The 57671-nt window shown below is 64.9% G+C and carries 49 protein-coding genes (2 of these 49 only partly in view); 24 read left to right on the forward strand and 25 right to left on the reverse strand.

Annotated elements, in window-relative coordinates; all coding sequences use genetic code 11:
• On the reverse strand, window positions 1-1059 hold the 5' portion of the coding sequence (locus DQG17_RS11105) for a sodium:proton antiporter (RefSeq protein WP_116132904.1). 186 nt of this gene lie to the left of the window's left edge; the window shows 1059 of its 1245 coding nt (coding positions 1-1059); it begins with the start codon at window positions 1057-1059; the stop codon falls past the left edge of the window.
• A 238-nt stretch (window positions 1060-1297) separates the two neighbouring features.
• Here DQG17_RS11105 and rimP point away from each other — a divergent pair, with 238 nt between their 5' ends.
• Genes rimP through infB form a run of 4 tightly spaced genes read left to right on the forward strand, consistent with a single transcriptional unit; the run spans window position 1298 to window position 6798 of the window.
• Window positions 1298-1939 (forward strand): ribosome maturation factor RimP, encoded by a 642-nt coding sequence (rimP, locus tag DQG17_RS11110; protein WP_116132905.1) that lies wholly within the window; start codon window positions 1298-1300, stop codon window positions 1937-1939.
• A 26-nt stretch (window positions 1940-1965) separates the two neighbouring features.
• The gene (gene nusA, locus DQG17_RS11115; protein ID WP_116132906.1) at window positions 1966-3579 is read left to right on the forward strand and encodes a transcription termination factor NusA; all 1614 of its coding nucleotides are present in this window, start codon (window positions 1966-1968) and stop codon (window positions 3577-3579) included.
• A gap of 22 nt (window positions 3580-3601) precedes the next feature.
• Window positions 3602-4234: an RNA-binding protein gene (locus tag DQG17_RS11120; RefSeq protein WP_116132907.1), complete on the forward strand. Its 633-nt coding sequence runs from the start codon at window positions 3602-3604 to the stop codon at window positions 4232-4234.
• Window positions 4231-6798 (forward strand): translation initiation factor IF-2, encoded by a 2568-nt coding sequence (infB, locus tag DQG17_RS11125; protein ID WP_116132908.1) that lies wholly within the window; start codon window positions 4231-4233, stop codon window positions 6796-6798. The genes DQG17_RS11120 and infB overlap by 4 nt, the downstream gene beginning before the upstream one ends.
• A gap of 577 nt (window positions 6799-7375) precedes the next feature.
• Here the strand turns inward: infB and mutT are convergent.
• The 3 genes from mutT to DQG17_RS11140 are packed head-to-tail and all read right to left on the reverse strand — an operon-like array spanning window position 7376 to window position 9889.
• Entirely contained in the window at window positions 7376-7774 is a 399-nt protein-coding gene (mutT, locus tag DQG17_RS11130; protein WP_116132909.1) for an 8-oxo-dGTP diphosphatase MutT, read from the reverse strand.
• On the reverse strand, window positions 7771-9018 hold the full coding sequence (gene argJ / locus DQG17_RS11135) for a bifunctional glutamate N-acetyltransferase/amino-acid acetyltransferase ArgJ (protein ID WP_116132910.1): 1248 nt from the start codon (window positions 9016-9018) through the stop codon (window positions 7771-7773). Before argJ ends, mutT begins: the two co-directional genes overlap by 4 nt.
• Window positions 9019-9034: 16 nt before the next feature.
• The gene (locus tag DQG17_RS11140) at window positions 9035-9889 is read right to left on the reverse strand and encodes a peptidylprolyl isomerase (protein ID WP_116132911.1); all 855 of its coding nucleotides are present in this window, start codon (window positions 9887-9889) and stop codon (window positions 9035-9037) included.
• Between the two features lie 175 nt (window positions 9890-10064).
• Between DQG17_RS11140 and secA the strand changes: the two genes are divergently transcribed.
• Together secA and DQG17_RS11150 are read left to right on the forward strand one after the other, a co-directional pair.
• Entirely contained in the window at window positions 10065-12776 is a 2712-nt protein-coding gene (gene secA / locus DQG17_RS11145) for a preprotein translocase subunit SecA (protein WP_116132912.1), read from the forward strand.
• A 55-nt stretch (window positions 12777-12831) separates the two neighbouring features.
• On the forward strand, window positions 12832-14439 hold the full coding sequence (locus DQG17_RS11150) for a phosphate ABC transporter substrate-binding/OmpA family protein (protein WP_232829407.1): 1608 nt from the start codon (window positions 12832-12834) through the stop codon (window positions 14437-14439).
• Window positions 14440-14469: 30 nt separating this feature from the next.
• Here DQG17_RS11150 and radC read toward each other — a convergent pair whose 3' ends face one another.
• The 3 genes from radC to dnaK form a co-directional block, all read right to left on the reverse strand.
• A complete protein-coding gene (gene radC, locus DQG17_RS11155) occupies window positions 14470-15243 on the reverse strand; it encodes a DNA repair protein RadC (RefSeq protein ID WP_116132913.1) in 774 nt (257 codons plus the stop codon).
• 46 nt (window positions 15244-15289) lie between these two features.
• A complete protein-coding gene (gene dnaJ / locus DQG17_RS11160; RefSeq protein ID WP_116132914.1) occupies window positions 15290-16441 on the reverse strand; it encodes a molecular chaperone DnaJ in 1152 nt (383 codons plus the stop codon).
• A gap of 71 nt (window positions 16442-16512) precedes the next feature.
• Window positions 16513-18429 (reverse strand): molecular chaperone DnaK, encoded by a 1917-nt coding sequence (gene dnaK, locus DQG17_RS11165; RefSeq protein WP_116132915.1) that lies wholly within the window; start codon window positions 18427-18429, stop codon window positions 16513-16515.
• Window positions 18430-18596: 167 nt separating this feature from the next.
• On the opposite strand from dnaK, the gene DQG17_RS11170 reads away from it, so the two are divergent.
• Window positions 18597-19229 (forward strand): alpha-ketoglutarate-dependent dioxygenase AlkB, encoded by a 633-nt coding sequence (locus tag DQG17_RS11170; protein WP_116133171.1) that lies wholly within the window; start codon window positions 18597-18599, stop codon window positions 19227-19229.
• Between the two features lie 188 nt (window positions 19230-19417).
• On the opposite strand, the gene DQG17_RS21675 is transcribed toward DQG17_RS11170, so the two are convergent.
• The gene (locus tag DQG17_RS21675) at window positions 19418-19579 is read right to left on the reverse strand and encodes a hypothetical protein (protein ID WP_157973586.1); all 162 of its coding nucleotides are present in this window, start codon (window positions 19577-19579) and stop codon (window positions 19418-19420) included.
• Window positions 19580-19764: 185 nt separating this feature from the next.
• Window positions 19765-20385, reverse strand: a complete 621-nt coding sequence (locus tag DQG17_RS11175) for an SH3 domain-containing protein (RefSeq protein ID WP_157973587.1) — start codon at window positions 20383-20385, stop codon at window positions 19765-19767.
• Window positions 20386-20648: 263 nt separating this feature from the next.
• Here DQG17_RS11175 and cysQ point away from each other — a divergent pair, with 263 nt between their 5' ends.
• The 4 genes from cysQ to galE all read left to right on the forward strand — a co-directional run bounded on the left by cysQ (window position 20649) and on the right by galE (window position 24359).
• Window positions 20649-21449: a 3'(2'),5'-bisphosphate nucleotidase CysQ gene (gene cysQ, locus DQG17_RS11180; protein ID WP_116132917.1), complete on the forward strand. Its 801-nt coding sequence runs from the start codon at window positions 20649-20651 to the stop codon at window positions 21447-21449.
• On the forward strand, window positions 21446-22246 hold the full coding sequence (locus DQG17_RS11185; RefSeq protein ID WP_116132918.1) for a 3-deoxy-manno-octulosonate cytidylyltransferase: 801 nt from the start codon (window positions 21446-21448) through the stop codon (window positions 22244-22246). The genes cysQ and DQG17_RS11185 overlap by 4 nt, the downstream gene beginning before the upstream one ends.
• Window positions 22247-22466: 220 nt before the next feature.
• Window positions 22467-23360, forward strand: coding sequence for a UTP--glucose-1-phosphate uridylyltransferase GalU (gene galU, locus DQG17_RS11190; protein ID WP_116132919.1), 894 nt, complete (start codon window positions 22467-22469; stop codon window positions 23358-23360).
• 15 nt (window positions 23361-23375) lie between these two features.
• A complete protein-coding gene (galE, locus tag DQG17_RS11195) occupies window positions 23376-24359 on the forward strand; it encodes a UDP-glucose 4-epimerase GalE (protein ID WP_116132920.1) in 984 nt (327 codons plus the stop codon).
• Between the two features lie 105 nt (window positions 24360-24464).
• Here galE and ptsN read toward each other — a convergent pair whose 3' ends face one another.
• From ptsN to DQG17_RS11230, 7 genes are all read right to left on the reverse strand, one after another.
• Window positions 24465-24929 carry a PTS IIA-like nitrogen regulatory protein PtsN gene (gene ptsN, locus DQG17_RS11200; RefSeq protein WP_116132921.1) on the reverse strand — a complete coding sequence of 155 codons (465 nt, stop codon included), beginning with the start codon at window positions 24927-24929 and terminating at the stop codon, window positions 24465-24467.
• A 37-nt stretch (window positions 24930-24966) separates the two neighbouring features.
• Window positions 24967-25545: a ribosome hibernation-promoting factor, HPF/YfiA family gene (gene hpf, locus DQG17_RS11205; RefSeq protein WP_116132922.1), complete on the reverse strand. Its 579-nt coding sequence runs from the start codon at window positions 25543-25545 to the stop codon at window positions 24967-24969.
• 333 nt (window positions 25546-25878) lie between these two features.
• On the reverse strand, window positions 25879-26643 hold the full coding sequence (gene lptB / locus DQG17_RS11210) for an LPS export ABC transporter ATP-binding protein (protein WP_116132923.1): 765 nt from the start codon (window positions 26641-26643) through the stop codon (window positions 25879-25881).
• Window positions 26640-27188: an LptA/OstA family protein gene (locus tag DQG17_RS11215; RefSeq protein WP_116132924.1), complete on the reverse strand. Its 549-nt coding sequence runs from the start codon at window positions 27186-27188 to the stop codon at window positions 26640-26642. Before DQG17_RS11215 ends, lptB begins: the two co-directional genes overlap by 4 nt.
• Window positions 27185-27796: an LPS export ABC transporter periplasmic protein LptC gene (gene lptC, locus DQG17_RS11220; RefSeq protein WP_116132925.1), complete on the reverse strand. Its 612-nt coding sequence runs from the start codon at window positions 27794-27796 to the stop codon at window positions 27185-27187. The genes DQG17_RS11215 and lptC overlap by 4 nt, the downstream gene beginning before the upstream one ends.
• A gap of 3 nt (window positions 27797-27799) precedes the next feature.
• Window positions 27800-28789: an SIS domain-containing protein gene (locus DQG17_RS11225; RefSeq protein WP_116132926.1), complete on the reverse strand. Its 990-nt coding sequence runs from the start codon at window positions 28787-28789 to the stop codon at window positions 27800-27802.
• Between the two features lie 8 nt (window positions 28790-28797).
• Complete coding sequence (locus tag DQG17_RS11230) at window positions 28798-29409, reverse strand: ribonuclease D (RefSeq protein ID WP_116132927.1); 612 nt, start codon at window positions 29407-29409, stop codon at window positions 28798-28800.
• Between the two features lie 300 nt (window positions 29410-29709).
• Here DQG17_RS11230 and DQG17_RS11235 point away from each other — a divergent pair, with 300 nt between their 5' ends.
• From DQG17_RS11235 to DQG17_RS11290, 12 genes are all read left to right on the forward strand, one after another.
• Window positions 29710-30216 carry a PEP-CTERM sorting domain-containing protein gene (locus DQG17_RS11235; RefSeq protein ID WP_116132928.1) on the forward strand — a complete coding sequence of 169 codons (507 nt, stop codon included), beginning with the start codon at window positions 29710-29712 and terminating at the stop codon, window positions 30214-30216.
• 399 nt (window positions 30217-30615) lie between these two features.
• On the forward strand, window positions 30616-32076 hold the full coding sequence (locus tag DQG17_RS11240; protein ID WP_116132929.1) for a peptidoglycan-binding domain-containing protein: 1461 nt from the start codon (window positions 30616-30618) through the stop codon (window positions 32074-32076).
• Between the two features lie 201 nt (window positions 32077-32277).
• Entirely contained in the window at window positions 32278-32952 is a 675-nt protein-coding gene (locus tag DQG17_RS11245) for a hypothetical protein (RefSeq protein WP_116132930.1), read from the forward strand.
• A 2-nt stretch (window positions 32953-32954) separates the two neighbouring features.
• Window positions 32955-34796 (forward strand): serine protease, encoded by a 1842-nt coding sequence (locus DQG17_RS11250; RefSeq protein ID WP_116132931.1) that lies wholly within the window; start codon window positions 32955-32957, stop codon window positions 34794-34796.
• Window positions 34797-34816: 20 nt separating this feature from the next.
• A complete protein-coding gene (locus DQG17_RS11255) occupies window positions 34817-37978 on the forward strand; it encodes a virulence factor SrfB (RefSeq protein WP_116132932.1) in 3162 nt (1053 codons plus the stop codon).
• Between the two features lie 13 nt (window positions 37979-37991).
• The gene (locus DQG17_RS11260; protein WP_116132933.1) at window positions 37992-40667 is read left to right on the forward strand and encodes a virulence factor SrfC family protein; all 2676 of its coding nucleotides are present in this window, start codon (window positions 37992-37994) and stop codon (window positions 40665-40667) included.
• Entirely contained in the window at window positions 40667-41644 is a 978-nt protein-coding gene (locus tag DQG17_RS11265; RefSeq protein ID WP_232829408.1) for a hypothetical protein, read from the forward strand. The genes DQG17_RS11260 and DQG17_RS11265 overlap by 1 nt, the downstream gene beginning before the upstream one ends.
• Entirely contained in the window at window positions 41641-43563 is a 1923-nt protein-coding gene (locus DQG17_RS11270) for a vWA domain-containing protein (protein WP_232829409.1), read from the forward strand. The genes DQG17_RS11265 and DQG17_RS11270 overlap by 4 nt, the downstream gene beginning before the upstream one ends.
• Before the next feature lie 13 nt (window positions 43564-43576).
• Window positions 43577-44311: an ABC transporter ATP-binding protein gene (locus DQG17_RS11275; protein ID WP_116132934.1), complete on the forward strand. Its 735-nt coding sequence runs from the start codon at window positions 43577-43579 to the stop codon at window positions 44309-44311.
• Window positions 44308-45501, forward strand: coding sequence for an ABC transporter permease (locus DQG17_RS11280; RefSeq protein ID WP_116132935.1), 1194 nt, complete (start codon window positions 44308-44310; stop codon window positions 45499-45501). Before DQG17_RS11275 ends, DQG17_RS11280 begins: the two co-directional genes overlap by 4 nt.
• Entirely contained in the window at window positions 45501-47060 is a 1560-nt protein-coding gene (locus DQG17_RS11285) for an SUMF1/EgtB/PvdO family nonheme iron enzyme (protein WP_116132936.1), read from the forward strand. The genes DQG17_RS11280 and DQG17_RS11285 overlap by 1 nt, the downstream gene beginning before the upstream one ends.
• A gap of 39 nt (window positions 47061-47099) precedes the next feature.
• Entirely contained in the window at window positions 47100-48728 is a 1629-nt protein-coding gene (locus DQG17_RS11290; RefSeq protein ID WP_116132937.1) for a VWA domain-containing protein, read from the forward strand.
• Between the two features lie 96 nt (window positions 48729-48824).
• Here the strand turns inward: DQG17_RS11290 and DQG17_RS11295 are convergent, their stop codons facing one another.
• The 9 genes from DQG17_RS11295 to DQG17_RS11335 all read right to left on the reverse strand — a co-directional run bounded on the left by DQG17_RS11295 (window position 48825) and on the right by DQG17_RS11335 (window position 56927).
• Window positions 48825-49070: a hypothetical protein gene (locus DQG17_RS11295; RefSeq protein WP_116132938.1), complete on the reverse strand. Its 246-nt coding sequence runs from the start codon at window positions 49068-49070 to the stop codon at window positions 48825-48827.
• 230 nt (window positions 49071-49300) lie between these two features.
• Window positions 49301-50167: a glucose-1-phosphate thymidylyltransferase RfbA gene (rfbA, locus tag DQG17_RS11300; RefSeq protein WP_116132939.1), complete on the reverse strand. Its 867-nt coding sequence runs from the start codon at window positions 50165-50167 to the stop codon at window positions 49301-49303.
• Window positions 50168-50205: 38 nt separating this feature from the next.
• The gene (gene rfbD, locus DQG17_RS11305) at window positions 50206-51078 is read right to left on the reverse strand and encodes a dTDP-4-dehydrorhamnose reductase (protein WP_116132940.1); all 873 of its coding nucleotides are present in this window, start codon (window positions 51076-51078) and stop codon (window positions 50206-50208) included.
• Entirely contained in the window at window positions 51075-52124 is a 1050-nt protein-coding gene (rfbB, locus tag DQG17_RS11310) for a dTDP-glucose 4,6-dehydratase (protein ID WP_116132941.1), read from the reverse strand. Before rfbB ends, rfbD begins: the two co-directional genes overlap by 4 nt.
• Complete coding sequence (rfbC, locus tag DQG17_RS11315; protein ID WP_116132942.1) at window positions 52121-52693, reverse strand: dTDP-4-dehydrorhamnose 3,5-epimerase; 573 nt, start codon at window positions 52691-52693, stop codon at window positions 52121-52123. The genes rfbB and rfbC overlap by 4 nt, the downstream gene beginning before the upstream one ends.
• Window positions 52694-52963: 270 nt before the next feature.
• Window positions 52964-53614 carry a rhomboid family intramembrane serine protease gene (locus DQG17_RS11320; RefSeq protein WP_116132943.1) on the reverse strand — a complete coding sequence of 217 codons (651 nt, stop codon included), beginning with the start codon at window positions 53612-53614 and terminating at the stop codon, window positions 52964-52966.
• Between the two features lie 147 nt (window positions 53615-53761).
• Window positions 53762-55174: a hypothetical protein gene (locus tag DQG17_RS11325; protein ID WP_157973588.1), complete on the reverse strand. Its 1413-nt coding sequence runs from the start codon at window positions 55172-55174 to the stop codon at window positions 53762-53764.
• 14 nt (window positions 55175-55188) lie between these two features.
• Window positions 55189-55797 (reverse strand): polysaccharide biosynthesis/export family protein, encoded by a 609-nt coding sequence (locus DQG17_RS11330; protein WP_116133174.1) that lies wholly within the window; start codon window positions 55795-55797, stop codon window positions 55189-55191.
• 449 nt (window positions 55798-56246) lie between these two features.
• Window positions 56247-56927 (reverse strand): sugar transferase, encoded by a 681-nt coding sequence (locus tag DQG17_RS11335; RefSeq protein WP_116132945.1) that lies wholly within the window; start codon window positions 56925-56927, stop codon window positions 56247-56249.
• Between the two features lie 352 nt (window positions 56928-57279).
• Between DQG17_RS11335 and DQG17_RS11340 the strand changes: the two genes are divergently transcribed.
• Window positions 57280-57671, forward strand: partial view of a flagellar motor protein MotB gene (locus DQG17_RS11340; protein ID WP_116132946.1) — the beginning only. It continues 427 nt past the right edge of the window; only the first 392 of its 819 coding nucleotides appear in the window; the start codon lies at window positions 57280-57282; its stop codon lies off the right edge, out of view.

Genomic DNA, 57671 nt, shown 5'->3' on the forward strand with positions numbered 1-57671 from the left:
GAGCACCACGAAAATCGCGAACAGCGCCGTGGCGAGCCCGCGCGGCCCGAACCATCCGAGGAACAGCCGTTCGTTCGGCCGCGTCGAGGTTCCCATCAGCGACAGCCAGATCGCGACCGGACGCACCACGAGGATTGACAGGAACACGACGCCCAGCGTGGCAAGATCGGCGTGGGTCAGCGCCAGCGGCACCAGATAGGCACCGATCAGCAGAAAGCTCAGGATCGCCAGGAACTGGCCGTCTTCCTCGAGGAAGTCCCGGATTGCGATCACCTTGCCGCCCGCGGCGTTGGCAAAGGCGAAGCCGCCGGCGAAGACGGCGACGAAACTGTTGCCGCCAAGGATCTCGGCAAGGAAAAACATCGAGCCGACCAGCGCCAGCGTCATCACCCCGTCAAGCGCCGGGTCCATCCCATTGCGCGCGGTCGCGACGCGCCGCAGCCAGCCGCCGAGGATCCCGACCGCAACCCCGACCGCAAGCCCGATCCCGACCTGTGCCAGGATGAACAGCACCAGACTGTTCGGCGCGTCGGTGTCCTCGCCCACCGCGAGGAAGGCGAAGAACACGACGAAGGGGAATGCCAGCCCGTCGTTCAGCCCGCTTTCGGCATTGATCGTGTCGCGCAGGGTTTCCGGTATCTTCGGGTCGCCCATGATCGGCTTTCCCAGCGCCGCGTCGGTGGGCGCGAGCAGCGCGGCCAGCACGCAGGCCTCCCAGAACGGCCAGTCGGGCAGCAGGACGAGGTTCACCGCCAGCCCCAGCACAATCGCGACCGGCAGCCCGATCAGCAGCATCCGGCCCGCCAGGCCCTGGATCCGGCGCGCCGCACCGCGGGTCAATTCGGTCGCGTCGGCAAACAGCAGCAGCGCCAGCGTCAGCTCGGCCAGCCTGTGGAACATGCTGCCGGTGTCGTGGCTGAGTGCGGGAACCTGCAGGGCCGCGACCACACCGACCGCCAGAAACACCATCGGCATGGTGATCCCGATCCCCGCCAGACCGCGCGAGAACAACGTGTAAAGCAGGATCAGGATGGCAATTGCCGCATAGAGATGGACCATGGCCGTCCTTTCGATGGTGTACCTCACCCTAGCGGCCGAGCCGACCGACGGGAAGTGTCGCCTGCGATCCGGCAATTCATCGGCGCGCGACAGCGAACGGCCGCAAGGGCGCTTGCAATCGCTGTGTGATTCGCCTATGTGCCAATCCAACAGCGGCGCTGCCGGGTTCCTCCCGAATGCTCCACCGGGAAAGATCGACGGGCCGCGTGCCCGTTTTTTTGTGTTTGGGATATTCCCTATGAACGACCTGATTGCCAAGACCAACATCGACCAGCGCCTGGCCGAGATCCTGACCCCCGTGATCGAGGGGATGGGATACGAACTGGTGCGGATCAGGCTGATGTCCGGGAAGACCCGGATCCTGCAGATCATGGCCGAGAAGCCCGAGGGTGGCATCGAGGTCGACGATTGCGCCAAGATATCGACCGCGGTCAGCGCGGTGATGGATGTCGAGGACCCGATCGAGGACAATTACACCCTCGAGGTGTCATCGCCCGGCATCGACCGCCCGCTGACCCGGCTGAAGGATTTCGAGACCTGGGCCGGCTATGAGGCCAAGATCGAGACCGTGGAACTGATCGACGGCCGCCGCCGGTTCAAGGGTGCCCTGCAGGGGGTCGAGGACGGCGAGGTGCTGATCGAGATCGAGGGCGCGAGCCCGGATGCCGAACCGATCGTGATCGGGCTGCAGTTCGACTGGCTGAGCGACGCGAAGCTGGTGCTGACCGACGAGCTTATCCGCGAGATGCTGAACCAGCGCAAACATGCGGGCGTGATTGACGAGGCTGGTTTCGACGAAGTTCAGACCTTCCTGGCCTCCGACGACACGGATGCCGAAGACACAGACGCCGGTGACAACGGCGCCACGGGCGAAGACTGAGAATTCCCAGAGAGGACCGACAAGAGATGGCCATCACATCCGCCAACCAGCTGGAACTGCTGCAGACTGCCGAGGCCGTCGCGCGCGAGAAGATGATCGACCCGGGCCTCGTGATCGAGGCGATGGAGGAGAGCCTCGCCCGCGCCGCCAAGTCCCGCTATGGCAGCGAGATGGACATCCGCGTCAAGATCGACCGCAAGACCGGGCGCGCGGCCTTCACCCGCGTGCGCACCGTGGTCGAGGAAGAGGCGCTGGAGAATTATCAGGCCGAACTGACCGTCGAGCAGGCCAGGCAGTACCTTGCCGACCCCAAGGTGGGCGACGAGATCCTCGAAGAGGTTCCGCCCGTGGAACTTGGCCGGATTGCCGCGCAATCGGCCAAGCAGGTGATCCTGCAAAAGGTCCGCGAGGCCGAGCGTGATCGCCAGTACGAGGAATTCCGCGACCGTGCCGGCACGATCATCAACGGCGTCGTCAAGCGCGAGGAATACGGCAACGTCATCGTCGATATCGGCCGTGGCGAGGGTATCCTGCGCCGCAACGAGAAGATCGGCCGCGAAAGCTATCGCAACGGCGACCGCATCCGCTGCTACATCAAGGACGTGCGTCGCGAGGCCCGCGGCCCGCAGGTGTTCCTGTCGCGCACCGCGACCGAGTTCATGGCCGAATTGTTCAAGATGGAAGTGCCCGAGATCTACGACAACATCATCGAGATCAAGGCCGTGGCCCGCGACCCCGGCAGCCGCGCCAAGATCGCCGTTGTCAGCTATGACAGCTCGATCGACCCGGTGGGCGCCTGCGTCGGCATGCGTGGCAGCCGTGTGCAGGCCGTGGTGAACGAACTGCAGGGCGAGAAGATCGACATCATCCCGTGGAACGAGGACATGCCGACCTTCCTTGTGAACGCGCTGCAGCCCGCCGAGGTCACCAAGGTCGTGCTCGACGAGGAAGCCGAGCGGATCGAGGTCGTCGTCCCCAACGAGCAACTGTCGCTGGCGATCGGCCGGCGCGGCCAGAACGTGCGGCTGGCGAGCCAGCTGACCGGGCTCGACATCGACATCATGACCGAGGAAGAGGAATCGCGCCGCCGCCAGGCCGAGTTCGAGGAACGCACCAAGCTGTTCATGGACACGCTCGATCTGGATGAATTCTTCGCGCAGCTCCTGGTCTCGGAAGGGTTCACCAACCTCGAGGAGGTCGCCTATGTCGATCTCGACGAGCTTCTGGTGATCGACGGGGTCGACAGCAGCACCGCAGCCGAGCTGCAGGCCCGTGCCCGAGATCATCTCGAGGAGATGAACCGCAAGGCGCTCGATCATGCCCGCGAACTGGGTGTCGAGCAGGGTCTTATTGACTTTCCCGGTCTTACACCCCAGATGATCCAAGCTCTTGCCGAGGACGGCGTGAAAACGCTCGAGGACTTTGCCACCTGCGCCGACTGGGAGCTTGCAGGGGGCTGGACCACCGTGAATGGCGAACGCGTCAAGGACGATGGTATTCTGGAGAAATTCGACGTATCTCTTGCAGAAGCACAGAATCTCGTCATGACGGCGCGCATTCAGCTTGGATGGGTCGATCCGGCCGATCTGGAGCCGGAATCGGAAGACGCCGCGGACGAGCCCGAAGAGGCAGGTGCCTGAGTCGGAAAACGGAAATCCGGCCATGGGGCGAGGTGGGCACAAGCAGGATCGGGCAGAGGCGGAACGCCGCTGCATCGCGACCGGGCGGGTCTTGGGCAAGGCGGATCTGATCCGCTTTGTCGTCGGGCCCGACAACTCGGTTGTTCCCGATCTGGCGGAAAAGCTGCCGGGTAGGGGCATCTGGGTGTCGGCGGACCGGCAGGCGCTGGAACTGGCGGTGCGCAAGCGGTTGTTTGCCCGCAGCGCCAAAAGTCCGGTGGTGGTGCCGGAGGATCTGGTTGCCATGGTCGAGGCGGGTCTGACGCGCCGGATGATCGAAATGCTGTCGCTGGCCCGCAAGGCGGGGTTGGCGGTGGCTGGATACGAAAAGGTTCGCGGCATGCTGCAGTCCGGTGAGGCGGTGGTGTTGCTGCAAGCCTGCGATGGCTCCGAACGGGGCAAGAGCAAGTTGCGTCTTCCATCCGATGAGGGTGACACATTCGATTTTCTGACGGCCCGGGAATTGGGTTTGTCCTTTGGTCGAGACCATGCAATACACGCGGCGCTGTGCGCTGGCGGACTCACAACGCGTGTTGTAGAAGACGCCACACGGCTTTCCGGCCTGCGCGGAACGAACGGGGCATCCGGCCCCGGAAAGGACGATGGGATCGCATGAGCGAGAATGACGGCAAGAAAACCTTGGGCCTGAAGGGCGGCGCGCGCTCTGGGCAAGTGAAGCAGAGCTTCAGCCATGGACGTACCAAAAGCGTCGTGGTCGAGACGAAGCGCAAGCGTGTCGTCGTGCCAAAACCCGCAGCCGCGAATACCGGCGGCGGGGCAAAGGGCGGCAGCCCTGGGCGTCGTCCCGCCGGAATTTCCGATGCCGAGATGGAGCGCCGCATGAAGGCGCTCGCGGTGGCCCGGTCGCGCGAGGCAGAGGATGCCGCGCAGCGCGAGGCTGACGAAAAGACGCGGGAAGAAGAACGCCAGCGTCGCCGCGACGATATCGAAGCCAAAGAGCGCGAGGAACGCGAGCGTGAAGACGCGCGGCGTGCCAAGATCGAGGCCGAAGAGGCTGCGAAGCGCGAGGCCGAAGAGGCTGCAAAACGCGAGCGCGACGAGCGCGAGGCGCGTGTTGCCACGACAGCCAGCAACGGTGCCGCCAAGGCCGACGAGAAAGACGCGCGCCCGGTCGAAGACCGCCGCGCACCTGTGGCCCGCACCGATGCCGAAGGCGAGTCGCACCGTGGTGTCGGCAAGCCCGCTGGTGGCACGCGCCGGCCCGAGCGCGACGATCGCCAACGCGACACGCGCAACGCCAAGGCCCGCGACGACGGACGCCGCGCCGGCAAGCTGACGCTGAACCAGGCCCTCACCGGGGGCGAAGGCGGCCGTCAGCGCAGCCTTGCTGCGATGAAACGCAAGCAGGAGCGTGCGCGCCAGAAGGCCATGGGTGCCGGAGATCTGCGCGAAAAGGTCGTGCGGGACGTGCAACTGCCCGAGACCATCGTTGTGTCCGAACTGGCCAACCGTATGGCAGAACGCGTGGCCGACGTGGTCAAGGCGCTGATGCAGAACGGCATGATGGTCACCCAGAACCAGACCATCGACGCCGATACCGCCGAGTTGATCATCGAGGACTTTGGCCACCACGTGGTCCGGGTCTCGGACGCCGACGTCGAGCAGGTTATCTATACCGTCGAGGACAAGGACGAGGATCTGGTGACGCGGCCTCCGGTCGTGACCGTGATGGGCCACGTCGACCACGGCAAGACCTCGCTTCTCGATGCGATCCGTCATGCCAAGGTGGTGTCCGGCGAAGCCGGCGGGATCACCCAGCACATCGGCGCCTATCAGGTTCGCACCGATCGCGGCGGGCTGATCACCTTCCTCGACACGCCGGGTCACGCGGCCTTCACCTCGATGCGTGCCCGTGGTGCGCAGGTGACCGACATCGTGGTTCTGGTGGTCGCGGCCGACGATGCGGTGATGCCGCAGACCGTCGAGGCGATCAACCACGCCAAGGCGGCGGGTGTCCCCATGATCGTGGCGATCAACAAGATCGACAAGCACGAGGCCAACCCGCAGAAGGTCCGGACCGACCTGCTGCAATATTCGGTCGTGGTCGAAGAGATGTCGGGCGACGTTCAGGATGTCGAAGTCTCGGCCAAGACCGGCCTCGGGCTTGATGACCTGCTCGAATCGATCGCGGTGCAGTCCGAGGTCCTCGAACTCAAGGCCAACCCGAATCGGGCTGCCATGGGTGCGGTGATCGAAGCCCAGCTCGACGTCGGGCGCGGTCCCGTGGCCACCGTTCTGGTTCAGAACGGCACCCTGCGCCAGGGCGATATCTTTGTCGTCGGCGAGCAATGGGGCAAGGTTCGGGCGCTGATCAACGATCAGGGCGACCGGGTCACCGAGGCCGGGCCGTCGGTTCCGGTCGAGGTTCTGGGGCTCAACGGCACGCCCGAGGCGGGCGATGTGCTGAACGTGGTCGATACCGAGGCTCAGGCCCGCGAGATCGCCGAGTACCGCCATCAACTGGCCAAGGACAAGCGCGCCGCAGCCGGAGCCGCGACAACGCTCGATCAGCTGCTGGCGAAGGCCAAGGCCGATCAGGACGTCAAGGAACTGCCGGTGCTGGTCAAGGCCGACGTTCAGGGCTCGGCCGAAGCCATCGCTCAGGCGCTGGAGAAGGTCGGCAACGACGAGGTCCGGGTGCGTCTGTTGCATTCGGGCGTCGGCGCCATCACCGAAAGCGATATCACGCTGGCCGAGGCCAGCGGCGCGCCGGTGATCGGCTTCAACGTTCGGGCCAATGCGCCTGCGCGCGCCGCGGCGAACCAGAAGGGCGTCGAGATCCGCTACTATTCGGTGATCTACGACTTGGTGGACGATGTGAAGGCGGCGGCCTCCGGCCTGCTGTCGGCAGAGGTTCGCGAGCACTTCATCGGCTATGCCGAGATCAAGCAGGTGTTCCGGGTTTCGGGCGTCGGCAAGGTCGCGGGCTGTCTGGTCACCGAGGGCGTCGCCCGCCGGTCGGCCGGTGTACGTCTGCTGCGGGACAACGTGGTGATCCACGAAGGCACGCTGAAGACGCTGAAGCGCTTCAAGGACGAGGTTCCCGAGGTTCACTCCGGTCAGGAATGCGGCATGGCCTTCGAGAACTACGAAGATGTTCGCGACGGCGACGTGATCGAGATCTTCGAGCGCGAAGAGATCGAACGCAAGCTGGCCTGACCCGGCCTGCATCGCGATACGGAAAACGGGCGGCCTTCGGGCCGCCCGTTTGCTTTGGCACCTGGCGCCAGAGCCGCACGGTGCCGGGGTGCGGCCGGTTTAACGGGGACGACAGGAAGCGAGGCCCAGGAGAAGCCACAAGCCGCATCTTCGGCGTCACCTGCGAAACGGGAACGGGGGGGCGAGACGGGTTTGTGGCGCAAGGTCGACGCTGCCACACATCCTGTCGGCCAAAACAATACGGGCGGCCGAGTGAGGGCCGCCCGTGTTTCTGTGGTGTGATTGCCCGAGGTGGTGTCGGGGCTTAGGCGGCCTTCGACTTGATGGGGGTACCCTTGAAGGTACGCTCACCGACCTGGACGAGAATCCGTCCATCGGCCAGATCACGCACAAAGGTTCCCTGCACAGAGATATGAGACCCAACAGTGATAGTACGCAGCATCGAGAGGTTTCTCCTTCCCTTGGATTTTGTCCGACCAACGTAATTTATGTTCGTACAAACACCACTAATAAAATTGTCACAAACACCCAAAACGGGATTAAATGTTGTGCAAATACGATATGACGTTGCGGCGTGTTACAGCCAGTCGCGCAGGTGCGCGATCAGCGGGATGTCCGCGGGCGGCATCGGATGGGCGGCAAGATCTCCTGCTTTCACCCATTTCAGACGCTGTCCTTCCCGGGACATCGGGGTTCCCTGCCATTTTCGACAGGCAAACAGCGGCATCAGAAGATGAAATTCAGGATAGCTGTGGCTGGCGAAGGTCAGGGGGGCGAGGCACGAGGCCCAGGTGTCGATCCCCAGTTCTTCCTGCAATTCGCGAATCAGGGCGATCTCGGGGGTTTCGCCCGGCTCGACCTTGCCGCCCGGAAACTCCCACAGACCGGCCATCGACTTTCCTTCTGGCCGTTCGGCCAGAAGAACGCGTCCGTCGACGTCGATCAGCGCAACCGCCGACACCAGCAGGGTCTTCACGACCTGTAGTCCGCGTTGATCGTGATGTAGCCGTGGGTCAGATCGCAGGTCCAGGCGGTGAACCGACCGGCCCCCAGCCCGAGGTCGACGCCGATGACCAGTTCGGACTGCTTCATGTAGGCTGCGCCCTCGGCCTCGGTATAGCCTTCGGCGACCCAGCCCTTTTCGGCCAGCAGGATGTCGCCGAAGTGGATGGTCAGCCGGTCGCGGTCGGCCTCTGCCCCCGATTTTCCGACGGCCATCACCACCCGACCCCAGTTCGGATCCTCGCCCGCGATCGCGGTCTTGATCAGCGGCGAATTCGCGATCGCCATCGCGACCTTTCGCGCATCGGCATCGTCGGCGGCCCCGGTCACGCGAACCTCGACAAACTTCGTCGCACCTTCGCCATCGCGGACCACCTGATGCGCCAGATCCAGCATCACCCCGTGCAGGGCCTCGACAAAGATCCGGCCAGTATCGCTCTCCAGGGCCTCGACCGAGACGGCGCCGCGCCCCGTGGCGGCCAGGATCAGCGAGTCCGATGTCGAGGTGTCGCTGTCCACGGTGATCGCATTGAACGTGATCGGGGTCAGCGCCGACAGCGCAAGCTGCAGCAGCTCCTGCGAAATCTTCACGTCGGTGAAGATATAGACCAGCATGGTTGCCATGTCGGGGGCGATCATCCCCGACCCCTTGGCAAAGCCCGCGATGCGGATCGGCCCCTCGGGGGTCTCGACCACGCCGCCCGAGCCCTTCGGGAACGTGTCGGTGGTCATGATCGCCGCGGCGGCCGCCTCGATGGCGCCGGCGTCCAGATCGGAGACCAGCGAATCGATCTTGGCGACGATACGATCATGCGGCAGACGCTCGCCGATGACGCCCGTCGAGGCGGTGAAGACCCGTGCCTCGGGCACGCCCGCGGCCGCAGCGACGGCGGCACAGATGGCCGCCACCGATCCGTCGCCCGCGGCGCCGGTAAAGGCATTCGAATTGCCCGAGTTCACGAGAATGGCCGCGCCAGAGCGTTCGTCGGCGCCGATGGCAAGCTTCAGCTCGCAGTCGCGTACCGGGGCGGACCGGGTGGCCGAGCGGGTGAAGACGCCCGCCACGACGCTGCCCGGCGCAAGCCGAGCCAGCATCACGTCGGTCCGGCCGGCATAGCGTACGCCCGCCGCACCTGCCGAAAACTCTACCCCCGCAATCGGGGGCAGATCAGGAAATCCCTCGGGGGCGAGGGGCGAAACGGGCGGCTTGCCGGCCATGAACGCGCTCCGCCGATCAGTTAGACAGGAAGTCCGGATTGTTCAGCACAGCCGCCGGGTCGATGTCCAGCTCGGGACGGTCGACCTCGGTCTTGGCCATGACGTCGGTCAACGCGTCGCCGATCACCTGATCGCGAACCTCGGCGACCAGATCGTCACGCACATCGTCCATCGAGGGTGCCGCAGCCATCCGGGTGTCTTCGAGCAGGATGACATGCCAGCCGAACTGGGTCTGCACCGGATCCGACACCTGGCCGGGTTCCATCGCAACGACGGCCGTCTCGAACTCCGGCACCATCATGCCAAGGCTGAACCAGCCCAGATCGCCGCCGTTCGGGCCGGAGGGACCCGTCGACTTTTCCTTGGCCAGCGCCGCGAAATCGGCCCCGCCGTCAAGTTCGGCCTTGATGGCCTTGGCCTCGTCCTCGCTCGCCACAAGGATGTGGGCGGCGTGGAATTCCTTGGTGGGTTCGGCAGCAGCGTATTTCGCGTCATAGGCGGCCTTGAGCATCTCGTCGGTCACGCCCGCGTCGACCACCTTGCGCAGCGCGTCTGCGGCCATCAGCCCGGTGCGCTGGTTGTCGATGGTCAGTTCTGTGAAGGGCGAAACGCTCCCGTCGAGGGTCTGGGCCAGCGCGGTCTGCTGGATCAGTTGTTCGACCAGCCCCGAATACAGCATCGCGGGATCGACCTGCTGGTATTCAGCGGGCAGCGTGGCGCGAGCGGCATAGACGTTGCCAAGCGTGATCGCCTTGCCGCCGACGGTCGCAACCACGGTGTCCGGCCCGATGTCCTGGGCCCAGAGCGGTGCGGCTCCGAGCAGCGTAAATGCTACCATCCCGGCGGCCCAGGTTGTTCTGATTGTCGTCATATTAAGTGGCTCCCCTTCAACCGCGCCGTTGCGCGGCGTTGACACTGCAATGGCGCCCCCTTACATCGCGGTTGGTCCGAGAGTGCCGGGCGGTCCTTCGTTGGAAGCTTGGTAGCGTTGTGCGGAGAGACCGGCAAGGCGTACTCTCACACGAATACGTCAAGGCGGAGCGGAAATGCTAGGCATTGGAACGATCGCGAAAAAGGTCTTCGGAACCCCGAACGACCGCAAGATCAAGGCGAGCCGCCCCGTCATCGAGAGGATCAACGCGCTCGAACCGGAGTTCGAGAAGTTGACCGATGCGGGGCTGATCGAACGGACACGCGCGCTGCAAGAGCGCGCGAAAGCCGGCGAGGATCTGGACGATCTGCTGCCCGAGGCCTTCGCCAATTGCCGCGAAGCGGCCAAGCGGGCATTGGGGCTGCGCGCCTTCGACACCCAGTTGATGGGCGGTGTCTTCCTGCATCAGGGCAATATTGCCGAGATGAAGACGGGCGAGGGCAAGACGCTCGTGGCGACCTTCCCGGCCTATCTGAATGCGCTGTCCGGCAAGGGCGTGCACATCGTCACGGTCAACGACTATCTCGCCCGGCGGGACGCGGAGTGGATGGGCAAGGTCTATGCCCATCTCGGCATGACCTGCGGTGTGGTATACCCCCAGCAACCGGACGCCGAAAAGCGCGCGGCCTATCGTGCCGACGTCACCTATGCCACCAACAACGAGCTTGGCTTCGACTATCTGCGCGACAATATGAAGTCCGAGCTGAAGGAAATGGGGCAGCGCGGTCACAACTTCGCGATCGTGGACGAGGTCGACTCGATCCTGATCGACGAGGCGCGGACACCGCTGATCATCTCTGGTCCGAGCCAGGACCGGTCGGACCTGTACCGCACCGTCGACAAGATCATCCCCGAACTGACCGATGAACATTTCACGCTCGACGAGAAGACCAAGAACGTCACCTACACCGACGAGGGCAACGAGTTCCTCGAGGAACGTCTGGTCCGCTATGGTATCCTGCCCGAGGGCCAGCCGCTTTATGCCCCCGAAAGCACGACGATCGTGCACCACATCAACCAGGGTCTGAAGGCGCACAAGCTGTTCCAGAAGGACAAGGACTACATTGTCCGCGACGGCGAGATCATGTTGATCGACGAGTTCACCGGGCGGATGATGGCCGGCCGGCGCCTGTCGGACGGCCTGCACCAGGCGATCGAGGCCAAGGAAGGCTGCGAGATCAAGCCGGAGAACGTCACGCTGGCATCGGTCACTTTCCAGAACTATTTCCGGCTGTACGACCGGCTGTCGGGGATGACGGGCACGGCGCTGACCGAGGCCGAGGAGTTCCACGAGATCTACAATCTTGGTGTGGTCGAGGTTCCGACCAACCGTCCGATCGCCCGGATCGATGACCACGATCAGGTGTTCCGCACCGCCAAGGAAAAATACGCAGCTATCGTCGAAGCGATCCGCGAGGCCCATGCCAAGGGCCAGCCGGTACTGGTCGGCACCACCTCGATCGAAAAATCCGAGATGCTGAGCACGTTGCTGACCAAGGAGGGGCTGCCGCACAATGTGCTGAACGCCCGTCAGCACGAGAAAGAGGCCCAGATCGTCGCCGACGCCGGCAAGTTCGGCGCTGTTACCATCGCCACCAACATGGCCGGCCGCGGCACCGACATCAAACTTGGCGGCAACGTCGAGTTCAAGGTGATGGAGGCGATTGCCGCCGATCCCGACCGCGACCCCGAGGATATCCGCGCCGAGATCGAGGCCCAGCACAAGGACGACGAAGAGGCGGTCAAGCAGGCCGGCGGGCTGTTCGTGCTCGCGACCGAACGACACGAAAGCCGGCGGATCGACAACCAGCTTCGCGGCCGCTCCGGCCGTCAGGGCGACCCGGGCAAATCCTCGTTCTACCTCAGCCTTGAAGACGACCTGATGCGGATCTTCGGGTCCGAACGGCTCGACGCGATGCTCGGCCGGCTCGGCATGAAGGAGGGCGAGGCCATCGTCCACCCCTGGGTCAACAAGTCGCTCGAACGCGCCCAGGCCAAGGTCGAGGGCCGCAACTTCGATATCCGCAAGCAGTTGCTGAAATTCGACGACGTGATGAACGACCAGCGCAAGGTCATCTTTGGCCAGCGCATGGAGATCATGGAAGCCGCCGATCTTTCGGATATCGTGCAGGACATGCGCCACCAGGTGATCGACGATCTGGTCGCGCAATACGTGCCCAAGCGCAGCTATGCCGACCAGTGGGAAACCGACAAGCTCTATGCCGCGGCAATCGAACAGCTGGGCGTCGACGTGCCGGTGATCGAATGGGCCGACGAGGAGGGCGCGGACGACGAGACGATCCGCGAACGTCTGTACAAGGCGACCGACGAGTACATGGCCCAGAAGACGGCGGCTTTCGGCGCCGAGACCATGCGGGTGATTGAAAAGCAGCTTCTGCTGCAGGTCATCGACACCAAGTGGCGCGAGCATCTGCTGACGCTCGAACATCTCCGCTCGGTCGTCGGGTTCCGCGGTTATGCACAGCGCGATCCGCTGAACGAATACAAGACCGAGTCGTTCCAGCTGTTCGAGGGGTTGCTCGACGGCCTTCGCGAGGACGTGACCCGCAGGCTTTCGCAGGTCCGCCCGCTGAGCGAGGACGAGCAGAAGGAAATGATGGCGCAGCTGATGGCGCAGCAGCAGGCGCTGCAAGCCAGGCTGAAGCCGTCTGGCCCGGCCGAGGACGGCGGCAGCCCGATCGCCGAAGGTCCCGCGCGCGAAGGCTTTGACGAATCCGACCCCTCGACCTGGGGCAGCCCCGGCCGAAACGATCCCTGCCCCTGCGGGTCGGGCAAGAAGTTCAAACATTGCCACGGGCAGTTCTGACCGACCACCGGCCCGGCGCTGCATTTCGCGGTTGATCGGCGGCGCCGCCGCCGGGATGATCGACGAAAACCAGTCGGGCGGTGCTGTCATGTCTAACGCGATGCTGCTGAGCGCGATGCTGGCGGTGGCGACCGTTCTGCCGCAAGCCGCAGCGGCGCAACAGGAGGCGCCTGTCACGGTGACCTCGCGGGACGGCGGCTTTGTGATAACGGGCACGCTGGCCGGTTTCGACGGGCAGCTTCTGAGGCTGTCGACCGACTATGGCCCGGTGACTGTCGACATCGCCGAGGTGACCTGCGAGGGCGCGGCCTGCCCCGATCCCTCTGCGCCCATGGTTCCCACATTGCGGCTTTCGGGTGCCCCCGCGCTTGGCGCCGTGCTGCTGCCGGCGCTGATCCAGACTTTCGCGGGCCGCCGCGCCGTGTCGTTTGACCGTGCCGATCCTGCGCCCGACCGGATAGAGATTGCGCTGTCTGACGCGGGCGTCCCTGTCGCGCGCTTCGAGTTGACCCTCAGCACGACAGAAGAAGGCTTTGCCGACCTCGCGGCCGACGAGGCCGACATGGTGATGGCAGTGCGCGAGATCCGGGCCGATGAGGCGCAGCGCAGCTTCGATGCCGGGGCCGGGGACCTGACCGGTCCGCGCAGGCTTCGTGTGGTCGCGCTCGATGCGCTGGCGCCTGCGGTCTCGCCCGCCAATCCGTTCGGGGGCGCCTCGTTCCCGATGCTGGCAGGGATCTGGTCGGGCGAAATTGCCGATTGGTCGGCGCTGACCGGGATCGAGGCGCCGGTCGCGGTCCACGACCTTCCGGCCGAGGGTGGCTTTGCGCAGGGCTTCGCGGACCGGGTGCTGGCGCCGGCCGGCCTTGCACCGGCGCCGACGGTCATGCGCCACGACGATGCGGCGGAGCTGGCGCTGGCGGTGGCGCAGAACCCCGCCGCGATCGGCCTCGCGCGGTTTTCCCAGATCGGCAACCTGCGCCCCGTCGCGCTGGTCGGGGATTGCGGGCGGCGGCTGTCACTGTCGGCCGCCAGCCTCAAGGCCGAGGACTATCCGCTGGCCGCGCCACTCGCGCTCTATGTGCCGGCGCGCCGGATGCCGCAGATCTTCCGCGATTTCCTCGATTTCCTCGGCACGCCCGCCGCCGATCTGGTGGTACGCCGGCTTGGACTGACCGACCAGGTGCCGGTCGAGGTCCCGCTTGCCGATCAGGGAGAGCGGCTCGCCAATGCAATTCTCGCCGCGGGCGAGGAGGTCAGCCTCGGCGATCTGCAACAGATGCTTGTCGAACTGGCCGACACGCGGCGGCTCTCGATCACCTTCCGGTTCCGCGGTGGCTCGACCCGGCTCGATCCGATGTCGGAATCCGGTGTCGACCGACTGGCCCGCGACATTGCCGCGGGGATCTACGATGGCCGCCAGATCCTGTTTGCAGGCTTCTCCGACGGCGACGGCGCGGCGGCAGGCAACCGAGAGATAGCCCTGCGGCGGGCCGAGGCGGTTCTGGCGGCGGTCCGCGAGGAACTGCAGCGGCTCGGCACGCCACCCGGTGCCGGCCCGGCGCTTCGCGCCGAGGGCTTTGGCGAGGCTCTGCCGCTTGCCTGCGACGACAGCGACTGGGGCCGGCAGGCGAACCGCCGGGTCGAGGTCTGGCTGCGCTGAGCATGGCGCCGTGGCGGTACAGGCCTGTGTCTAAAGGTACCCGTCGGCGCGAAAGCTCAGCTCGCGTTCCTTGCCGATGATCAGATGGTCGTGCAGCGTCAGCCCCAGCGCAAGGGCCGCATCTTCAACCGAGCGGGTCATGGTGATGTCGGCCTCGGACGGGGTCGGATCGCCCGAGGGGTGGTTGTGCACCAGGATCAGCGCCGAAGCGTTCAGCTCCAGCGCCCGTTTGACGACTTCGCGGGGATAGACCGGTACGTGATCGACGGTGCCGCGCGCCTGCTCCTCGTCGGCGATCAGCACATTCTTGCGGTCAAGATAGAGCACCCGGAACTGTTCGGTCTCGCGATGCGCCATCGTGGTGTGGCAATAGTCGAGCAGCGCGGTCCAGCCCGACAGCACCGGCCGGTCGATGATCCGGCTGCGCGCCAGCCGGTGCGCCGCGGCTTCGACGATCTTCAATTCAAGGATCACGGCATCGCCGACGCCCTGGATCGCGCCAAGTCGCGCCGCAGGGGCCGAGAGCACGCGGTTGAAATCGCCGAACGCCTCCAGCAGCCGGCGCGCCAGCGGCTTTACATCCTGACGCGGGATGGCGCGAAACAGCACCAGCTCCAGCAGCTCGTAGTCCGGCATCGCCTGCGCGCCGCCGTTCATGAACCGCGCGCGCAGCCGGCGCCGGTGATCGCGGATATAGGAGGGAAGCCGCCCCGCCGGCCCATCGGGCGCGATCGGTTCTGGCGCGGCCTCGTCGCCGTCGAACAGCGACATCGGCCTCTCGGAAAAGGAATGGTCGCGGCCCATGCCGCGACCCTCTCAGATCATGCTGAACGAAACGTTAATCGCCCCGTCAGCCCTTCATCTCGTCCCAGAACGACTTCACCTTCGAGAAGAAGTTGGTCGAGGCCGGATTGTTTTCCTCGCTCAGGCGTTCGAACTCGCGCAGCAGTTCCTTTTGCCGGCTGGTCAGGTTGACCGGGGTCTCGACCATCATCTCGATGAACATGTCGCCCGAACCGCCACCGCGCAGTGCCGGCATCCCCTTGCTGCGCAGACGCATCTGCTTGCCGGTCTGGCTGCCCGGCGGGATCTTGACCCGGCTGCGGCCGCCGTCGATGGTCGGCACCTCGATGTCGCCGCCAAGTGCGGCCACCGTGATGCTGACAGGAACCTGGCAGAACAGATGCTGGGCGTCGCGCTTGAACAGGTCATGCTCGGCAACCTCGAGGAAGATATAAAGATCCCCCGACGGGCCACCGCGGCTGCCGGCATCACCCTCGCCGGCGAGCCGGATCCGGGTGCCGGTCTCGACGCCTGCAGGAATGTTGACCGAAAGCGACCGTTCCTTCTCGACCCGGCCGCTGCCGTGGCAGGTATTGCAGGGGTTCTTGATGATCTGGCCAAGCCCCGAACAGGTCGGGCAGGTGCGTTCGACGGTGAAGAATCCCTGCTGGGCGCGCACCTTGCCCATGCCCGAACAGGTCGGGCAGGCGACAGGTTCGGCACCACCCTCGGCACCGGTGCCCGAACAGACCGAACAGGCGACAGAGGTCGGCACCTTGACGCTCTTCTGGACGCCGGTGAAGGCCTCTTCCAGCGTCACCCGCATGTTATAGCGCAGGTCCGATCCGCGCGCGGCGCGTTGCCGTTGGCCGCCCCCGCGCTGACCGCCCATGAAGTCGCCGAACAGATCGTCGAACACGTCTGAAAACGCCGAGGCGAAATCGCCGTGCTGCTGGAACCCGCCCCGCTGGCCGCCGCCGCCGCCCATGCCACCATCGAATGCCGCATGGCCGAACCGGTCATAGGCCGCCTTCTTGTCGGCGTCCTTCAGCACGTCGTAGGCTTCGTTCGCTTCCTTGAACTGCGCCTCGCTGTCGGGTTTGCCAACGTTGGTGTCCGGGTGCAGCTCCTTCGCCTTCCTGCGATAGGCTTTCTTAATTTCCTCGGCGGTCGCGCCGCGTGCGATGCCGAGAACCTCGTAGTAATCACGTTTTGCCATCGGCCATCCTCATCCCTCCAATGCAGGAACCGGCCCGGTTGCCCGGACCGGTTCCCCGGAGGTTCTGCCGCTTACTTGCGGGCGTCGCCGCCGAGATCCTCGAAGTCGGCATCGACGATATCGTCGTCGACGCTGCGGGGCTCGTCCTCGCCATGAGGCGCGGCTTGCCCGGACTTCTCCTGCTCGGCCTTGTAGATGGCCTCGCCCAGCCGCATCGCGGCCTCGGTCAGGTTCTGGATACCGGACTTGATCTTGCCGATGTCGTTGCCTTCCAGCGCTTCTTCCAGCGGACCCATGGCCAGTTCGATCACCTCGACCGTCGAGGGATCGACCTTGTCGGAATGCTCGGCCAGCGACTTCTTGGTCGAGTGAAGCAGCCCCTCGCCCTGGTTCCGGGTTTCGACCAGTTCCTTGCGGGCCTTGTCGTCCTCGGCATGGGATTCGGCGTCCTTGACCATCTGGTTGATCTCGTCGTCCGACAGACCGCCCGAGGCCTGGATCGTGATCTTCTGCTCCTTGCCCGTACCCTTGTCGCGGGCCGAGACCGACACGATGCCGTTGGCGTCGATGTCGAAGGTCACCTCGATCTGCGGAATGCCGCGCGGCGCGGGCGGGATGCTTTCGAGGTTGAACTGGCCGAGGATCTTGTTGTCGGCCGCCATCTCGCGTTCGCCCTGGAACACCCGGATCGTCACCGCGTTCTGGTTGTCCTCGGCGGTCGAGAAGATCTGGCTCTTCTTGGTCGGGATCGTGGTGTTGCGGTCGATCAGCCGGGTGAACACGCCACCGAGCGTTTCGATGCCAAGCGACAGCGGGGTCACATCGAGCAGCACCACGTCCTTGACGTCGCCCTGCAGCACACCGGCCTGGATCGCAGCACCGGCGGCCACGACCTCGTCGGGGTTGACGCCCTTGTGCGGTTCCTTGCCGAAGAACTTGGTCACTTCCTCGACGACTCTGGGCATCCGGGTCATGCCGCCGACCAGAACGACCTCGTCGATATCGCCGACCGACAGGCCCGCATCCTTCAGCGCCGCCTTGCAGGGGTCCATCGACTTCTTGATCAGGTCGCCCACAAGCTGTTCAAGCTTGGCGCGGGTCAGCTTCATCACCATGTGCAGCGGCGTGCCGCCGTTCGGATCCATCGAGATGAAGGGCTGGTTGATCTCGGTCTGCTGGCTCGACGACAGTTCGATCTTGGCCTTTTCGGCGGCTTCCTTCAGCCGCTGCAGCGCCATCTTGTCCTTGGTCAGGTCGACGCCGTGTTCCTTCTTGAACTCGTCGGCCAGGTACTGGACGATCCGCATGTCGAAGTCTTCGCCGCCGAGGAACGTGTCGCCGTTGGTCGACTTGACCTCGAACAGGCCGTCGTCGATTTCCAGGATCGTCACGTCGAAGGTGCCGCCGCCAAGGTCATAGACCGCGATGGTCTTGCTTTCGTCCTTGTCGAGGCCATAGGCCAGCGCCGCGGCAGTCGGTTCGTTGATGATCCGCAGCACTTCCAGACCGGCAATCTTGCCGGCGTCCTTGGTGGCCTGACGCTGGGCGTCGTTGAAATAGGCCGGAACCGTAATCACCGCCTGGGTGACTTCCTCGCCCAGATAGGATTCGGCGGTTTCCTTCATCTTCTGCAGGATGAAGGCCGAGATCTGGCTCGGAGAATATTTCTCGCCCCGGGCCTGAACCCAGGCGTCGCCATTGCCACCGTTGACGATGGTGAAGGGGACGATCTTGCGGTCCTTCGCGACCGCGGGGTCGTCTTCGCGGCGCCCGATCAGGCGCTTGACGGCGAAGATGGTGTTCTCGGGGTTCGTGACGGCCTGCCGCTTGGCGGGCTGACCCACGAGACGTTCATTTTCAGTAAAGGCGACAACCGACGGAGTCGTGCGCGCGCCTTCGGAGTTCTCGATCACCCGCGGCTGCGACCCGTCCATGATGGCGACGCAGCTGTTCGTGGTACCGAGGTCGATCCCGATGACTTTGGCCATATGTACTACCTCTTCTTTCGGCGATGTTACGGGCCCAGGCCCTTGCAGGCTCCCAAGCCCCTATCCCAACGCGGCCGGGTGGCTGCCCCGCCGTGCATCTGGGCGTATATAGGAGTGGAGTATTGACCCTGCAAGCGTGGATGGCCGCCGGATATGCTGAGAAAAACATGAAAAAAGAGGCATCGAAGCGATCCGTCGAGCCAGATCTGACGATCCGCGGGGTGACGGTGTTTCGCGGCCTCGTGCCCTCGGAGGTGCAGCGGGCGCTGGTGGACGATCTGCGCGAAGTCGTGGCCAGCGCGCCGCTTTTCCGGCCCGAGACCGCGCGCGGCCAGAAGATGTCGGTGCGCATGACCTCGGCCGGGTCGGTCGGCTGGGTCAGCGACAGGCGCGGCTATCGCTATCAGGAACTGCATCCCTCGGGCCTGCCCTGGCCGCAGATTCCGCCCCGCGCGCTGGAGATATGGCGCACGGTCTCGGGCAGCGACCGGCTGCCCGACAGTTGTCTGGTCAACTTCTATGACGCCGATGCGCGCATGGGGCTGCATCAGGACCGCGACGAGGCCGACCTGACCGAGCCGGTGGTTTCGGTTTCGCTTGGCGACGAGGCCTTGTTCCGGCTCGGCAACCTGACCCGCGGCGGCAGCACACAATCCGTCTGGCTGCGCTCGGGCGATGTCGTGGTGCTGGCGGGGGAGGCGCGCCTGATCCACCACGGGATTGACCGCCTGCGTCCCGGCAGTTCGACCCTGCTTCCGCAGGGTGGGCGCATCAACCTGACCCTGAGGGTGGCGCGCTGACGGGGTGGAAAGGGGGGAGGGGATGTCAGAAAGGGGACGGGATGAAAAAACGTCCGGACCGCTGTTCCTGTGGCAGGGTCCCCGCCCCGCATCCCCTGCCAGCCGAATCAACGGCAGGCGCATGGTTCAGGCCCGGACGTCACGATCCGATCGCGACGCCCGAACCCGATAGTCTCAAGACGGCGGCGTCAGCGGCCGGCCGGCTTGTTCGGCTGGTCGGCTACGGTGCCGCTGTATTCATGGTAGGTGGCACCATCGGTCGGGGGCGTGCCGCCGTTGGGGGTGTCGCAAGCCGACAGCAAGAAGGTCCCGACGAAGAGTGCGAGAAGTCCAGCCGTACGAGTTTTCATGGGTTTTTCCCTTTAAAATTAACGCCAGATGTGCTGACAACACTCTTCCCAAACGATCTGAAAGTCCGAAGAAATCTGAAGAACGGGTGTTGCTGGAACCGACCCTAGTCGCTCGCCACTTTCCGAACAAGTCTGGCGATCCGGCCGCGACGCAATGTGCAATCTTTTTCGCGGCTTGCGTCCGGCTATCGCCTGTCCAGAGTGCAGCAGCCGTGGGCGAGGCCCATTTTCCCCTCGGATTGCCGCATCAGGGTGATCCGCCATCCAAAATGTCGGTCCGACATGCCGTCGCTGCAACTCCCGGCCTCGATCACACCCGAAAGCCTGACGCCTTCGCGGGCCAGATCGAAGCCGAAACCCTGGCGTCCCGGCGGAACAGGGGTGGCGGCCGCCTCTACCGGCACCGCCGGCCATACCTCGTCGGGCGCCGAGACGCTGGCCGACCCGCCCCGGAAGCCGATCCGCCAGAACGGCTCGGTCCCAAGGCAGGTCATCCCATCCGGGATTATCCCCTCGGGCCAGGGATCGGCCGCCAGATAGGCCATCGCGACCCAGCCGTCGCCCTCGCCCATCCCGATCCGCCCCCAGCGCCCCGAGGGATCGAGCGCCGTGACCTCGACCCCGCCCTGTCCCGGTTCAAGACCTCCGAGGATCGCGGCCGACGCACCGGGTGCGCTCCGGACGTTCAGGACGTCGTCTGCCGCCACACCCGAGACATGATGGAGGGTGGGGATAAAACCCTGTTCCGCTGCGGCCGGCGTGGCGGCGACGAGCAGCAGGACGAAGCAGATGGGACGTGGTGTCATGGCAGGACCCGGGGGCATGGTGAGGGATCGGCGTATCGATACATAATTGTAATGTGAAAATTCGATGAAATGCGCGGCGAAGTGCCCGCATCCTGTTCCCATTAACGGATTCTGGCGCCACAACAGTATAAATTTCGGGTGAATCGATGTCTGGAGCGATTTTCGACAGACGTTGGGACAGGGACAACTTGCCGATCCCGTGCCGGCTGACGATAAGGGGTGCGTCGCGAGACTCCCCACCCCGTCCCGCAAGGAGATTGAGAATGGATTACGCCCGTCTGACCGAGGTGATACGGCGCCTGGCGCTGGAGGCCGGCGACCGGATCATGGAGATTTATGGTGCCGACGATTTCGAGGTGCGCTCCAAATCGGATGCGAGCCCTGTCACCGAAGCCGACGAAGCCGCCGACGCGCTGATCTCTGCCGGTCTGGCCGCGGCGTTTCCCGATGTCCTGGTCGTGACCGAGGAACAGGCGGAGTCTCATACCGAGTCGGCCGCCAACTTCCTGATCGTCGATCCGCTTGACGGCACAAAGGAATTCGTCAAACGGCGTGGCGATTTCACGGTGAACATCGCCTATGTCGAAAACGGCGTTCCGGTCCGCGGTGTGGTCTATGCACCGGCCAAGGGCCGCCTGTTCTATACCGACGCCGAGGGGCGCTCGGTCGAGGAAACCGGCGATTTTGCCAAAGACACGGTGGGTCCGGTGACGCCGCTGTCGGTCAAGGCACCCGACAATTCAGCCCTGCTCGTCGTCGCATCGAAGTCGCACCGCGATCAGGCGACCGACGACTATATCGCGAAATACGCGGTCAAGGACATGACCAGCGCGGGGTCCTCGCTGAAGTTCTGTCTGGTCGCTGCGGGCGAGGCCGACCTCTATCCGCGGCTCGGCCGCACCATGGAATGGGACACAGCCGCCGCCGATGCCGTGCTGCGCGGTGCGGGCGGCAAGATGATCCGGTTCGAGGACCAAGGCGCGTTCACCTATGGAAAGCCCGGCTATGCCAATCCGTTCTTCATCGCCTATGCCCCGGGTGTGGAGTTGAAGCCGGCCAAATGAGCGTTCTCATTGTCATTCCCGCGCGCTTCGCTTCGCAGCGGTATCCGGGCAAGCCGCTGGTGCCGCTGCGCGGCGCCGGTGGTGTGGCGCGAACGCTGATCCGGCGCAGCTGGAATGCGGCAATGGCGGTTCCCGGCGTCGACCGTGTGGTCGTGGCCACCGACGACGACCGGATCCGTGCCGAGGCCGAGGGCTTTGGCGCGGAGGTGGTCATGACCTCGTCCGATTGTGCCAACGGGACGGAACGATGCGCCGACGCGCTCGACCGGCTGGGCATGGCGGCCGAAATCGTGGTCAACCTTCAGGGCGACGCGCCGCTGACGCCTGCGTGGTTCATCGCCGATCTGGTGGCGGCCCTGAGGGGCGCGCCCTGGGCCGCACTGGCCACGCCGGTGCTGCGCTGCGACGGCGCGAGCCTTGCAGCGCTTCGCGCCGACCGCGCCGCCGGCCGCGTAGGCGGGACCACGGCAGTGTTTGACCGGCAGGACCGGGCGCTCTATTTCTCGAAGGAAGTGATCCCCTTCACCGATGACGACTTTGCGCCCGACGCCCCGACACCGGTGTTTCATCACGTGGGCGTCTATGCCTATCGTCCCGACGCGCTCGGGGCGTATCCGTCCTGGCCGCGCGGGCCTCTCGAACGGCTCGAAGGGCTTGAGCAGTTGCGGTTTCTGGAAAACGGGCGCGATGTTCTCTGCGTCGAGGTCGAGGCGCGCGGACGACGTTTCTGGGAACTTAACAACCCCGAGGACGTTGACAGACTCGAGACCATGATGGCCGAGATGGGTATCGAGTGAGTGGTATGTCTGAAACGCCAGATACTCGGGCATCTGCCGCCGCAGGTCACACTGCCTACCCTGTGGGCCGATGTGTCGCTGCGTTGCAGCACATTTGCACGGGACATTTCGGGCGGGAAATCGCTAAGGTGCAGGCGAAAATTGCACTATGGATGGCCCAGGAATATGACCTAAAGTCAATTTCGCTGAGGCAATCGGAGATCTAAAGAGGATGTCGAATATGAAGCGTAAGGTTATCAAGGCCGTATTCCCTGTGGCAGGCTTGGGTACCCGTTTCCTGCCGGCGACCAAGTCCGTTCCGAAGGAGATCATGACCCTCGTCGACCGGCCGCTGATCCAGTATGCCATTGACGAGGCGCGGTCCGCCGGCATCGAGGAGTTCATCTTTGTCACCTCGCGGGGCAAGAGCGCACTGGAAGACTATTTCGACTCGTCGCCCGAGCTGGAAAACACCCTGCGACGCAAGGGCAAGGACGACCTGCTGAAGGTCCTCGAACATACCAACATGGAAAGCGGCGCCATCGCCTATATCCGTCAGCACCAGGCGCTTGGCCTTGGTCATGCGGTGTGGTGCGCGCGTCGGCTGATCGGTGACGAACCCTTTGCCGTGATCCTGCCCGACGACGTCATCGCCGGCGAGAAGAGCTGTCTGCAGCAGATGGTCGAGGCCTATCAGGAAACCGGTGGCAGCATGGTTGCGGCCATGGAGGTTCCCTACGAGAAGACCTCGGCCTATGGCATTCTCGATGTCTCCGAGGACATGGGCCAGAAGGTCAGGGTCAAGAGCATGGTCGAGAAGCCCAAGGCCGAGGATGCGCCCTCGAACCTTGCCGTGATCGGCCGCTATATCCTCAGCCCCGACGTGATGGAGAACCTCAACCGGATGAAATCCGGTGCGGGCGGCGAGATTCAGCTGACCGACGCGATCGCCGACGAGCTGGAAGCGGGGCGCGATGTCTTTGGCTTCCGGTTCCGCGGCCAGCGGTTCGACTGCGGCTCCAAGGCGGGCTTCCTGCAGGCGACTGTCGCCTTCGGTCTGGCCCGTCCCGAGCTGCATGACGAGTTCCAGCAGTATCTCGACGAGTTGATGGCGCTGAAAAGTGCTGCACAATAGGCGCCTGAACCGAGAATGACCAAGATCCTGGTAAGCGGGGGCGCGGGCTATATCGGTTCGCACGCCTGCAAGGTGTTGGCGCGCGAGGGCTATACCCCCGTGGCCTTCGACAACCTGTCGACCGGCTGGGAACAGGCGGTCAGATTCGGTCCGCTCGAGGTCGGCGATCTGCTGGACCGGGCGCGGATCGACGAGGTCTTTGCCAAACACAAGCCGGCCGCCGTAATGCACTTCGCCGCCCTGAGCCAGGTCGGCGACTCGATGAAACAGCCGGGTCTCTATTGGCGGGAAAACGTGCTTGGCGCAGTCAATCTGGTCGAGGCGGCGGTCGCGGCGGGGTGCCTGAACTTCGTCTTTTCCTCGACCTGCGCCACCTATGGCGATCAGGACGGGGTGGTTCTGGACGAGGCAAGCCTGCAACTGCCGATCAACGCCTATGGCGCCTCGAAGCGGGCGATCGAGGATATCCTTGCCAATTTCGGTGAGAGCTTTGGCCTGAAACGGGTGATTTTCCGCTACTTCAACGTTGCCGGTGCCGACCCCGAGGCCGAGGTGGGCGAGTTTCATCGCCCCGAGACCCATCTTATCCCATTGATGTTGCAGGCAATCGATGGCCAGCGGCCGGCGCTGACGGTCTATGGGACCGATTACGACACGCCCGATGGCACCTGCATCCGCGACTATGTCCATGTGATGGATCTGGTCGAGGCGCATGTGCTGGGCCTCAAATGGCTTGAGGCCGGCAACGGCAGCCGCGTCTTCAACCTCGGGACCGGGACCGGTTTCTCGGTGCGCGAGGTGATCGAGGCAAGCCGGAGCGTCACCAACCGGCCCGTGCCCGTGGTCGATGGCCCGCGACGCCCGGGGGATGCGGTGCGTCTGGTCTCTGGCAGCCGCCGTGCGATCGATGAGCTTGGCTGGAATCCGCAGCGATCGACCATGCCCGAGATGATCGGCGACGCCTGGCGCTGGCATACGAGCGGCGGTTACGGCGACTGAGCCGTCGCGGCGCTCGTCCTGTCGTCGACAGGTGGCGTGAATGCGGTTAACTTCAGAACAGTGCCAACCCAGGGGCGGTGCCGGAAACGGCGCGGCCCGCCGCGTTCAGGCCGCCTGCGGTGACAGACCGGCCGCCAGCACGGCATAGATCGTGGCGGCATTGTCATTGGCGCGCAGTTTGGCACAGACCGCCCGGTCGCGCATGGTGCGCGAGATCAGCGCCAGCGCCTTGAGGTGTTCGACCCCCGCATCCTCGGGCGCGAACAGGGCAAAGACCAGATCGACGGGCTGGCGGTCGACCGAATCGAAATCGACCGGACGTTCCAGACGCAGGAACACGCCGCGGACCTTGTCGGCGCGGGCCAAGCGGGCGTGGGGAAGGGCAATGCCATTCCCCACGCCTGTCGGACCGAGGCTTTCGCGTTCGAGCAACGCTTCCACGGCGCGCGGTCCGTCAAGGCCATAGGCAGACTCGGCAACCTCGCCAAGGCGCTGGAACAGCCGCTTCTTGCTGCTGGCCTCGGAAATCACCTTTACGGCCTCTGGTCTCAGAAGGGTCGACAGTTCCATGGTTCCTGTTCTTACCCCATCTTCGCCTCAGGCCGGATCAGTTGAGGGACTTCGGGTCGATCCAGCCGATGTTTCCATCCTCGCGGCGGTAGACCACGTTGATGGTGTCCTTTGCTTCGGGACGGAACACCAGAACCGATGCGCCCAGAAGCTCCATTCGCATCACGGCCTCTCCGACCGAAAGGCGCGGAATCTGGGTTTCCATCTCTGCGATGATCATCGGCTGAAGCGTATCGGGTTCTTTGTCTTCGGCCCCATCCTCCGATGCGGCGAGGATATACGAGGCTGCGCCCGAGACTTCAACCGGCTCTTTGTGGTCCTTGTAGTGATCCTTCAGGCGACGCTTGTAGCGGCGGAGCTGCTTGTCGAGCTTTTCGCGGCAATCGTCGAAGGCAGCGTAGATGTCGTTGGCCCGACCGCCGGCCTTCGCGTTCAGACCAGTCGAAAGATGCACGGTCGTCTCGCAATGGAACTCGTGCGCCCGCTTTGAAAAGATCACCTGAGCATCGACGGGGCGCTCCGAATATTTTTCGACCGTCTCACCGAGCTCGGATTTGACGTGGGTCTGAAGAGATTCACCGATGTCGATCTGATGACCGCTGATCTGGTAACGCATCTCGCCTCCTTGAGGTTCTGATTTATGGTCCGCTCACCTTCTGGCGAACGTCCCGGATTGTGAAGCCGGAAAAGCAGAAGAGCGTGGCGGGGCATCCGAATGTCGCGGCAGGTACCGTGGCGGGTCGACCGACCTCGACTCGACGCTGCACGGAGCGGCTTTGGACAAGTCGTCGGTACGGTGCGGATGCGGGGCTGCGTGCACATTTTCCGTATCTGGCGTCCGTTCGACCGCGCCTGTCAACGTCTTCTCGCCGAAAAATGGTTAAGACTTCGCAAATGATCGCGACCCGGCCCGCCGACCGGGTCGCTGCGCGGTCGCGCCAGGGCGGTGTCAGCCGATGCGGAAGTTCTGGCCCAGATAGACGCGGCGGACGTTCTCGTCGCGCACCACGTCCTCGGCCGTGCCGCTCATCAGCACCTTGCCGTCGTGCAGGATATAGGCGCGTTCGACGATTTCGAGGGTCTCGCGCACGTTGTGGTCGGTGATCAGCACGCCGATGCCGCGGTTCTTCAGATCCATGACCAGATGGCGAATGTCGCCGACCGAGATCGGGTCGACCCCGGCGAAGGGTTCGTCGAGCAACAGGTACTTCGGCTCGGCGGCCAGGCAGCGGGCAATTTCGACCCGCCGGCGTTCGCCGCCCGACAGCGACAGCGCCGAGGCGCGGCGCAGATGTTCGATCCCGAACTCAGACAACAGGTTCTCGAGCCGCTCGCGCCGCTTGTGGCGGTCGGGTTCGGTGATTTCGAGAATGGCGGTGATATTGTCCTCGACCGACAGCCCGCGGAAGATCGAGACCTCCTGCGGCAGGTACCCGATGCCGACCCTTGCGCGGCGGTACATCGGCAGCGTCGTGACATCGCGCCCGTCGATCTGCACGCGCCCCGACTCGGGCGTGATCAGGCCGGCGATGGAATAAAAGCACGTGGTCTTGCCGGACCCGTTGGGACCAAGCAGCGCCACCACTTCGCCGCGCTGGAGCGACAGGGTAACGTCGTGGATCACCGGCCTGCCGCGATAGCTCTTACGCAGTTGAACGACCTGCAGCCCGGTCGAGCCCGGCTCTTCCGTCAATCCGCGGGTCGGTCGGCTCATTGCGCGGGCTCCGCGGGGGGCGTGGCGCCGTCCTTGGTATCCTTGTTGAACAACACCCGCACCCGGCCCTCCATCACGCCCTTCCCGGTGTCGAGGTTGACGGTCAGCGTATCGCCTGCGACGGCATTCTCTCCCTGGGTCACCACGACGTCGCCGGTTATCACCACCTCGCCTGAATCGAGCGTATAGGTGGCCTCCTTGCCCTCGGCAGCCTCGACCCCGTTGAACAGCGTCACCCCCCCGGTGGCGTGAACCCAGCGGATCTCGGTCTCGCCAAGGGCGTTCTCGCCGTATTCGACGTCCGCCACCGCGGCGGTCATGCGCAGCGCGCCCTGGCTGACAAAGACATTGCCGGTGAACTTGGCCCGGTTGTCGTACTGGCTGAGATCGAGCCGTTCGGAGGTCACCTCAACCGGTTGCGAGCGGTCCTGCTTGGACGCGGTCAGCCCGATCTGTGTGCCCTGCGCCGCGCCGATGCCAGGCGAAAGAAGCAGGAGAGGAGCGGCAAGCAACAATGTGCGGGCAATCACGGAAACGAACCTCATTCGGTTTTCGGCGTGTATATCAGTTTCACGCCGTCCTGGAAAACAACGACGACCGCATCGGGGTGGTCGGGGTCGGGTGTGACATTCATGCGGCCGGCGTCGATCTTGCCAAAGGGGCCGGTTCCGGTGACCGGCCCGGCACTTTCCATATCGATCTGGTCGAGCGCAGAGGTGAGATCGTCGGTCACGATGGTGTAGCCGGTCGAGGTTGTCACGCGGACATTCCCGATCAGCCGTGCAAGCGACTTGCCGGAAAAGATCGTGCCGCTGTCGGACTCGACCTCGATCTGTCCGCCATCTGCGGTCTCGAGCGTGCCGCGCATGCGCGTCGTGTCGACGATCGTGCTGTCCTCTGCCCGCGGGAACGCGGTGTCGGCCCAGACCCTGATCGCGCGCCCGTCGTTTGTTGTGCCGTTGAACATCGGCCGGTCGATCCGGCGCTCGCTGACCATTTCCTCGAGTTCCTGTTCGGAATAGGGCGGCGGATCCGCCGGCCCGTCACGGCGCGGCACCAGAAACAAGGTCGACAGCAACCCGAGCGCCACGATCGGCAGGATCACCTTCAACCAGGCAACCACGTGGGAATGGAGGTTGTCGGCGCGTGCCATGGCTCAGACGATGCCGGCGCGAAGGCAGTCGTGGATATGCAGGATACCCACGGCGCCGGACGGCGTCCCGCCGGGTCTCGGTGCGGGCACGACAAAAAGGCAGGTGATCTTGCGCGCATTCATCAGCGCCAGCGCTTCCTCGGCCAGCGAGTCGGGCAGGATGGTGCGCGGATGCGGTGTCATCACCGCCTCGGCGCGGCAGTCGAGCAGGCCGACCATGTGGCGCCTGAGGTCGCCGTCGGTGACGATCCCGGCAAGGGAGCCATCGGCTTCGGTCACGCCCACCACGCCGAAGCCCTTGCGCGTCATCTCGAGCAGCGCCTCCTGCATCGGGGCATCGCGGGCGACCAGCGGCAGATCCGCGCCGCTGTGCATCAGGTCCTCGACCCGCGACAGCCGGGCGCCGAGGCTGCCACCGGGATGAAAGTCGCGGAACATCTGCGGCGTGAAGCGGCGGTGTTCCATCAACGCCACCGCCAGCGCATCGCCAAGCGCCAGCGTCATGGTGGTCGAGGTGGTGGGCACGATCCCGTTGCCGCAGGCTTCGGGGGCCTCGGGCAACAGCAGCGCGATATCGGCCCGGCTGAGCAGATTGCTGCCCGCGCGTTCGGCGACGCCGATCAACGGAATGCCAAAGCGGCGGGTATAGGCGATCATGTCGGCCAATTCAGGCGTCTCGCCCGATTTCGACACCAGCAACGCCACATCGCCCGCCGCCATCATGCCGAGATCGCCGTGGCTCGCCTCGGCCGGGTGGACAAAATAGGCGGGCGTGCCGGTCGAGGCAAAGGTCGCGGCGATCTTGCGCGCAATGTGGCCCGACTTGCCCATGCCCGAGACGATCACGCGGCCGCGCGCCTCGAGGATCAGTTCGACAGCGCGCACGAATTCCGACCCGATCGATCCTTCGAGAAGGCCAAGCGCCTCGGCCTCGCGCTGGATCACCTGTCGGCCGGTGGCCAAAAGCGTTTGGGGGTCGGGCCGTTCCTGCATGTTCTGGCTCAATGTGAAAAGACGTCGATCTCGGGCCAGCCGGCAAGGTCGAGCTGCGCCCGCGTCGGCAGGAACTCGAAACAGGCCCGGGCGATACCGATCCTGCCCTCGCGCTCCAGCATCTCGTCCAGAATGGCCCGCAGGCGATGAAGGTGGAGCACGTCCGAGGCGGCATATTCCTGCTGGGCCGCCGTCAGCAAGGGCGCGCCCCAGTCGCTCGACTGCTGCTGCTTGGAGAGGTCGATGCCGAGCAACTCCTGGCACAGGTTCTTCAGCCCGTGCCGGTCGGTGAAGGTGCGCACCAGCTTCGAGGCGATCTTGGTGCAATAGACCGGCGCCGCCAGGGCCCCGAAGGCGTGAAACATCACGGCGATGTCGAACCGGCCGAAATGGAACAGCTTGAGTACGGCGGGATCGGTCAGCAGTCGTTCGAGGTTGGGCGCCGATGTCTGACCCTGTGCGACCTGCACCAGATGGGCGTTGCCATCCCCGCCCGACAGCTGGATCAGGCACAGCCGGTCGCGGTGCAGGTTCAATCCCATCGTCTCGCAGTCGATGGCGACGACAGACCCCAGGTCGAGATCGTCGGGCAGATCGGAGTGATAGAGGAAAATTGCCATGTCTGGTCCGGCTGGCTCTTGTCTATCTTCACCGGTGTCCTGATTTTGGCCGATTGTCCAGATTGCATGCGGTCGCGAAGCGATTTGTTGGTGGGCCGGTGGGGGCGCGGCGCCCCGGCGCAGGCGGGCCGGGCGAGCGAAGCGGCGCCATGCAAAGCCGCCCGGGGTCGCGGTCGCCCCATTGATTCATTGTTAACGTAAACGGTTCAGAAATTAACTGGTCATTGCGGCTGCAAGCAATTATATAGGGTAGCGACGTCGCAGAGATGGGACGATCGACGATGTAACGACCGAACGGTGATGCCGGATCCCGACGACGGGCCGGCGCCGAGCGGGGCGGCAGGGATGTTCCTGTCGCTGTTTTTGGGTTTTCGGGTCTTCGGGTTGTCCGGTTTCCCTGGTTCTTGGTTTTTGGTTTCGAGTGTTGACATGAATGCCCAGTTTTCCGACCTTATGTCTGTTGACCCGTTAGGGTTTCAATGCATTCCCGAGGATCTGCTTGATGCCGCCTTTGCTCGGGCGGACAAACCGGTTCTGGTGCCGCGTACCTGCGACACCGGAGATCAGTTCTTGGATCCAGGGGTTCTGGCACAGCTTCTGGGGCACACCCCGTCCGCCGAGGAATGGTCGCAGTACCAATGGCGGTACCTGCATTTTTATGGGCTCTCGACGACATCGCTTCCCGGCAAGCTGCTCTATTCAGACAACCCCAGTCCGGTGCCGGTGCCGGGGTCGTCCGTCGGCTTGTTGACGGCTATGCTGATCGTGGCCTTCGTCGGTTTCGTCCGCCGCAGGCGCCACGCCTGACCAGCCGACGCGGGTGCCTGCCCTATCCGGATTGCTGACGATGACGCATGGCCAATGCGCCGCGCCGACCCGGCACCGGGGCGCAGTGCGGCAGTTGCAATGGCGCGCCTTTCGGCCAAACCCGGGCGAATCGCTGACACCGAAGTGGCTGTTTTCGAACAATGGCCGTCACCCCGGGTGATCTCGCCAGCGCCATCGAGATCCGCTTTCGCCGCGTCCGGTTAGCCAATTTTTCATTCAATTTCAAAAGTTAATCCGGGGACTCGCGGGTATCCGCCGGGGGATGCCGGATTTTGTCCTGTGCATGAATCGGCGAAAAGCTGTAACATGCTCATAGACAGATAGAGACAGCGCACAGAAAATTTCGGCGCGAAATTGGATACCGAAAGGACTTGACAGATGCTCAGGAATTTTGCCGTTGCCGCCGCTACTGCCGCATTGGTTTCGGTCCCGGCGCCCCAGGCGAGCGCCGGAAACAATTTTGGCAAGGTTGCAGCCGGGGCTGCGGTGGGTCTTGGCATAGCTTGCGTGACCGGCGTGATCTGCAAGAAGCAACAGCAGACCACGCAAAGGGCGCCGTCCAGCGGCGGAACCAAGAAAAAGGCGGCGCCGCAGATGAGCGCAGCGGAGCGGGCCCAGCGTCAGGAAAACAAGGACGTCCAGACGGCGCTCAATGCCTTCGGTTTCAATGTCGGCACCCCCGACGGCGTGTTCGGAAAGAACACCTACGCGGGCATGCGTGATTACCAGGCCTTCATGGGGTACCCTGTGACCGGCGAGCTCGACCCCTATCAGAAACAGTTCCTGCTTGAGAGCCAGCAGCGCGCCGTGGCTTCGGGCGCCTATCCGACCCGCGATATGCTGAAGGCCTATCAGAACGAGGCCAGGGGTTATTCCAACGGCTACGGCGCGCCGAACGGGGCAAATCCGGGTACGGGATACAACGACACCAACGGCTATGCCGGAAACGGTGGCTACAACACGAACGGCGGTTACAACGGTAACGACGGCTATGCCGGAAACGGCGCCTATGGCGGCAGCAACGGCTATCCGGTGCCGCCGCCGGCTGTTGTTCCGCCGATGGCGAACCAGCCGGTGCCCGCGACGACCGACATCAAGCTGCCGATCCTGCCGACCCGGTCCGGGGGGCTTGTCGGTTCCGGCGGCGGCTCGATGGCCGATCGTTGCGAATTGGTCGATCTTCTCAGCCAGTCGAGCGGCGTGATCCAGGCCGTGAACATCACCGATCCCGATCAGGCGCTCAGCCAGCAGTTCTGTGCCATGCGCGGCTATGCGATCAGCGAAGGCCAGAGCGTCATGGCGGCCTATGGGGTCGATGACGAATCGATGCGGTCCGAGGTCTGCGGACCGATCGCGCTGCAGATGGCCGAAACAGGCGCGATGACCGGCGAATCTTCGCCCCAGGTAGCCGCCGCCAAGGCCGCCGAGATCACCCGCGGTCTGGGTGTCGACGATCCGAGTGCTGCGCGCGACTATGGCCGCATGTGCCTGAGCGTCGGCTATCGCGTCGACGACCCCGAACTGGCTGCCGGCGGTGCGCTGATGATGCTGGGGCAGGGCGATTATGCCTATGCCGAGGTCATCGCCCACCACCTGCGCGAGGGCTTCGGCGTTCCGGCCAATTCCGCTGCCGCGGTGCCGTGGTACGAGACCACGATCACCACGCTCGAACGTGGCGGGCAACCGGCGTTCCTGCCGACGCAGTCGGCGGGCCGGGTTGCGGTGATGCGCAACGTGCTGGCGATGGGCGGCATGCAGGCGGCCAACGACGGCGTGCTTCCGGGCGCGGTTCCGGTCAGCACCGGACCCGTCCTCCCGGTCCTGAAAAAAGGGAACTGAGCCGCAACGGCGCCGTTCCCCGGCTGGTTCAGGCCCTGGCGTCTTGCGCCGGGGCCTTGTCTTTTCGGACCGGTCTGGTGCCGGACCGCTCGGGGTGCGCGTGCCCTGCCTGAGTGGCAGGTGTCATTGGCACGGCCCGCCGTTTTCGTTGACCCGAAAAATCACGTGTTGTTAGATACCCGGGTGCTGGGGATAGTATCGATGCGTCTTTTCCTTTTTCTTTCTGCCATTTGTCTTGTCCTGATTGTAACCGGTTCAGCGGCGCTGGCGCTGAAGGCCTGCGGTGTGACCCTTCCCTTCGGGCTTGGTGCCTGGTCGGCTTGCCGGACGGCGCCCGATTATGCCTCGCTCGATCGTCTTGCCGCATTGAAGGTCGAGCGCGGGGATCTGCGCGCCCGCATTTCGGTGCTCGAAAACGACCTCGGCAAGATCCAGTGCGAGGCAGATGCGCAGACGCCCCCCGCCTCGGTACCCGCCACCATCGACAAGGACGCCTTCCAGCGCCGGGATCTGGCGGCTCTGTCCGGCTGCTGGCAGTTGATGACACAATTCGACGTGCGCAACGCGCGCACCGGCAAGTCGACCACCTATGATCGCTGGGCCGTATGTTTCGAACCGGACGGAACGGGAACAGAGGTTCTGACAGCCACCGATGGCACCACCTGCGAGGGTCCGGTTGCTGGCGCCTTCGACACTTCCGGCAGTTTCGAGATCAGCAAGCCCGGGAAACTGGACTGCAGCGACGGGACGTTCATCTACAAGACGCAGGCCTCGTGCAATCTGGACGGTGCCGGGCGCGCGATCTGCGATCTCTATCAGCCGGAAACGGGCGGGACCGACCGGGTCGAACTGCGCCGCGGAACACAGGAGCCCTGAGAATGGCCGATCACTTCCTTGCAAAGTCGCGCGTCAACCTCACGGATTGCCTGCCTTCGGGTGACGGGCTGGCAATCGAACGCTTCGAGACGCTCTCGCGCATCCTCGACACCGGCGCCGGTGCCGCGGTCGCCCGGCTGTTCGCCGAGCCGCTGATCAGCCGCGGCAACGACGTCGCCTCGCCCACCATCGCCTGGTACACCGAGTTCGAAGGCGAGGGGGTCCCGTTCTCGGAACTGGACGAGGACGCCCGCAGCGAACTTGGCGATGTGCTGAGCCGTCGCCTTGCCACCCTGCCGGATCTGATCACCGACGACGAGGACGGCGCCCTGCTGGCGGCGGCGCTTCACACGCTGACACCCGACAGCGTGTGGTCGGTGGGCGGGCGTCCGGTGATCCTGAACTGGGGGATGCTGCCCGAAGAGGCGCGAACCGACGACCGCGCGCGGCAGCGTCATTTTCGCACCACGCTCGGTCGTTTCCTCGACATCCCCGCGCCGCCCATCGGTGGCGATCTGGCCGATTGGTCGGCGACCCGCAAGGCGGCGGCGGTCGGGGTCGCCACAGCCGGTGTTGCCGCATTGGCAACCGCCGGCCCTGCCGCGGCCGATGCCCGAACCGCGAAGTTCGCTTCTGAGGGGCCGCCGCCGGCTTCTCCACCGCCAACCCCGGTCCCGGCGGCTGGCGGCCGGCTGCCGCTGATTGCCTGGCTGCCGCTCGTGTTGCTGCTGGTCCTGTCGGGCGCGGTGCTTGCCTGGCTTCTGGTTCCGGGCACACGGCTGTTCGCCGCCCCGCCACCCGCGCCGCTGGTCACGGACGCCGAGGCCGCGCGGCTTGCCGGCAGCGTCAACGAGGCGCTTCGCGCCCGCATCGCCGCACTGGAAAAGGCGCTCGACGGGGCGGTCTGTCAGGCCGATGGCACACTTCTGATGCCCGAGGGCATTACCATCGAAGGCATGCTGCCGCCCTCGCCGCAGACCCCGATGCAGGCACAGGGCAACCGTGTCGCGACCACGGCCGACCCGATCCTGCCCGCAGCGCTCACCCGTCTGATTGCCGGCGCGGACGGCACGGAACCCCGCACGCTGCTGCAAACGATCGAGGCGCGCACGGTCATGGTGCTGGTCCGGTCCGAGCGCGGCATCACCGCGGGGACCGGCTTTGTCGTCGGGCCGGGAAGCGTTGTCACCAATCTGCATGTGGTGGACGGCGCACTGCCCGATGGCATCCATGTCATCAACAACGCGCTCGGCACCGCCCGCCCGGCCGAGATGGTCAAGACCTCGGGGCCGTTCGAGCAAACCGGCAAGGACTTTGCCCTGCTTCGGGTCGCGGACATGGATCTGCCGGCCTTCCAGATCTATGTGCCCGACGCGCCGCTGAAGGGGCTCGAGGTTTTCGCCGCGGGCTATCCGGGCGACACGCTCGCGACCGATGCCGAATTCAAGGCGCTGCGTGCCGGGGCGACCGACGCGGTGCCCGCGCTGATCGTCACCGACGGGACCGTGAATCTTGAACCGACGCTTGCGCAGACCGCGCGGGTGATCGAACATTCGGCGCCGATCTCGAAAGGCAACTCGGGTGGCCCGCTGGTCGATGCCTGCGGGCGGCTGGTGGGAGTGAACACTTTCGTGCGCCGCGGATCGCTGCGCGACCTGAACTTTGCCCAGTCCGCGCCCGATCTCGTCGCCTTCCTGCAGAACACCCCGGCGATCACCTCGGTGGTCACGCAGGCCTGCACACCCGAGATCCTGCGCCCCTCGGTGCGCAGCGCGGCGAACGCAGAGCCGCCACAGACAACTTCCACGCCGGTGCTGCCCAAACTCGTGAAGCCCGCGCCCTGAACAGACCGAGCAGATTGCATATGACGAACATCCCGATCGAACATCTTCGAAAGCTGGTCCAGTGGCGGGACGAGACGACACTGGTGCCGTTTTCCGGCATCCAGATGCTCGATTTCGGGTTTTCCGTCGACGACATCGACTTGAAGCCGTCGAAGTTCGTGGAGCGCACCACCGGCGAGGTCGGCGGCGAGGTCGAGCGCACGCTGTTGCCCTATACCGGTGACGAAGAGTTCGACGACAAGATCGAAGAGGGCGCGCGGGACGACGACGACAACTATGCGATCCGCCCGCTTGCCGCGCTGGAACCCTTTCTGGACAAATGGGTGCCGGTGCCGGTGCTGCGGCTGAAATCCGAACGCGGGCCGGACGGCGCGGAGCGCTATGACCCCGGCCCGTCAAGCTGGGCGCGGTTGCGCACGACCGAGCTGCCCGAGCGCGACCCCGTGACCGGTCACACCCACCGGGTGCAACTGGCGCTCGACACGTCGCTGGTGGCGCAGAATGCGGCCGACCAATACGTCGCGCCGGAAATCTCGGATGCCGAGAAGCCGCGCGAATTCCGCCTTGTCAGCGATCCCGCGCATATGGACTGGTTTCTGCGCCGGTTGGAGCCCGCTGCCGACGGCACGCTGGCCGACCTGCAATTGTGGGTGTCGGACTGGCTGAAGGAACTGTTTCTGGCCTTCAAGCGGGCAGAACGGCCGGGCCGGCGGATCACCGAGGACATGCTGCTTTATCAGTTCGAACACTGGGCGCGCTATCTTGCCTATCTGCGTCTGATCAATGCCACCTGCCACCCGCCGAAGATGCGCTTCGTCAACACCGTGTCGGAACGCGATGCGGTCACGCCGGTCGATGTGGATCTGGTGCTCGATGTCGGCAACAGCCGTACCTGCGGCATCCTGATCGAACGCTTTCCGGGCGAGCCGCGGGTCGATCTGGCACGGTCCTTCCCGCTTGAGATCCGCGATCTGTCGCGGCCCGAATTCCACTATTCGGGCCTGTTCGAAAGCCGGGTGGAATTTGCCGAATTCCGCATGGGCGACGACCGCTTCGCCAGCCGCTCGGGCCGCCGCAATGCCTTCATGTGGCCGTCCTTCGTGCGCATCGGGCCCGAGGCCGTGGGATTGATCCAGCAGGAGGAGGGGACCGAGACCGCCTCGGGCCTGTCCTCGCCCAAGCGCTATCTGTGGGACGACACTGCGACCCAGCAGGACTGGCGCTTTCATCACCATTTCGATCCGAACAATCTGCCAAAGGCGGTGCGCTCCGCGATGCGGCATCTCAACGAGGCCGGCGACGTGCTGGAACAGGTGCGCTATGAGGAACAGCAGCGCCTGCGTCCGAAGCGCGCCACCCCGACCAATCAGGCGATCCGGCCGCGGTTCTCGCGTTCCTCGATGTTCAGCTTCATGCTGGCCGAGATCATTGCCCATGCGCTGGTGCAGATCAACGATCCGGGCTCGCGCTCGCGCCGGGCGCAGTCGGACCTGCCGCGACGGCTGAACCGGATCATCCTGAGCCTGCCGACCGCAACCTCGATCCAGGAGCAGGCGATCATAAGGTCCCGCGCTTCGGGCGCGCTGCGGATGGTCTGGGCAATGCTTGGCATCAAGGAGACCGACAGTTCGATCGCCCGCCGCCCGACCCTGCTGGTGGAATTCGACGAGGCGAGCTGCACCCAGCTTGTCTACCTCTATACCGAGGTGACGCAGAAATTCGACGGGCGGATCGACCGGTTTCTGGAACTCAAGGGCCGGATGCGCCCGCCCCCCGGTGGCGGCGCCCCCGAGCCCTCGCTGCGGCTCGCCTGTATCGACATCGGTGGTGGCACCACGGACCTGATGATAACCACCTTCCGGGGCGAGGCGAACCGGGTCCTGCATCCCGAGCAGAATTTCCGCGAAGGCTTCCGGCTGGCAGGCGACGATCTGGTGCAGCGTGTGATCTCGGGGATCATCCTGCCGCTGCTGCAACGCTCGATCGAGGAGGCGGGCGGGCGCTATGTCGGCGAGAAGTTCCGCGAGATCTTTGGCGGCGACATCGGCGGGCAGGATCAGCAGGCGGTGCAAAGGCGCCGGATCTTCTCGCTTCGGGTGCTGTTGCCGCTGGCCGAGGCGATCCTTGCCTATTGCGAGACGGCGGACGAATTCGACCGCTTTGACCTCGCCGTGGGCGAGATCCTCGGGTTGACGCCGTCGCGGTCGCCCGAAGAGACGGAGGCAGGCCCGGGACCTTTGGCAAAACCGGTCGCCGACCCGGCAAGGACCGACAAGAAGGACGTTGCCGAGGAAACGCTCGCCTTCCTCGAAACCCGCGCCGAGGAACTGGGCGCGGTCGGCTGGCGGCTGGCCGATGTGGTGCTGGCAACCTCGCGCGAAGATGTCGACGCGATCTCGCGCGAGACCTTCCAGAAGGTTCTGGGCAACATGTGCGAGGTCATCGACCACCTCGGTGCCGATATCGTGCTGCTGACCGGCCGGCCCTCGCGCCTGCCGGCGGTGCGCTCGATTATCGAGGAACTGCATGTGGTTGCGCCGCACCGGATGATCCCGATGCACAGCTACAAATGCGGGCGCTGGTATCCGTTCCGCGATCCGGTGACCCAGCGCATCGGCGATCCGAAAAGCACGGTGGCGGTGGGCGGGATGCTGATTGCGCTCAGCGAGAACCGCATCCCGAACTTCAAGGTCACGACCGGCGCGTTCCGGATGCGTTCGACCGCGCGGTTTATCGGCGAGATGGACACCAGCGGCCAGATCGTCGACGAACGGCTGCTGTTCTCGGACATCGACCTCGATCAGGCCAAACGCGGCGCGGCGCAGATGACCGAACTGCGCATGTTTTCGCCCGTCCATATCGGCAGCCGGCAATTGCCGCTCGAACGCTGGACGACGACGCCGCTCTATCGTCTCGATTTCGCCAATGCCGCGGCACAGCAGCGGCCGACGCCGATCCGCGTGGTGCTGGAAAAGCTGGAGTTCGACGACGGCGGTGACGACGAGGATAACCCGACCGCCGAACAGACCCTGCGCCGCGAATCCGTGCGCGAGGCCTTCGGGATCGAAGAAGTGGAAGACGGCAACCAGGGACCGATGAAGAAGGAAGATCTGGTGCTGCGACTGCATACGCTGGGATTTGATGACGAATACTGGATGGATTCGGGGATCTTCCGGCTTTGAGGATGGGATTGGCATGAGCGGACCTGAGGAACTGGGCGCCCGTTGCCGCGAGGTGGCGGAACTGGCCGGCAAGGCGCTGGAATGGATCGACGACCCCGAAGCGCAGGCGATGGTGGGGCCGGACCGCAAGGCGCTGACAAAGCTGCTGCGCCGCGGCTCAAGGCGGGCGACGAAACTGGCCCGCTCGGCAGAGACCAAGTTGAGCGTCAGCGTCTTTGGCCCCAGCCAGGCGGGCAAGTCGTTTCTGGTCTCGGTTCTGGCGCGCCCCGAGGGCGGCCGGCTGGTCGCCGATTTCAACGGTCCGGGCGGCAAGCTCGACTATATCAGCGCGATCAACCCGGTGGGCGACGGCGAGTCGACCGGTCTGGTGACCCGTTTCACCATGACCAAGGATCAGACCCCGGAGGGCTTTCCGATCAAGCTGGTGCTGTTGTCCGAGGCCGACATCGCCCGCACGATCATGAACAGCTTCTATATGGATGGCGACCAGTCCGAGGTGCCGCCGGAGCCGGAGGATCTGACCGCGCATATCGAGGCGTTTCGCGGCCGGATGTCGGATGGCGAAAAGGGGCTCAGCTATGACGACGTCCACGAGATTGCCGAATATGTCGAGGCGAGCTTTGGCAAGACCGCCTATGCCGCCGCTCTGAAACCGTTCTGGGACGAGGCCTCGGTGATCCTGCCAAAGCTCGCCCTGCCGGACCGGGCCGAGTTTCTGGCGCTGCTCTGGGGCCGCCACGCGGCCTTCACCGACCTTTTCCTGCGGCTTGCGCGTGCGACGGCCCAGATCGACAATGCGCCGGTGGTCTATGCAACGCTTGCCGCACTGACCCCGCGCGAGACCTCGATCATCGATGTCGGCACGCTGCACGGGCTGCTCGACGATGTTCAGACCGACATGCTGGAGATCCAGACAGAGGCGGGCAAGCGCGCAAAGCTGCCGCGCGCCATCGTGTGTGCGCTGGCCGCCGAACTGGTCTTTCCAATGGAAACGCAACCATCGGATGTCTTCGCCGAGACCGACCTTCTGGATTTCCCGGGCGCGCGCAACCGCTTTGACCAGCCGTTGTCAAAGACGCTCGCGGATCCTGTCGCCGCGATCTCGGGTCTGCTGCTGCGCGGCAAGGTGGCCTATCTTTTCGACCGCTATGTCGAGAACCAGGAGATCACCTCGATGCTGCTCTGCGTGCCGGACAGCAACATGGAGACGCTGGATCTGCCGGGACTGGTCGAGAACTGGATCGTTCAGACCCATGGCGGCACACCGCAGGAGCGTGCGACAAACGACTGCATCCTGTTCTTCGTGTTGACCAAGTTCGACAAGCATCTGGGCGACAGCGCGGCGGGCGGCGAGGAATCGCAGCGTTTCGAGCGGCGGATGAAGTTCTCGCTGCAGGAGAAATTCGGCCGTGGCCGCGACCCTTGGGTCGAACGCTGGACCCCGAGCACGCCGTTTCAGAACTGCTTCTGGCTGCGAAACCCCAACTTCTTTGTCGATGGCCTGATCGAATACGACGGCGATCGCGAGTTGCGGATCCGTCCCGAAAAGGAAGCGCGTGTGGACGAGTTGCGCACCGGCTGCATCTCGGCCGCACCGGTGCAGAAGCATTTCTCCGATCCTGCCGCGGCCTGGGACGCCGCGCTGACCATGAACGACGGTGGCGTCAGCTATCTGACCGGCGCGCTGACCCGGGTCTGCACGCCCGCCAGCAAGGTCCGCCAACTGACCACCCAGATCGAGAAGACGGCAAGCGATATCGAGGCGGCGCTGTCGCCCTACTATGTCTCGGACGACGTGGAAAAGCGGGTGGACGAAAAGCGTCTGGCCGCCGCCGACATCATCGACGGGCTCGAGATCGCATTGCAGAACCACCGTTTCGGGGCGTTTCTGCGGTCGCTCACGGTCGATCAGGAACTGATCCAGGACCGTATCGCCCGGGTGCCGAGTTCGATCCGGATCTCGAGCGCGGTGTCCTCCGCCGCCGCAGAAGAACCTGCGCGGGTCGCGACCGCCGGTGCGGTCGCCCGCCCCGCGCGCCCCGGCAGGCCGGCGCGGCCGGCGGACCCATCGGCCGCGAAACCGGCCGATCCGGCGCCGGTCGCAGCCCGGGATGCGAATGCCATCCGCACCATGACGGCCGCCATGTTCCAGTCGAACACGGCCGTCGAGGTCTGGCTTGATCGGCTCGCCGAATTCCGCGACGACACCGATCTGCTCCGGGCCTTTCATCTGACGACGGCGTCCGCCTCGGACCTGCTGAGCGAACTGACACACGGCCTGCGCCGATGCCGGGTGCCGCAGCGCATCGTCGAACAGCTCGAAGCGATCAACTTTGGCCACACCGTGGACAAACAGGCGCCGCCGGCCGCCATCGTCTGCGCCGAGCAGATCAATGAATTTGTCAACGGTCTCGGCTTTACCCATCTGCCGCAAGACCAGCGCCCGACGGCGCCGGGATCGGACGGGGTCGAACGGCCGATTTTCCTGACCCGGCCGAGCCGCGAGTCGGCCGAGGATCTGCCGACGCTTCAGCGTGCGACCGCGCGGGACAAATGGACCGATTGGGTCTTCGGGCTCGAGGCGATGTTTGTCGCCAATGCAATGGACAGCGAGGGTGGCACGGTGAACATCGAACTGAACGGGCGCCTCGGCCGGATCCTGACACGGCTGGCGGGGGCAGAGGTCTGATGCAGGTCACCATCCGTCCCGATCCGTCAAAGCCGCTTGGGGGATATGCCCGTATCGAACTCGACACGGGTCTCGATGCAACAGAGGTCACTGTGGCGGTGCGCAACGTCTTCTCGGGCCAGTTTCTGGGCGAAGACGGCTGGCAGCCAACACGCGAGGCCTTCGGGCCCTATCCGGTTGTGGCGGAGGGCAGCGGATCGCAGCTGACCGTCGGGCCCGAGATCGTGAACCAGATCGAGGAATATACCGCGATCGAGTTGTTTCTGGGCGATGCGAAGGCGCAGACAAGCTGGCCCGACGATGTGGTGCCGGCGCCGGGTGCGGCGCGGCTCGGCGGGATATCCTCGGTCAACACCGCGCGCAGGGCCGAACCGTCGCAGGCGCTTCGCGCGCCGGTGCGAGAGCCGGAGGACCCCGGGATCGTCGTCGATCCCGCGCCGGAACCGACGGCGGCGCCGGAACCGACGGTGAACCGCAGCCGCACGCCGATGCTGATCGGAGGCGGGCTGTTGCTGGTCCTGCTTGCCGTGGTGCTCGGTTATCTTTTCCTGAGGCCGAAGGATGTTCCGCCACCGCCGCCGCCGCCACCACCTGTACCGGATGTCTGCAGTGCCGAGGCCCTTGCAACCCTTTCGGGCGGGCCGTTTGCGGCCGTTCAGGAGGTGTTCGCCACCTGCGGGGCGAAGATTTCCGCCGACGATGCGCTCGGGCTGCTCGAATCCGCGGCTGCCGCGGGCGATGGTGCGGCGCTGACGCTGTTCGGCAAGCTCTATGACAGCGCCGCAACCGACCCGGTGGTCGAACAGTCGATCGGCCTCAGCTTTGATGCGGCCGATGCGCGTGCCGCCGAATATTATTCCCGCGCCGTCGCGGCGGGCGCGTCAGAGGCCGCGCCGCTGCTGTCCGCGACCTGCGAGCGGCTGGCGGGGTCGTCTGCCACGCTCGACCGGTCCGCGCACGAGGATTTCTGCCAATGATCCCGCGCCGTGCCACGTTCTGGCTGGCGCTGATGCTGGCCGTCGCCACCCTGGCGGCGTTTCCGGCGGCCGCCCAGCAGGTCCGGCCGTTGCTGGCTCCGGGCAAGTCCACGGTCTATCAGCGGGTGCTGACCCGCCCGGGCGCCTATCTTCATTCGATGCCGAACGGCCCGCAGGACCGGATGTATCCGGCGTTTCAGCCGCTTTATGTCTTCGACCGGCAGGCGGGCTGGCTCAGCGTCGGCGCCTCGGCCTCGCGTCTGCCCGAAGGCTGGGTGGAAGAAAGCGCGGTGCTGCCCTGGAAGCAGAACATCGTCGGTGCCTTCACCAACAGCGCCGGCCGCAAGCGGCAGCTGTTCTTTGACACCGAGGATCACCTGCGCTGGCTGATGAACAACGAGGCGCTGACCCAGGTGCAGGACCGTCTGCTGGCCGAAGCCGAGGCCGGCCTCTCGGGCGGCGACGGAGTGGTTTCGGTCGAGCCCGAGGAATTCGTCAATATCCGCGACGATCTTTACGTCATGCCGATCCTCGATTTCGAGCAGGATCTGTCGCCGATCAACTATGACACCGTGCTCTTGATGGAGGTCGCGTCGGTCCCGCTGGAGGAACCGGCCGCTGCCCCTGCCGCGACGACGCAGACAAGCGATCCCTTCGACGTCGGCATTGTCTTCGTGCTCGACACGACCCAGTCGATGGCGCCCTACATCGCCCGTACCCAGAAGGCGCTCGACAAGGTCATCTCGGGGATCGAGGGCACCGACATCGGCAAGCTGGTGAATTTCGGGGTCTTCGGGTTTCGCGACAGCACCGATGCCGTGCCGGGGCTGGAATACCGCACCAGGGAACTGATCCCGCTGGCCCGGCGGGACGACCAGACGCCGGTTCTCGACGCCATCGGCAAGGCAACGCGGGTGGCGACGGTCAGCTCGCCCGGGTTCAACGAAGACAGTCTGGCGGGGGTCGAGGACGCCATCGGCAAGAGCGACTGGGATCAGGACGGCAACCCGATCAACGCGCGCTATGTGATCCTGGTGACCGACGCCGGGCCAAAGGACCCGCGCGATCCCAATGCCCGGTCCGAGATCGGGGCGGCCGAACTGCAGGTGGACGCCGAGGGCCAGCAGATCGTGGTGATGACCCTGCACCTGCGCACGCCCGTCGGCGGAGAAGCCAACCACGCCTATGCGGCGGATCAGTACAAGGCGCTGTCGCGGTTCGGCGACAACAGCTTCTATTTTCCGATCGAGAACGGGTCTGAAACGGCGTTCGAGGACGTCGCAACCCGGCTGGTGACGGCGCTGACCGACCATGTGCGCGTCGCCCGGGGCGAGGCGACCGAGCTGTCCGACGATGAGGCGGGCAAGGAGATGGTGGAGTTGGGCCGGGCCATGCGGTTGGCCTATCTGGGGGATCAGCGCGGCACACAAGCGCCGGATGTGATCCGCGGCTGGGTTTCCGACCTTGCGGTCGAGGATCCGCGGCGCACGGCCATCGAACCGCGCCTGCTGATCACCAAAAACGAGCTTGCGACCATGGCCGATCTGCTGCGCGTGATGACCGACGAGGGCGAGAAGGTCACCAGTTCGGACGATGCGATGAGCTTTTTCGTCCGGGTGCGCGAGGTGGTCGCGCAGATGGCGCAGGACCCCAAGATGATGGTCGACGCCAATGCCGACAGCCTTGGCGGTACGCTCGAGTTTCTCGAGGATCTGCCTTACCAGAGCCAGCTCATGTCGATGACCGAACAGCGCTGGGGCCAGAGCGCGATGATGCGGCGGACGATCCTCGACACCATGCGGCAAAAGCTGGCGCAATACCGCAAGTGGCTGCTCGACCCGACGGTCTGGACCTCGCTGTCGGACAATTCGCCCGATGGCGAACATGTCTTTGCCATGCCCTTCGACATCCTGCCGTGACGGGGGGGCGCCGATGATCTCCAGCCTGCTCGCCCGGCGTCTTCTGACGACCCTGAGCTCGCCTGACCGCGGATTTCGGCTGGAAGTGGAGGATTTCCGGCTGGACGCAGGCGAGGCGGTCGGTCTGACCGGCCCGAGCGGCACCGGCAAGACCCTGTTGCTGGAACTGCTGGGATTGCTGCGCAGGCCAGATTCGGGCAGCGCCTATGAGGTTGTGCTGCCGGACGCCACGCGCGATCTTGCGGCGCTCTGGTCGGCGGGGGCCGGGGCTGCGACGGCGACGCGCGGGGCGCTGTTCGGCTTCGTTCCGCAATCGGGCGGGCTTTTGCCCTTTATCACCGTGGCCGAGAATGTCAGCCTCGGTCAGCGCATTACCGGCCGCGAGGATCCGGCCCGTGCCCGCACGCTGATGGAGCGTCTGGGCATCCTGCCGCTGTCCCAACTCTATCCCGGCGCGCTTTCGATCGGCCAGCGCCAGCGGGTGGCCATTGCGCGCGCTTTGGCGCACCGACCGCCGTTCCTGATCGCCGATGAACCGACTGCGGCGCTCGATCCCGGCACGGCGGCCGAGGCGATGACGATGCTTGTCGCGGCGGCCCATGAGGATGGCGCGGCACTGCTGGTTTCGTCCCACGACGTGGCGCTGCTGGGCCGCTTTGCGATGCGCCGCTGTCATCTGTCGATCGCCGAAAGCAGCGAGACCCGGACCGTCAGCCGCCTGACCGCGGACGCCGAGGTGGCGGCATGAGGCTGGTGCTGCGCCTTGCGCTTCGCGATCTTCTGCGCGACCGGGTGCAGCTGATCTGCAATGTCGCGGTGATCGCCGGGGTGCTGGTGCCGCTGATGGTGTTGTTCGGGGTCAAGAACGGCGTCTATGACGCGCTGATCGGTCGGCTGCTGAGCGATCCGGCGAACCTGCAGATCGACACATCGGGGAACCTTTCGTTTTCCGAGTCGGATGCGGACGAGGTGGCAGGCTGGCCCGAAAGCGGCTTTGTCACGCTCAAGACCCGCAGCATGTTCGATTTCATCAACGTAAAGCCCGTGGCAGGCGGCGCGCTGCGCGACGCGGTGATCGTGCCATCGGGGCAGGGCGACCCCTTTCTGCCCGCGGGTGCCAGCCTTGACCCGGACGAGGTGGCGGTGAGCGGGCAGCTTGCGCGGCAGCTCAACATCGCCGCGGGCGACGAGATCCTTGTCGCGACGCAGGCAGAGCGGCCCCGGCAACTGGTCTTTCGCCTGAAGGTTTCGGCCATCGTGCCCTCAGAGCGGCTTGGCGGGCGCACGGTGCTGGCGGGGATCGACAAGCTCGACCTGATCGAGGCGTTCTATGACGGCTTTGCCCTGCCCGATCATGGCATCGACGAGGGGCGGCCGCTGTCTTCGCGCATTGCGACCTATGAGGGGCTCAGGGTCTTTGCCCGGCGGCTGGAGGATCTGGCGGCGCTGCAGGACCGGGTCGAGACCCGGTTCGGCATCGCGACCGAGGCCCGCACCCGGCAGGTCGAGGCGACGCTGAGCCTTGGCCATAACCTCGATCTTGCGCTGGTCCTGACGGCGGCGGTTGCCTGCGTCGGGCTTGCCGCCGCGCTGCTGTTCGGCTTCTGGGGGGCGATCCAGCGCAAGGCGCAGGTGATGGCGACCCTGTCGCTGATGGGGATCGGCGGCAACCGGCTGGCGGTCTTTCCCATCGCGCAGGCGCTGGTATCGGCGGCGGTGGCGCTGGTGGCGTCGTTCCTGCTGTTCGGTCTGGCGACGCTGGCCGTCAACGCGCTGTTCGGCAGCGGCGATGCGGGCCCGGACATGGTGCGGATGTCGGTCGGACAGGCGCTGGCGATCATCGGGGGTGTGCTGGCCTTCGTGCTTGCCACCTCGCTCGCGGCCGCGCGCGCCGCACAGCGCGTCGATCCTGCCACCGTCTTGCGGGAGGGCAGCTGATGCGGCGCTGGCCGATCCTTTCAGCCCTTGTCGCGCTGACCGCCGGTTCATCGGCGGCGCAGGAGATCACCTGGCCGGTCAAGTTCTATGACCCGGCGGCGGAAGCCGGCGCGCCGGCGGATCTGGTCCTGCCGATGCCCTGCGGTGCGGCGATGGCGTTTCAGAAGGTCGTCGTGCCGGTGCGTCCGGATGACCCGCTGGCGGACCAGCGTGTGCGGCTGGGCCAGTCCGACCCCGAGACCGGCTATTCCGACTATCTGCGGACCGAATTTCTGCGTGGCGCCTTCTCGGACGCGGACCCGGCCGACTCGCATTACTACATCGCCCGCTATGAGTTGACGTTGGGTCAGGCGCGGGTGCTGCGCGGCGACTGCGCCGAACCGGGCAATCCGGACCGGCTGGCCGAAGGGGGTCTGTCGTGGTTCGAGGCGGTGTCGCTCGGCCGCAGCTACAGCGAATGGCTGCTCGGCAACGCCCCCGATGCGCTGCCCCATGATGGCGAACGCCGCGCCTTTGCCCGTCTGCCGACCGAGGTGGAATGGGAATATGCCACGCGCGGCGGCGCGCGGGTCGATCCGGCGCTGTTTCCCGGCCGCCGTTTTTTCGAGACCGGCGATCTGGGGGAATATGCGCTGTTCGACGATGGCCGCCGTGCCGCGCCGGGGCCTGTGGGCATCCGCCAGCCCAATCCGCTGGGCCTTTTCGACGTTTACGGCAATGCCGAAGAGCTCATGCTGGAGCCCTTCCGTCTCAACGCCTTCGGCCGCAGCCACGGGCAGGCGGGGGGCGTGGTGACGCGCGGCGGCTCGATCGACGCGGTGGCCGCACAGATCTATTCCGCGCAACGGACAGAATACCCCGCCTTCGACCCGGCGACGGGGGCGGCGATGGCGGGTGCCTATTTTGGCGTGCGTTTCGTTTTGTCCAGCAATGTCGTGTCCGAGGACCGGTTCGACGCGATCCGCAGCAGCTGGACCGAGACGGCGGATGACGAAGGCGTGCCCTCGGGCGACGCCCTGACCCAGTTGTCGGCCATCGTGAATTCCGAGATCGACCCGCGCCGGAAGGCGGCGCTCAGCGGCGTGCAGCTGCAGTTTCGCCGCGCCCAGGAGGACGTCAGGCTGGCCCAGGAGGAGGGCGCACGATCGACCCTGCTGAGCGCCGGGGCCTTCGTCGACGCGCTGCGCCGGGACGCGGCCGAGATCCGGCGGCTTCAGCGTCTGTCCTATGAACTGGCCGACCGGATCGGCATTACCCAGGGCAAGCCCAAGGAGACGCTGATGAACAGCCTGCGACAGACGGTTGCCGACATCACGGACGCGCGCGGCGTGCAGGACACCTATCTTCTGGTGCTGCGCACGGCACTTGAGACGCTTTCGACCGATATCGCGGCGGACGAGCTTCAACAAAGCTACGAGGCGCTGACCGCGCGGTTGCGGGGGGCGGGACAGGCGCCTGTGGCCGATCAGGTCGATGCGGCCTGGGGCGTTCTGACCGCCTTTCGAAAGACCCCCGACATGGCACAGGACGCACTGCTCGATGCGGCCTTGACGCGCTGAGGTGCGCAAGGCCCGCGGCGGGATAAAGGAGGACGGAACGTGGATGGCAAGCTGATCACCACCACCAGCTCCGAAGGGCTGAAGCCACTCGGATCGCAGGCGCAGCGCTCGTTCGAGCTTGTGCAATCCGAGATCGAGGCGCGGCTTGGCCCGGATCACGCGGCGATCTTCGCCGAACCCGTCAGCTCGGAGTTCGGCGACCAGACCGACTGGTATGCGGGCCGTCCGGGCGAGGTGGTGGCGCTGGCGGAGCTGACGGACGACGAACAGGCGGCGCTGCGCGAAAAGCTGTCGTCGCTTGTGGGCGACATCCGAGAGGTCGGCGCGGCGCTTGCGGCCAGCAAGGAGACCGGCGAGCAAAGGCTGGGCGAGGCGCTCTGCAATGCAGTCGAGGTGCCGAATGACCGCGCGATCCACGCGATCCGCGACGGTGCGACGCTGCACCCGGTGCTGGTGAACTGGGCGCGGCTTGCCGATGTGCAAAGCCCCGTCCGCGGTGTGCTGACCGGAACGGCGCGGGCGCCCGCGGCGCCCGTCGCAGCGGTGGGGGCGGTCGGGGCCGGCATCGCCGCACCGGCAGGGGTGGAACCCGCGGCCGTCGCCACCGCGGCGGGCGGCGGGTTTGCCTCTATGGCAGGCTGGCTGATCGGGCTGGGCTGGCTGCTGCTGGCGCTGATGCTGGCGGCGATTGTCGCGCTGATGGTGGCGCCCTGCGCGCTCCAGCTTTCGTTTCTGCCGTCGAACTGCCCGGTCCCGGTGACCGAGGTCGAATCCGACGCCGCGCTGGCCGAGGCCCCGGTGCTGCGCAACCGCATTGCCCAGCTTGAACGCCAGATCGCCATTGCCGACCGGGTCTGCCAGCCCGAGATCGAGGAAGAAGCGGTGCTGCCGCCAGCGCCGGTGCTGCCGTCGCTGCCTGTGCCGTCGGTGCCGCAATGCGCACCGGGCCAGGTCGCGCGCGCGACCAGCGAGCTGGTGATCATGGTGGATGCCTCGGGCAGCATGAATCTGGCCCGGGACATGCCGCCGCAACTGGAGGCGGAATATTACCGGTTGGCAGAACAGATCGACGCGGGCCAGAGGGCCGGTGGCAATTTCATGACCTTGTCGGGATTGATCGCGCAGTACCGGGTGCTTGAACGGGAGATAGACGGCCTGCCAGGCCCAAGCCGGATGGATGTCACGCGCGAGGTACTGACGGACCTTGTGGACCGCGCGCCCGGGACGGTCGACATTGGAATGGTGGTCTTTGCGGGATGCAACGATGTAAGGGACGGCGGCTCCTATCCGCTTGCCGGACGGCCGCAGCTGAAACAGCGTATTGCGGCGCTGAGGCCCCAGGGCGGCACCGCGCTTGCCGATGCGATCCGGCTTGCACAAGGCAAGCTGAGCGGCGGTCAGTCGGCCGAGGATCCGGTGAACATGCTGCTGATCTCGGACGGCAAGGACAGTTGCGAGGGCAATCCCTGTGCTGCCGCCCAGAGGGTCAAACAGCAACGGCCCGGCGTCGCCATCAATATCGTCGATCTCGGGCGCAGCGCGGATCTGAAATGCGTCGCCGATGCAACGGGCGGATTCTACATGCAGTCCCAGCAGCTCGACCGGGTGCAGCTTGCCGCGCTGATGCGCGAAGCGGCCGGATTCGAGGGCCGGGGGCTGTGCCGCTAGCGGGCCGCAGACAGGCGGGTCGGTTCCACAAGAAAATGGCCAGCGGGGCGCCCCCACTGGCCATTTCTTCGTTCGGGCATTCGCTGTCGCGCCGGATCAGCTGTTCCAGGTCCAGCGGAACTTTGCATCCGAGGACGCAACGATCCGCATCGGCGGGCAGTTCACCACCTCGATCTTGAAGGCGCCCGCCGTGTCGAAGGTCTCGAATGCCTCCCAGACGCCGCTCGAGTTGCGCCGTTCCAGCTGGACGCTGCCGTTGCCCGGCTCGACATCCAGGGTGGCGGGTTTGGCCCAATGGGGAAATTCCGCGGTGATCAGATCCGCGGACTGCCAGTCGCTCATTGCCGGTTCCTTTCGTTCCAGAGCGCCGGATCGGCCGCGGTCCGTGCGGGGATGTCCACCTTGGGCAGCCATCTGCGCGGACGGGTGTCGACCCGGCAATTGCAACGAAAAGGTCTTCGACTTGGGTAAAGGATCCGCCATCGCGGCGACCGTCACCTTAACGCAGTGTCAAGGATACGCCCTCCGCGTGGTCCGGCCGGGCCGCTTTCGCGGCACCGGCCAAGGTCGCGCTACCCCAGCAACTGCCTGAGATAGGCACCATATGCGGTTTTCTTGAAGAACTCGGCGCGTTCGGCAAGGGCTGCGTCGTCGATCCAGCCGTTGGCCCAGGCGATCTCGTCCAGACTGCCGGTTTGCATGCCCTGACGCTCGGTGAGGGTGCGCACGAAGTTGCCGGCGTCGAGCAGCGAGGCGTGGGTGCCGGTGTCGAGCCAGGCAAAACCGCGGCCCATGGTTTCGACGTTGAGAAGGCCGTCGGCAAGATACATCTCGAGCAGCGATGTGATCTCGAGCTCGCCGCGGGGCGAGGGCTGGACCTCGCGCGCCCGCGCTGGCGCCGATCCGTCGAGGAAATAGAGCCCGGTCACCGCATAGCGCGAGGGCGGCACCTCGGGCTTCTCGACGATGCCGGTGACCCGGCTGCCCTCGAAGGCGACGACGCCATAGCGTTCGGGGTCCGCGACCCGGTAGGCAAAGATCGTGCCACCTGCCTCGCGCGCCTTTGCGGCGCCCAGCAGATCCGGCAGGCCATGGCCGAAATAGATGTTGTCGCCAAGGATCATCCCCGAGGGCGCACCTGCCAGGAAATCCTCGGCCAGCAGATAGGCCTGCGCAAGCCCGTCGGGAGAGGGCTGGACGATCCAGGTGATCTCGATCCCGAACTGGCTGCCGTCGCCCAGCAGGCGCTGGAACTGCGCCTGGTCGTCGGCGGTCGTGATCAGCGCGATCTCGCGGATACCCGCCAGCATCAGCACGCTCAGCGGGTAATAGATCATCGGCTTGTCATAGACCGGAAGAAGCTGCTTCGAGACACCCATGGTGATCGGATAAAGCCGCGTGCCGGAGCCTCCGGCGAGAATGATGCCTTTGTGTTGCATCTCAAGGTCCTTGCGATGAAGCCCGTCCGAAAGGCGGGTCAGGTGTCGGTCTGTGCGGCGAGTTGGCCAAGAACATCGCGGAGCCCGGCGCGCCAGTCCGGCCGGGGGATCCCGAACCGGGCCTCGAGCGAGGCGCAGTCCATCCGCGAATTGCCCGGCCGCGCGGCCGGGGTCGGGTAGGACGCGGCGGGGATGTCGTTCACGGTGACCGCCTTGCCGGCCTCGGCAAAGATCGCGCGCGCGAAATCGGCCCAGCTTGCGTCGGGCGTGCCCGAGAAATGGTGGATCCCGCCGGGCCTGCGATCGGCCGCCATCTGGCCCGCCATCTCCAGAAGCGCCGCGGCGATGGCCGCGGCGGGGGTCGGGCCGCCGATCTGGTCGGCGACGACGTTCAGCTCGGACCGGGTTTCGGCCAGCCGCAGCATGGTCTTGACGAAATTGGCGCCATGGGCCGAGAACACCCAGCTGGTGCGCAGGATGGCGTATCGCCCGCCGGCCGCCGCGATGCCCTGCTCGCCGGCCAGCTTGGTCCGGCCATAGGCGCCCAGCGGACCGGTCGCGTCGTCGGGCTTCCAGGGTGCGGTGCCGGATCCGTCAAACACATAGTCGGTCGAGACATGCAGGAACGGCAGGCCGCGGCTGGCACAGGCGCGCGCCATGGCGGCGGGCGCTGCGCCGTTGATCGCCAGCGCCAGCTCCTGTTCGGTTTCGGCCCGGTCGACGGCGGTATGGGCCGCGGCATTGATCACCGCATCGACCGGGGCGGTGGCGATGGCCTCGGCACAGCTTTCGGGACGGGAAAGATCGGCAGCCTCGCGGCCAAGCACGATCAGCTCGATGCCGCGGCCCGGCGCCTGAAGCTGCAGTTCCGTCGCGACCTGGCCGGTGCGGCCGAAAACCAGCGCCTTCATGAGGCCTTCCCCAGCCGCTGGCCGACGCCCGCGCGGGTCTGCAGGGCGCGCCACCACGGCTCGTTGTCGAGATACCACGCGACCGTGCGTTCAAGCCCCTCTTCGACGGTCACCGAGGGCCGCCAGCCGAGTTCGGCGCGAATGCGGCTCGGGTCGATGGCATAGCGGGCGTCGTGGCCCGGCCGGTCGGTGACGAAGGTAATCTGGTCGGCGTAGGATCCGTCGGCTTTGGGCCGTTTTGCGTCGAGGATCGAACAGAGCGTCTTCACCAGTTCCAGATTGCTGCGCTCGTTTTCGCCGCCAATGTTATAGCTGCGGCCGACCGCGCCCTTTTCGACCACCAGCAGCAAGGCGTCGGCGTGGTCCTCGACAAACAGCCAGTCGCGGATGTTCGAGCCGTCGCCATAGATCGGCAGCGGCTTGCCCGCGAGGGCGTTGAGAATGATCACCGGGATCAGCTTTTCGGGGAAGTGGAAGGGCCCGTAATTGTTCGAGCAGTTGGTCAGAACCACCGGCAGGCCATAGGTCTCGTGCCAGGCGCGGACCAGATGATCCGAGGCGGCCTTCGAGGCCGAATAGGGCGAACGCGGATCGTAGGGCGTATCCTCGGTAAACTTGACCGAAGGATCATTGGGCAGCGAGCCGAACACCTCGTCGGTCGAGATGTGGTGGAACCGGAAGCCTTCGGGGCGGCCGCTGTCCTGCCAATAGCTGCGGGCGGCTTCCAGCATCTGGTAGGTGCCGTTGATATTGGTCTCGATGAATTCCGCCGGCCCGTCGATCGAGCGATCGACATGGCTTTCGGCTGCGAGGTGCATCACCGCGTCGGGCCGATGCGCCGCAAAGATCCGGGCCAGCGCCGCGCCGTCGCGGATGTCGGCCCGTTCGAACGCATAGGCCGGGCTGGAGGACACCGAGGCGACATTGTCGAGGCAGGCGGCATAGGTCAACGCATCGACGTTGACCACCTGGTGACCGTCGGCGATGGCACGGCGCACCACCGCCGAGCCGATGAAGCCCGCCCCGCCCGTGACAAGAAGTTTCATGGCTGGCTATCCTTGAAGTCGAAGGGCGAAAGGATGGTTTTCAACAGCGGCGCTTCGGCGTCCTTGCCCGAAAGCCGCGGTTCGATCCCGTCGAGGCCCCAGTCGATGCCGATGTCGGGGTCGTCGAAACGGACGGCGCCTTCGGTCTCGGGGGCATAGGTGTCCGAACACTTGTAGATGATCTCGGTATCGGGCGCGCGCGTGACGAAGCCATGGGCGAAGCCTGCCGGCACCAGAAGCTGCTTGCCGTTCTCGAATGTCAGCTCGACCCCGAACCATTTGCCATAGCTGGGCGAGCCCTTGCGGATGTCGACAGCGACGTCGAACAGACAGCCGCGGCCGCAGCGCACCAGCTTGTCCTGCGCGCGCGGAGGCGCCTGAAAGTGCAGGCCGCGCACCGTGCCGGCGTGCTCGGACAGCGAATGGTTGTCCTGCACAAAGGTAATATCGATGCCGGCGTCGCGAAGCGCATCCCGGTTGTAGGTTTCCGAGAAGAACCCCCGGTCGTCGCCGAATCGCTTCGGCGTCAGAACCAGGAGCCCCGGCAGTGCGGTCTCTTCGATCAGCATTCTCTATCCCTTCTGGGCGGCAACACCCCGTCCGGAGTGGCAGGTCTGGTGGAGGAGCCGCGCTGTGGGGGCGCGGCCTTCGGAGGCTATCCTAGTGGTCACCAAGATCATGAAAACCTCTGTTGCACTGCAGCGATGTCGCACGATTCTATCCCGCGCGTGCAGGGAATACGAACGGTTCGGGCCAGAAATTCCTTTCGGATCGGCGGAACGAGAGCGATTCCGCCCATTTCCGGAGCATCTGTGGTTTCTGCAAAGCAGCAATGTACCTCAGGCCACATCGAACCGGTCGAGCAGAAGGGCAACAGCCCAACCGACGACGAATCCGCCGAGGTGGGTCTGCCAGGCGACCCCGGTCGAGAAGGAAAAGTACATGACGAGGTTGATCCCGATCAGGAAGGCGATCAGTTGCCAGGTGGCGCGGATCGAGGCCATCGTGTCGGACTGCGCGGTCCAGGCCCAGCCGACCAGCGCGCCCGCCAGTCCGAACAAGGCCCCCGAGGCACCGACCATGGGCACGTTATCCGCCGCGAGCATCCCATAGACGCCGGCCCCGCAGATCATCGAGGTGACATAGATTGCAACGAACCCCAGCGCGCCGATCCGTGCGATCACCACTCGACCGAGAGAGCGCAGCGTGATCATGTTGAAGGCCAGGTGCAGAAGACCGCCGTGCAGAAAGCCGTAGGTCAAGAACATCGTCCAGGGCTGCCACGGGAACGCCGGCCTCCAGTTCTGGAGTAGTCCTGGCCAGAAGGCACCGTATTCGTAGAAGACATAGCGCAGTCGCGGCCACGGCAGCAGCCCGAAATCGGACAGCGACAGCGCGGCCTCTATTGCGATGCAGGTCACGATCAACGCGGAAAGAATCGCGTTGCCGGCAGCTTCGGTCGTCTGGTTTTGTTCGTCACCATGAGCCATGTTCGGATCAATGATGGTTCAGATCGGCGGCGACAAGCCGAATGCGCGCACTACAATTCACTTTGCCGGGCAAAGCACCCTGCGGCCGCCCCAGTTTCGGGGCGTCGCAGTGGCGGTATCGGGCGACGTCTGGTTGCCGCCTGTGCACTAGGGCCGGAAAGAAAAGCGGCGGCCAAAGGTTGCGAAGACGACGTTCTCGGTGGTCAGTTTATCATTGTCGTTGCTGTAGTTGTGCCGATAGCCGGTAATCAGTTGCCAGTCCTCGGTCAGGTCGTGGAAATAGTCGACGGTGAGTCCCGCCTGTTGATAATCGTTGGTGTCTCCGCTCAGTCCCTCGGAAGCGGCAAGGTTCAGCGCAACATTGAACCCCGAGGCGTTCGTGACCTCTTGACGGTATCCGAACCGAAGCGACGAGTTCAGCACTTCCTCATCCTCGTCGTTGACGCGAATGGACTGCTTGAACGTCATATTGACCTGCGAGCGTTTAAATTCGCGCAGCCAGTCGACATTGCCGCCCGGAAAGATATCGCCATTCTCGGTACTGGTGGCACCGAGTGCAAAAGCGAGCACACCGGCCCTGGTCTCGAAGCGGCGCCCGAACAAGAGCGTGTTGATCAGCCCGGTCGTCTCCAGCCGGCTGTTGAAGGATGCCGTGATCGCACCGTTGGGGCGAGCTTCCTGCAACTGAAACTCGAATACCGGCCGCTCGATCGTGGTGGTCTTGCGCTCGCCGCTTACCGTCTCTGTCGTCTCGTTCCGCCCATAGCTCAGTGTCGTGCGGAACGACAGTGTGGGGTTCACATATCCTTCAAGTCCGATACCAGCAGAGGTCGTGGTCCAGTCCGGCTTTGTGTCGGAGATATTGTCCTGATCGTAGTAGTTGGCCAACACCAGCAGAGCGAGGGTCTGGGACAACTCGAAGCTGAACTGTACGCCGATATCTGTCCTGTCGTTGTTCGAAAGGTTCGAATTCGTCGTGTCGTGATAGCGATTCTGGATATAGCCGAGGCCACCGATGAAGTTGATCGGTCCGTTGCGGCCCAACTCCAGATCGGCCCCCAAGCTCAACTGGTCCCGAGTGCCGCTATCGATGATCAGGTCGCTGCTGGTCAGGTCCTCGTCGCTGTTGACGCGAAACGAGTTGTCGGTCTGGTCATAGCGGGCGGTCAGCCCCAGCTTGGCATCCTTCGACTCCTTGCCATAGGCAAGTTCGACGAACGGGTCCTTGAAATCATAGTTCTCGTTGTCCGGAGAATTCGCGAAGGACCCGATGTTCAGGACCCCGCCGGTTGCGAATGCGAACGAGGATCCCTTGGTCTGGCTGCTGTAGCCCAACTCGAAATCGTTGTTCCAGTAGAACGAGTTTCCGGTGGGCTCTTCGATCGAATAATAGTTGTCGTTGCCGACCGCGCCAGTGACCAGGTCAAGATAGAACTCGGAACCGGTCCGGCCGGCCTCCTGTGCGGTGGCCGCAGTCGCGGAAATGGCGGCGACAAGGGCGAGGCCCGTACGGCTACGGGACGCCGTGAACGTCGGACGCTGATCGCTGATGAAGGACATTTCGCGCACCTCGGTCACTCGAACAGGCGACGCTCCGGAATCAGAACGATATCACCCTCGACGAGGACCGGATCGGTCGAGACCTGGGCGCCCTGCGAAATGGCGCGATAGTTGATCTTGAACATCCGCTGCCGGCCCGTCTTCGGGTCGGTGCGGCGAAGCTGCAGCCGTTTCGTGGCGGCAAACTTGGTGAATCCGCCACTCTGCGACAGAAGTTGCAGGAACGTGGTCCCGGGGGTAACGGCCTTGGGGCCTGGTTCGTTCACTTCGCCGACCAGATAGACGACATAGGAATTGGGATCTGTGCTGGCCGTGGTCTCGACGTCCGACAGGCCGACGACCGAGACATAGACCGTGGGCGTCACCGAAAAGTTGCTGCCGATCCGGCTGGTGATTGCGCGCTCCAACTGTTCGGCGGTGCGGCCACCGGCACGTACCGTACCGGCCATGGGGAAGTTGACGGTGCCGTCGGGTAGAACAAGCACCTGCCGGTTCAGCGTGGTATCTTCGAGGACCTCGACGGCCAACGTGTCGCCGGGCTGAATCTGATACACGCCTTGCGCTTGCGCGGTGCCGAAGCCGAACACCAAAGCGATTAGAACGAAAACGATCCTTGCGATCATTCTGCCACCCTCGTCTTGTTCCATTTCGTTCGCCCAGAGACATACCGATCCTTCCCGGATCGAAGCCTGAGCATCGTTAGCCGGACTATATCAGGCCAAGGGGCTTGGCGAAGGTTTTCAGCCAGATCCTGCGCTTAAGCCCGATAGTGTTGCATTATCGAAGCTTTCCGATGCGGCTGCATGGGATCTCGACGTGCACTGGTATGGGGTGTGGTCGAGCCGTTCGATGTCGCGCGCTGCCTGCGTCGTCAAGCTCTGGCGCCCTAGGGTCGAACCTTGCTGACAGGTCGGCGCGTTCGGGCCAAAGGGGAAGGACGCCTGCAGCCAATCTCTTGTCACGTAAAAGGCGCGACGGTCAATTCCGGCCGCGCCCAGACACTCTCATCGAAAATCCGTTTTCAAAACAGCGTGGACCGTTCCCCGGCCCGCGCGGCGCCGTCGCTTGAAGTTCAGACACCCGATCCGCGGAGCACAACGTTGACCGTGCGCATCAGGATCGAGAAGTCTACGCCGAACGACGATTTCCTCGCATAGAAATTGTCATAGGCGGCGCGACCGGAGAAGCTCGACTCATTGCGGCCGTGAATTTGCCAGGCGCCGGTGATCCCGGGGCGGAACCGATAGTAGGCGGTGCCGGGATAAAGGTCCTGCTGGCTGACAAGCATGGGACGCGGTCCGACCAGTGACATGTCGGCAGTCATGACGTTCCAAAGTTGGGGCAGTTCGTCCAGCGATGTACGGCGCAGCAAACGGCCAATTGCCGTTACGCGGGGATCATGACGAAGCTTCTGCGAAACCCGCCATTCCTCGGCGAGCTCCGGGTCCGCTGCAAGCAGCTTTCCAAGCTTTTCTTCGGCGTCGGGAACCATGGTCCGGAGCTTGACCATGCGAAATTTTCGACCGTCCCGACCGACACGGTCCTGAAAGAAGAATGGGGACGCTCCGTCCAGAGCGACAAGCGCCGCCAAGGCGGCGACGACGGGAACCCAGATTGGGGCGGTCAAAAGGACAAGCGCCAGATCGAACGCGCGCTTGACCCCGCGCAAATAGACACTGTTGGCCCAGGCCGCCGTCGTCCGGCCAAGATTGGACGTCATCTGATCTGAGGATACTGATACTGTCGCATTCATCGCGAATACTCCGAACAAAGAAAACTGCTCAAGCTGCGCGCGCTCACTGCCCGGCCTGAACCTCATAGGAGCCGATACGATCAGCTTCCGAACATGATGTATGACCTAACGTCGTTAAGGACTCGCTACTGAGGGAGCCAGAAAGGACGAAACAAAGAACACGTGGCACTCCTAAATCGGTTTCGAAGCCTCGGCAACAGTTTTGATGCAGTTTCATTGTTAACTGTTGTAAAGTTCGTGTGCGTTTTTGTCAGAGCTGCCGGTGCGTCGGCATTTCCCGGGCGGGGATCGGTCAACGTTTCATTCATGCGTAGTCGCTACAGCGGATCAGGGTGTCCAACGAGGTCGTGGCATGAGCGTCGGAACAAACGCGCCGGTCATCATCAAACGGAAGAAGGTCATCGCGGGCGATGGCCACCATGGCGGGGCGTGGAAGGTTGCCTATGCCGATTTCGTCACCGCCATGATGGCATTCTTCCTCTTGATGTGGCTGCTGAATGCGACGACGGAAAAGCAGCGCAAGGGGATCGCGGACTATTTCTCGCCGACGATCCCGCTGAACCGCGTCTCCGGCGGCGGCGATGGCAGCCTCGGCGGCGACAGCGTGTTTACCGAGGACACGCTGGCTCAGAACGGCATCGGTGCCTCGAACCGGAATCCGGCCAGACGCGAGGCTGGCGCTTCGGGCCAGTCTGTCAGCAACGACGAAAAGACGTTCCGCGAAATGGAGAAAATGCTGCTCGG

This window comes from Tropicimonas sp. IMCC34043, assembly GCF_003390845.1.
GTDB lineage: Bacteria > Pseudomonadota > Alphaproteobacteria > Rhodobacterales > Rhodobacteraceae > Tropicimonas.

Coding starts and splice junctions, on each gene's coding strand:
- rimP (WP_116132905.1), top strand. CDS start 1,298: ATGAACGACCTGATTGCCAAGACCAACATCGACCAGCGCCTGGCCGAG.
- nusA (WP_116132906.1), top strand. CDS start 1,966: ATGGCCATCACATCCGCCAACCAGCTGGAACTGCTGCAGACTGCCGAG.
- DQG17_RS11120 (WP_116132907.1), top strand. CDS start 3,602: ATGGGGCGAGGTGGGCACAAGCAGGATCGGGCAGAGGCGGAACGCCGC.
- infB (WP_116132908.1), top strand. CDS start 4,231: ATGAGCGAGAATGACGGCAAGAAAACCTTGGGCCTGAAGGGCGGCGCG.
- argJ (WP_116132910.1), bottom strand. CDS start 9,018: ATGGCCGGCAAGCCGCCCGTTTCGCCCCTCGCCCCCGAGGGATTTCCT.
- DQG17_RS11140 (WP_116132911.1), bottom strand. CDS start 9,889: ATGACGACAATCAGAACAACCTGGGCCGCCGGGATGGTAGCATTTACG.
- secA (WP_116132912.1), top strand. CDS start 10,065: ATGCTAGGCATTGGAACGATCGCGAAAAAGGTCTTCGGAACCCCGAAC.
- DQG17_RS11150 (WP_232829407.1), top strand. CDS start 12,832: ATGATCGACGAAAACCAGTCGGGCGGTGCTGTCATGTCTAACGCGATG.
- radC (WP_116132913.1), bottom strand. CDS start 15,243: ATGGGCCGCGACCATTCCTTTTCCGAGAGGCCGATGTCGCTGTTCGAC.
- dnaJ (WP_116132914.1), bottom strand. CDS start 16,441: ATGGCAAAACGTGATTACTACGAGGTTCTCGGCATCGCACGCGGCGCG.
- dnaK (WP_116132915.1), bottom strand. CDS start 18,429: ATGGCCAAAGTCATCGGGATCGACCTCGGTACCACGAACAGCTGCGTC.
- DQG17_RS11170 (WP_116133171.1), top strand. CDS start 18,597: ATGAAAAAAGAGGCATCGAAGCGATCCGTCGAGCCAGATCTGACGATC.
- DQG17_RS21675 (WP_157973586.1), bottom strand. CDS start 19,579: ATGAAAACTCGTACGGCTGGACTTCTCGCACTCTTCGTCGGGACCTTC.
- DQG17_RS11175 (WP_157973587.1), bottom strand. CDS start 20,385: ATGACACCACGTCCCATCTGCTTCGTCCTGCTGCTCGTCGCCGCCACG.
- cysQ (WP_116132917.1), top strand. CDS start 20,649: ATGGATTACGCCCGTCTGACCGAGGTGATACGGCGCCTGGCGCTGGAG.
- DQG17_RS11185 (WP_116132918.1), top strand. CDS start 21,446: ATGAGCGTTCTCATTGTCATTCCCGCGCGCTTCGCTTCGCAGCGGTAT.
- galU (WP_116132919.1), top strand. CDS start 22,467: ATGAAGCGTAAGGTTATCAAGGCCGTATTCCCTGTGGCAGGCTTGGGT.
- galE (WP_116132920.1), top strand. CDS start 23,376: ATGACCAAGATCCTGGTAAGCGGGGGCGCGGGCTATATCGGTTCGCAC.
- ptsN (WP_116132921.1), bottom strand. CDS start 24,929: ATGGAACTGTCGACCCTTCTGAGACCAGAGGCCGTAAAGGTGATTTCC.
- hpf (WP_116132922.1), bottom strand. CDS start 25,545: ATGCGTTACCAGATCAGCGGTCATCAGATCGACATCGGTGAATCTCTT.
- lptB (WP_116132923.1), bottom strand. CDS start 26,643: ATGAGCCGACCGACCCGCGGATTGACGGAAGAGCCGGGCTCGACCGGG.
- DQG17_RS11215 (WP_116132924.1), bottom strand. CDS start 27,188: ATGAGGTTCGTTTCCGTGATTGCCCGCACATTGTTGCTTGCCGCTCCT.
- lptC (WP_116132925.1), bottom strand. CDS start 27,796: ATGGCACGCGCCGACAACCTCCATTCCCACGTGGTTGCCTGGTTGAAG.
- DQG17_RS11225 (WP_116132926.1), bottom strand. CDS start 28,789: ATGCAGGAACGGCCCGACCCCCAAACGCTTTTGGCCACCGGCCGACAG.
- DQG17_RS11230 (WP_116132927.1), bottom strand. CDS start 29,409: ATGGCAATTTTCCTCTATCACTCCGATCTGCCCGACGATCTCGACCTG.
- DQG17_RS11235 (WP_116132928.1), top strand. CDS start 29,710: ATGCCGGATCCCGACGACGGGCCGGCGCCGAGCGGGGCGGCAGGGATG.
- DQG17_RS11240 (WP_116132929.1), top strand. CDS start 30,616: ATGCTCAGGAATTTTGCCGTTGCCGCCGCTACTGCCGCATTGGTTTCG.
- DQG17_RS11245 (WP_116132930.1), top strand. CDS start 32,278: ATGCGTCTTTTCCTTTTTCTTTCTGCCATTTGTCTTGTCCTGATTGTA.
- DQG17_RS11250 (WP_116132931.1), top strand. CDS start 32,955: ATGGCCGATCACTTCCTTGCAAAGTCGCGCGTCAACCTCACGGATTGC.
- DQG17_RS11255 (WP_116132932.1), top strand. CDS start 34,817: ATGACGAACATCCCGATCGAACATCTTCGAAAGCTGGTCCAGTGGCGG.
- DQG17_RS11260 (WP_116132933.1), top strand. CDS start 37,992: ATGAGCGGACCTGAGGAACTGGGCGCCCGTTGCCGCGAGGTGGCGGAA.
- DQG17_RS11265 (WP_232829408.1), top strand. CDS start 40,667: ATGCAGGTCACCATCCGTCCCGATCCGTCAAAGCCGCTTGGGGGATAT.
- DQG17_RS11270 (WP_232829409.1), top strand. CDS start 41,641: ATGATCCCGCGCCGTGCCACGTTCTGGCTGGCGCTGATGCTGGCCGTC.
- DQG17_RS11275 (WP_116132934.1), top strand. CDS start 43,577: ATGATCTCCAGCCTGCTCGCCCGGCGTCTTCTGACGACCCTGAGCTCG.
- DQG17_RS11280 (WP_116132935.1), top strand. CDS start 44,308: ATGAGGCTGGTGCTGCGCCTTGCGCTTCGCGATCTTCTGCGCGACCGG.
- DQG17_RS11285 (WP_116132936.1), top strand. CDS start 45,501: ATGCGGCGCTGGCCGATCCTTTCAGCCCTTGTCGCGCTGACCGCCGGT.
- DQG17_RS11295 (WP_116132938.1), bottom strand. CDS start 49,070: ATGAGCGACTGGCAGTCCGCGGATCTGATCACCGCGGAATTTCCCCAT.
- rfbA (WP_116132939.1), bottom strand. CDS start 50,167: ATGCAACACAAAGGCATCATTCTCGCCGGAGGCTCCGGCACGCGGCTT.
- rfbD (WP_116132940.1), bottom strand. CDS start 51,078: ATGAAGGCGCTGGTTTTCGGCCGCACCGGCCAGGTCGCGACGGAACTG.
- rfbB (WP_116132941.1), bottom strand. CDS start 52,124: ATGAAACTTCTTGTCACGGGCGGGGCGGGCTTCATCGGCTCGGCGGTG.
- rfbC (WP_116132942.1), bottom strand. CDS start 52,693: ATGCTGATCGAAGAGACCGCACTGCCGGGGCTCCTGGTTCTGACGCCG.
- DQG17_RS11320 (WP_116132943.1), bottom strand. CDS start 53,614: ATGGCTCATGGTGACGAACAAAACCAGACGACCGAAGCTGCCGGCAAC.
- DQG17_RS11325 (WP_157973588.1), bottom strand. CDS start 55,174: ATGTCCTTCATCAGCGATCAGCGTCCGACGTTCACGGCGTCCCGTAGC.
- DQG17_RS11330 (WP_116133174.1), bottom strand. CDS start 55,797: ATGATCGCAAGGATCGTTTTCGTTCTAATCGCTTTGGTGTTCGGCTTC.
- DQG17_RS11335 (WP_116132945.1), bottom strand. CDS start 56,927: ATGAATGCGACAGTATCAGTATCCTCAGATCAGATGACGTCCAATCTT.